Origin of the sequence: Actinosynnema sp. NPDC020468 (assembly GCF_040642015.1) — a bacterium.
Classification (GTDB): domain Bacteria; phylum Actinomycetota; class Actinomycetes; order Mycobacteriales; family Pseudonocardiaceae; genus Actinosynnema.
Window position 1 is genome coordinate 1 of sequence record NZ_JBFAEO010000001.1, and the last position, 56924, is coordinate 56924.

Consider the following 56924-nt stretch of genomic DNA (forward strand, 5'->3'; position numbering starts at 1 on the left):
ACACCCGGTCCCATTCCGAACCCGGTAGTTAAGCCTTCCAGCGCCGATGGTACTGCACTCGTGAGGGTGTGGGAGAGTAGGACGCCGCCGAACATTCTTTCCCTTCGGGGCACCTGGTTTATCCGGGTGCCCCGAAGGGCTTTTTGCGTTAACGTCCGATCAATGGCGGACGTGACGCGGTACGACGACCTGGCGGAGTTCCACGCGGCGACGGTCGACTTCTTCGGCACCGATCCGGTGTTCCACACCACCCCGATCGCCGCGCTCGAGCGCAGGTTGCGGCACCCCGATCCGGACGACCAACCGGCGTTGATGCTGACGGTCGTCCAGGACGACGTGCTCGTGGCCGCGGCCCTGCGCACCCCTCCGTGGTACCTCACGCTGAGCGGGGTGCCACCGCAGTGGGCCGACACGCTGGCCGAGGCGCTGGCGGGTGAGGTCGAACTCCCCGGCGTCAACGGTCCCCGCGAGTCCGTCGAGGCGTTCACCGCGGCGTGGACCGCGCGCACCGGCGTCACCGCGAAGGAGGACGCCGCCATGCGGCTGTTCCGGCTGGGCGAGCTGGAGCCGCCCACCGACGTGACCGGCGAGGCGCGCCTGGCGACCGAGGACGACCTGGACCTGCTGGTGCGGTGGTACCTCGAGTTCGTGGGCGAGGCGACCGTGCACGAGCCCGAGGAGGACCTGGCGAACAAGGTCGTGCGGGTCGGGATGGCGGCGGGCAGCGGCAACGTGCTGTGGACCGTCGACGGCGAGCCCGTCGCGTGGGCGTGCGCGAGCAAGCCCGTGGCCGGGATGAGCCGCATCGGGCCGGTGTTCACCCCCGTCGCGCACCGCAGGCACGGGTACGGGGCCGCGGTCACGGCGGCGTCCTCGCGGTGGGCGCTGGAAGCGGGCGCGGAGCACGTGGTGCTCTACACCGACCTGGCCAACCCGGTGTCGAACTCGATCTACCAGCGGATCGGGTACCGGGCCGTGGTCGACTCGGCCGAGTTCGCGTTCGTGCCGGCGGGCTGAGCCCAGCCGGTCGGGGATCACGGCGTCGGCACGCCGCCGAGCAGGTCGCGGGTCACCGGGCGGTTGCGCGCGGCGGAGGAGAAGACCAGCGACGTCGTGGTGTCGCCGTAGCGCTGGGCCAGTTCCACGAACCCCTCCAGCTCCACCATGGTCCGGCACACCACGCGCAGCAGCCAGCAGTCGTCGCCGGTCACGTGGTCGGCGTCGCGGACCTGGGCCAGCGTGACGACGTTCGCGCGGAACCTCGGCGTGTCCAGGCTGCGCACCCGGACCCGGACGATCGCCTCGATCGGCAGCCCGAGCTTCTGCGGGTCGACCACCGCCACGTACCCGGTGAGGACACCGGCCTGCTCCAGCCTGCGCACCCGCTCGGTCGTCGCGGGCGCGGAGAGCGACACGCGCCTGGCCAGTTCGGTGAAGGTCATCCGGCCGTCGTGCTGGAGCAGGTCCAACAACTTCCAATCCAGTTCGTCCAGTTCCACCGTGGAATCGTAAGCGCGGGCCGGGGAACGCCTTGAGTTCCCCATGTCGCCGGTGACCTGCCGGAACGCAGGATTGAGCCATGACCAACACGTTGCGCCACCCCGCCGCCGACCCCGCGACCGCCGCCGCGTTCTTCGCCGCCGAGCTCTCCTTCGAGGCCGACCCGGACGACGTCGTGCGCGACCTGGAGGCCGGCGACGCCGACGGGTTCCGGCTGGTCGAGACGCGCAGCGCCGAGGCGTTCGCCCACGCGCGGATCCCCGGCGCGGTCAACCTGCCGCACTGGGAGATCGACGCCACCACCACCGCGGACTGGGACCGCGACCTCGTCTACGTCTGCTACTGCGCGAGCTTCGAGTGCAACGCCGCCACCAAGGGCGCGCTGAAGCTCGCCTCGCTGGGCTTCCGGGTGAAGCGGCTCTCCGGCGGCATCGCCGCGTGGCGCGGCGCCGGCTACCCGGTCGAGGGAGACGACGTCACCGCCGGGGAGCACGGCCTCCACGGGGTCACCTGCGCGTGCTGATCTACTCTCGACCGGGTGACGCGACTGCTCGTGCTGCAACCCGGGGCCGATGACCCACCGGCCCGCCTCGGCGACTGGCTGACCGGCGCCGGGGCGGTGCTGGACGTGGTGCGGCCCTACGAACAACCGGTGCCCGCGACGCTCGACGGCTACCGCGGCCTGGTGGTGCTGGGCGGCGCGATGGGCGCGCTGGACGACCTCGACCACCCGTGGCTCGCGGACGTCCGGAAGCTGCTGTCGCACGCGGTCGCCAAGCGGGTGCCTACGCTCGGGGTGTGCCTGGGCGCGCAGCTGCTCGCCGCGGCCACCGGCGGCCAGGTCCGGCGCGGTCCGCAGGGGCCCGAGGTCGGGGTGCTGCTGGTCGCGAAGCGGGACGTGGCGAAGGACGACCCGCTGTTCGCCGACCTGCCGTGGACGCCCGACGTGCTCCAGTTCCACGAGGACGAGATCGCGCTGCTGCCGCCGTCCGCGACGCTGCTCGCGTCCTCGCCGAAGTACCCGAACCAGGCGTTCCGGGTCGGCGACCACGCGTGGGGCGTGCAGTTCCACGTCGAGACCACGCCCGAGGTCGTGCTCGGGTGGGTGGCCGCCGCGCCCGGCACCGCCGCGTGCGCGCGTCCCGGCGAGTTCGACGCGGACCGGCTCGAGCGCGGCCACGAGGACATCCGCGAGGTGTGGGAGCCGTTCGCCGCGCGATTCGTGCGCCTCGCCGCGGGCGAGCTGACGATCCACCGGAGCCTGCCCCTGGTGTGACGAAGGTCCGTGAAGATGAGAGTTCATCGGATGGACAGGTAGCGTTCACCTCCGACTGTGTCGGTTCAGCCGGAGGACTCAGCGTGGACGCCTCGCTCCTCGTCATCGTCGTCGTGTTCACGGCGTTGGCCTTCGACTTCACGAACGGGTTCCACGACACCGCGAACTCGATGGCGACGTCGATCGCCACCGGCGCGCTGAAACCCAGGACGGCCGTCGCGATCTCCGCGGTGCTGAACCTGGTCGGCGCGCTGCTGTCGGTGGAGGTCGCCAAGACGATCTCCGGCGGGGTGGTCGACGACGCCCGGATCACCCCGGCGGTGGTCTTCGGCGGTCTGGTCGGCGCCATCGTCTGGAACCTCGTCACCTGGTACGCCGGGTTGCCGTCGAGTTCGTCGCACGCCCTGTTCGGCGGCCTCATCGGCGCGACCTGGATCTCCTCCGGCGCGGACGCGGTGCACTTCGCCAAGGTGCTCGACAAGGTGGTCGTGCCCGCGGTCGTCGCGCCGCTGGTGGCCGGGGTCGTCGCGCTCCTCGCGACCTACCTGACCTACCGGCTGAGCAGGCGGACCTCCGAGCGGGTGAAGGACCGCGGCTTCAAGGTCGGGCAGATCGCGTCGGCCGCGCTGATGTCGTTGGCGCACGGCACGAACGACGCGCAGAAGACGATGGGCATCATCACCCTCACCCTGATCACCGCGGGCACGCTGGCGCCCGGCTCGGCCCCGCCCCTCTGGGTGGTCCTGAGCGCGGCGGTGGCGATCGCGCTCGGCACCTACCTGGGCGGGTGGCGCATCACGCACACCCTCGGCAAGGGGTTGACCACCATCGAGGCGCCCCAGGGGTTCGCGGCCCAGACCAGCGCGGCGACCGTGATCATGGCGTCGTCGCACCTCGGGTTCGCGCTGTCGACCACGCACGTGGCGTCCGGCGGGATCATGGGCTCCGGGCTGGGCCGCCAGGTCGACGGCGTGCGCTGGGGCGTCGCCGGCCGGATGGCGCTGGCCTGGGTGTTCACCCTGCCCGCGGCCGGTCTGGTCGGCGCGCTGGCAGGCAAGGTCGCCTCCCTCGGCACGGTCGGCGTGGTCGCGGTGGCGCTGGTCGGCGTGGCGGTGTCGGTGGTGGTGTGGCTGCTGTCGCGGCGCGAGCCGGTGCGGCCCGAGCACGTAGTGGACGAGATCGCGGCGCAGGCGCAGACGCGCGAGGTGGCGGCGTGACCGTCGACTGGTCGGCGCTCGGCGTCGTCTCCGGGGTCAGCCTCGCCGTGGTGCTGGGGCTGGTGGTGCTGTTCGCGACCGGGTTGCGGGCGTGGTCCGCGCGCGAGTCCGGCGGGTCCGTCGCGGCGGCCACGGCGCTCGCGGTCGGGTGCTTCGGCGCGTGCGCGGCGCTCGTGCTGTTCGGGATCCACTTGATCGTGGCACGCTGACCGGAGGCACCCTCGACGGTCGGACTACGGTGTCTTCCGATGACGGAGCCAGCCCGACCCACGATGTCACCCGCCAGGTTCGGCTTGACCGAGAACGGCGTCGACGACCTGCGCGCCGCCGGGTGGTGGGACGAGCGCCGCCCGCACGAGGGCGCCGAACCGGTGCTCGTGGCGCTGTCCCGCACCCCTGACCCGGACCTCGCGCTGCGCGGCGTCGACCGCCTGCGGATCGCCCTCGGCGACGACTGGCCCGCGCTGGACGCCGCGTTGCGCGCCGACCCGGTGCTGCGCGGCAGGTTGCTCGCGGTGCTCGGCTCGTCCTCGGCGCTGTCGGACTTCCTGGTCGGCAACCCCGACCGGTGGACCGGCCTGGTCGACCCCGAGCCGGTGCGCGGGTTCTCGCTGCTCGACGCGGTCGACGGGCGGACCGACGCGGACGCGGTGCGGGCGCTGCGGCTGGAGTACCGGGCGTTGCTGCTGCGCGTCGCGGCCGAGGACCTGGCGCACGTGGTCGAACCCGACCTGCCGTTCGTGAGCTACGACGACGTGGCCGGGCTGCTGTCGGACCTGGCGGTCGCCGCGCTCGACGCCGCGCTGGACGTGGCACGGCGCCAGGTCGCCAAGTCCGACCAGTGCCGGCTCGCGGTGATCGCGATGGGCAAGTGCGGCGCGCGCGAGCTGAACTACGTCAGCGACGTGGACGTGGTGTTCGTCGGCGAAGGCGACGTCGGCGTGGCGACCCGGGTCGCCAGCACGATGATGCAGGTCGCGGGTCAGGCGTGCTTCGAGGTCGACGCGGCGCTGCGGCCCGAGGGCAAGTCCGGCGCGCTGGTGCGCACGCTCGACGGGCACGCGTCGTACTACCAGCGGTGGGCGCGCACGTGGGAGTTCCAGGCGCTGCTCAAGGCCCGGCCCGTGGTGGGCGACGCGGAGCTGGGCCGCGCCTACATCGAAGCCGTGCGGCCGCTGGTGTGGACCGCCGCCGAACGGGAGAACTTCGTGCCCGACGTGCAGGCCATGCGCCGGCGCGTCGAGGACCACGTGCCCGCGGGCCTCGCCGAGCGGGAGCTCAAACTGGGCCGCGGCGGGCTGCGCGACGTCGAGTTCGCGGTGCAGCTGCTGCAACTCGTGCACGGGCGCGGCGACGAGGCGTTGCGGATCCAGGCGACCACGGCGGCGTTGGCGGCACTGGGCCGCGGCGGCTACGTGGGGCGCACGGACGCCTCGGACTTCGGCCGCGCCTACCGGTTCCTGCGCACCCTGGAGCACCGGCTCCAGTTGCAGAAGTTGTTGCGCACCCACCTGTTCCCGGCCGACGACGACGGTCCGGCGCTGCGCAGGCTGGCCCGCGCGTCCGGGTTGCACGCCGAGGGCGGGCACTCCGAGGCGCAGGTGCTGCTGGCCGAGTTCCGCAAGCGCGCCAACCAGGTCCGCCGGCTGCACGAGAAGCTGTTCTACCGGCCGCTGCTCCAGGCCGTGGCGAACGTGCCGACCGAGGCGCTGCGGCTGACCACGTCCGAGGCCGCGAACCGGTTGGCGGCACTGGGTTACGCGGCGCCGGACGGCGCGCTCAAGCACATCGAGGCGTTGACCCGCGGCGTGTCGCGGCGGGCCCGGATCCAGGGCGCGCTGCTGCCCGTGCTGCTGGACCTGTTCGCCACCACGCCCGACCCCGACGGCGGGCTGCTCGCCTACCGGCGGGTGTCCGAGGCGCTGGCCGAAACACCCTGGTACCTCAGGTTGTTGCGGGACGAGGGTCTCGTGGTCGAGCGGCTGGCCACGTTGCTCGGCACGTCCCGGCTCGTGCCGGACCTGCTGGTGCGCGCGCCGGACGTGATGCGGCTGCTCGCGGACACCCCCGGACTCGTCGGCGGCGACCCGATGACCATCGGGAACCCGTTGCGCGCCACCGTGTCCCGGTACAACGACCTGGAACGTGCGGTCACCGCGGCCCGGTCGCTGCGCCGCCAGGAGCTGCTCCGGGTGGCGAGCGCCGACCTGCTCGGGCTCGTGCCGGTGCGGACGGTGTGCGTGTCGCTGTCCGAGGTGTGGGTGGCGGTGCTCGAGGCGTCGCTGGACGCGGTGATCCGGGCGTCGGGCGAGCCCCGCGCGCGGATCGCGGTGATCGGCATGGGCCGGCTCGGCGGGCGCGAACTCGGGTACGGGTCCGACGCGGACGTGATGTTCGTGTGCGAGGCGGTCGGCGGCGCGTCCGACTCCGAGGCGGTCCGGTACGCGGGCGCCGTCGTGGAACGGGTGCGCCGGATGCTCAGCGCGCCCAGCCAGGACCCGGCGCTCCAGGTCGACGCGGACCTGCGGCCCGAGGGCAGGCAGGGGCCGCTGGTGCGCACGCTGGAGTCCTACCGGGCGTACTACGCGCAGTGGTCCGAGGTGTGGGAGGCCCAGGCGCTGCTGCGCGCCCGGTTCATCGGCGGTGACGCGGACCTCGGCGCGCGGTTCACCGAGCTGGTCGACGGCGTCCGGTACCCCGAGGGCGGCCTAGACCCGGCGTCGGTGCGGGAGATCCGGCGGATCAAGGCGCGCGTCGAGGCCGAACGGCTGCCGCGCGGCGCGGACCCGTCCACGCACACCAAGCTCGGTCGCGGCGGGTTGGCCGACGTGGAGTGGACCGTGCAGCTGCTCCAGCTCCAGCACGCCGCCGAGGTGCCCGCGCTGCGGACCCCGTCGACCGTGCACGGGCTGGCCGCGGCGCAGGAGGCCGGGTTGATGGCCGCGGAGGACGTGGCCGTGCTGTGGGAGTCGTGGGAGCTCGCGACCCGGGCGCGCAACGCGGTGGTGCTGGTGCGCGGCAAGCCCAACGACCAGCTGCCGCCCGCCGGTCGTGACCTGACGGCCGTGGCGGCGGCGATGGGGCACACCGGGGAACCGGGTGAATTCCTCGACTCGTACCGGCGAACCACGCGGCTGGCCCGCGCCGTGATCGAGCGGATCTTCTACGGCTCCTGAAGACTGGGGGGTTGTGAAAGCGATTGCGCAGAGGTCGTTCGGCGACCCCGAGGTGCTGGAACTGCTGGAGCTGCCCGATCCGGCCATCGCCCTCGACCAGGTGCTGGTGGAGGTGCGGGCGGCCGGGGTGAACCCGGTGGACCGGCTGGTGCGGCTCGGTTACCTGGCCGGCACGCTGCCGCACCACTTCCCGCTCGTGCCCGGCTGGGACGTGGCGGGCGTCGTGCGCGCCGTCGGACCGGCGGTCGAGGGGTTCGCGGTCGGCGACGAGGTGTTCGGGTACCAGCGCAAGGACCACGTGCAGCACGGGTGCTACGCGGAACTCGTCGCGGCCACCGAGCGGGGATTGGCGCTCAAGCCGCCCGGGATGCCGTTCGAGGAGGCGGCCGGGTTGGCGCTGTGCGGCCTGACCGCGGTGCAGGCGTTGCGCAAGGTCGGCGTCGGTCCCGGTGACTCGGTGCTGGTGCACGCGGCGGCAGGCGGCGTCGGGCACCTGGCGGTGCAGCTCGCGCGGATCCTCGGCGCGTCCCGGGTGCTCGGCACCGCGTCGCCGCGCAACCACCGGTTCCTGGCCTCGCTCGGCGCGGAGCCGGTCGCCTACGGTGACGCGCTGGTCAACAACGTGGCCGAGGTCGTCGGCGGCGACGGTCGGGTCGACGTGGCGTTCGACTGCGTCGGCGGCCAGGCGCTGGGCTCGTCGTTCGCGCTGGTCCGCGACCCGGCGCGGGCGGTGTCCATCGTGGACCTGAACGTGCTGGAGCTGGGCGGGACCTACGCGTACGCGAAGCCCGTGGCGGCCGACCTGGCGTGGCTCGCGGCGCGGGTGGCGGACGGGGAGTTGGCGGTCACCGTGCAGCAGGCGTTCCCGCTGGCCGAGGCCGCCGAGGCGCAGCGGCTGCTGGAGGGCGGGCACGTGCGGGGCAAGGTCGTGCTGACCGTGTGAGGGGGTCGCGGCCGACCCCCTCCGCGGTTCACTCCTCGTCGGCGGTCGGCACCGAGGTGAACAGCTCGACGACCCACTCCTCCACGAGCGTGTCGTCGGACTCCTCGTCCGGCACCAGCCGGTTGGAGACCTTCACGCCGAGACCGAGCACGTCGGCCGCGGCGATGGCCTCGATGGCCTCGGAAGCGGAGTCGAAGATGGTGGTGGACAGCACCTGCGCGGTGTTCGCGACGTCATCAGACACGGCGCGACCCTAACCGCCGCCCCCGTCCGGGTGATGGGCAGGGCGTGCGGTCGACACGGCGTCCACGACCGACTACCCGGCGTTGGCCCGGGGTTGTTTCCCGGGCCACCCCATTGACTGGTGGCGTTTCGGCTGCCGACACTGGCGTCGACACTCCTGTGGGTTGTTCACGTTCCTGCGTGCGCCCGGACGAAGGACGCCATGGACGACGGCAAGCACCGGAAGACGAGCCCCCTCGCGCTCAGGATCGGCGCGGTGGCGCTGGGCGTGCTGGTCCTGCTCGGCGCCGTGCAGGCGGCCACGTCCGGCACGGTCGGCATCGGCGCGCTCAGCGTCGACCTGAAGTCCCGCCCGGCGACCACCTCCGCGCCGGTCGCCGACGACCCGCTGCCCGCCGTCGGCACGACCACCGCCGAGGGGACCACCGCGAGCGCGGAGAACAAGGTCGCCGAGGGCTCGTGGAAGGTGGCGAAGGGCCTGCTCACCGTCGAGATCACCCGGGTGGAGAACCAGGCGGGCCGGCTGCGGCTGTACGTGACCGCGGTGAACGCCGGCACGTCCGCGATGGACCTCCCGGTCGCCTCCGTCTCGGCGGTGGACGACGCGAAGCGCGACTACGGCGCGTCGCTCGCGACGAGCAGGTGGCCGGTGACGGTGAAGAAGGGCGGCACCACCACCGGGTTCCTCGACCTGGACCAGCGACCGTCCGCGGCGAGCGCGACGCTGACCGTGACGTTCGCGGGCATCATCGGCCAACTGGCGCCCACCGGCGGCTCGGTGACCGTGCCGGACGTCCCGATCCCGCGCTGAGCCGGGACTGTCGGTGGGTACTGTTAGTTTCCCCGCCATGATCGAGGGAGTGCAGACCGCCGCGCACGGGGTGGCGCTGGTGGAACGGGTGATCGAGTCGGTGCGCCGCGAGCCGGGCCGCTCGATGTACGACTACCTGGACGTGCCGTGGGTGTCCGGGCCGCCGACCCCCGGCGACGGGGCCGCGGTGTTCCCGTCGGGGCGTCCGCTGTCGCCGAGCCTGCGGGCGTGGCTGGCGTTCGACCGGAGCCTGTTCGCCCGGCACGGCTGGTTCACCCCGTCCGGCGCCCTCGCGCCACGCCGGCTGGACGCGCTGGTCGGCGACGAGCTGGGCCCGCCCTGGGGCGAGCTGTTCGAGCCGGTGGCCGACCGGTTCCCCGAGTGCTTCCTGCTGCCCGGCGGGTCGGACTCGCGGCGCGTGCTGGCGGTCGGCGAGCCGGACTCTACCGGCGAGTACCCGGTGCTGGCGGTCGACGTGGACGACCTGCCGTTCGTCGGCCTGATGTACCCGGGCTTCGACGTGTACGTCGCGCACGAGGCGGGTCTCGTGGAGCACCCGTTCGAGTCCTACACCGACCTGGTGGACGACCCGGTGTACCGGCCGCGGATGCGCGAGCACGCCAGGCACCGGTTCGCGGGCGACGTCTGCTTCGAATACCCCTTCTGACGCGGCCGAGGGCCGGACGGGTGTCGTCCGGCCCTCGGTGCGGTCCTCGCGGGAACCGCGTCGATCACACGTCGTAGTACAGGTGGAACTCGTAGGGGTTCGGGCGCAGGCGCAGCGGGTCGATCTCCTGCTCGCGCTTGTACGAGATCCAGGTGTCGATCACGTCGGGGGTGAAGACGCCACCCTCGAGCAGGAACTCGTGGTCCGCCTCCAGGCTGTCGAGCACGGCCTCCAGCGACGCCGGGACCTGCTTGACGTCGCGGGCCTCCTCGGGCGGCAGCTCGTAGAGGTCCTTGTCGACCGGCGCCGGCGGCTCGATCTTGTTCTTCACGCCGTCCAGGCCCGCCATCACCATGGCCGAGAAGGCCAGGTACGGGTTGCCCGACGAGTCGGGGCAGCGGAACTCGATGCGCTTGGCCTTCGGGTTGTCGCCGGTGATCGGGATCCGGACGCACGCCGAGCGGTTGCGCTGGGAGTAGACCAGCGAGACCGGGGCCTCGTAGCCGGGCACCAGGCGGTGGTAGGAGTTCACCGTCGGGTTGGTGAACGCCAGCAGCGACGGCGCGTGGTGCAGGATGCCGCCGATGTAGTGGCGCGCCATGTCCGACAGGCCCGCGTAGCCGGCCTCGTCGTGGAACAGCGGCACGCCGTCCTTCCACAGCGACTGGTGGGTGTGCATGCCCGAGCCGTTGTCGCCGAACAGCGGCTTCGGCATGAAGGTGACCGACTTGCCCGCCTGCCACGCCGTGTTCTTGATGATGTACTTGAACAGCATCACGTCGTCGGCCGAGTGCAGCAGCGTGTTGAAGCGGTAGTTGATCTCCGACTGGCCGCCGGTGCCCACCTCGTGGTGCGCGCGCTCGACGCTGAAGCCGCTGTCCTGGAGGTTCAGCGTCATCTTGTCGCGCAGGTCGGCGTAGTGGTCGGTCGGCGTGACGGGGAAGTAGCCGCCCTTGTACTTGACCTTGTAACCCCGGTTGCCGCCCTCTTCCTCGCGGCCGGTGTTCCAGGCGCCGGAGATCGCGTCGATCTCGTAGAACGAGGCGTTCGCCTGGGTGTCGAAGCGGATCGAGTCGAAGATGTAGAACTCGGCCTCGGCGCCGAAGTACGCGGTGTCCGCGATGCCCGACTCGGTGATGTACTGCTCGGCCTTGCGCGCGATGTTGCGCGGGTCCCGGCTGTACGCCTCACGCGTGAACGGGTCGTGCACGAAGAAGTTGATGTTCAGCGTCTTCTCGATCCGGAACGGGTCGAGGCGCGCGGTGTACAGGTCGGGCAGCAGCAGCATGTCCGACTCGTGGATGGACTGGAAGCCGCGGACGGACGAGCCGTCGAACGCGAGGCCCTCCTCGATGGCGTCGGCGTCGAACGCCGCTGCCGGGAGCGTGAAGTGCTGCATCACGCCGGGCAGGTCGCTGAACCGGACGTCGATGAACTTCACGCCCTCGTCGGAGATGAACTTCAGGACCTCGTCGGGATTCTTGAACACCCTCGTCGACTCCTTCACTGCGGTGGGGGCGTGGTAGTACGCCGCGTTCGGACGCGGCCGGCCATCGTCGGCGACGCTATGGCCGCGGTGTTGCCCAGCAGTCACCCTCGTGTTTCGCCAGTGTTAACGGGGTGCCCGGGGTGGGCAACACGACCTGGCGATCCTCACCCACCGAGACCGGCCTTACTCTGGTGGGGTGAGCAAGTGGACCGGTTCGTGGCTTTCTGGACCCCGCGCGGCGCTGGAGCCGGGCGCCGACTCCGGCGACGGTACCGCCCAGCGCTGGAAGGGCGAACGCCTCGGGTTGCCGCGGTCCGGGCCGGGCTCGGTGGCGTCCACGGGTCGGCGCGCGTTCGCCATCCTGGTCGACTTCGCGCTGGCCGCGGGTGTGGCCGGCGTGTTCACCTACCCCGACCTGCCGCGCAACTGGAGCCTGCTCGCGTGGTTCGCGATCACCACGGTCGCGGTCGGCTTCTTCGGGTTCACCCCGGGGCACGCGCTGTTCGGCCTGCGGGTCGCGCGGATCGACGGCGCGCCGATCGTGGGCATCCCGTTCGCCGCGCTGCGCACGCTGCTGATCTTCCCGATCATCCCGGCCGTGGTCTGGGACGCGGACGGCCGCTGCCTGCACGACAAGGCCGCGCGCACCGTCGTCATCCGGGTGCGCTGACCCCGGCACGCCGAACCCCGGGCACCTGCCTGACCCCGGGCACCCGTCGAACTCCGGGCATCCGTCGAACCGCGGTATCCGCCGAACCCCGGGCACCCGAACCCCAGTACCTACGTGGAAGGGCCCCGCCGGAGCGGGGCCCTTCCACGTGTTCGGCGTTCGCCGTTGGCTAGCGCTTGCGCATCGCGCGCTGCACGTTCCGCATCTTCGCGCCCTGCGGCAGCGGGCCCTTGGGCATCGCCGCGCCGCGGCTGGCCAGCGCGGTCAGCCGGTTCTCCATCGTGTCGACCTGCGCGGTCGAGATGTTGCGCGGCAGCTTCATCAGGTGGCCCTGGAGCTTGCGCAGCGGGACCTGGCCCTCCTCGGCGCCCACGACCACGTCGTAGATCGGGGTGTCGCCGACGACCCGCGACACCCTCTTCTTCTCCTGCGCGAGCAGGCCCTTCACCCGGTGCGGCGCGCCCTCGGCGACCAGCACGACACCCGGTCGGCCGATCACCCGGTGCACCATGTCACCGCTCGTGGTGCCGGCCACCGCCTGGGTGACCCGCCACTTGCCGCGCAGGTTGTCGAGCGCCCACGCCGCCGCGCCGGGCTGGCCGTCGGCCTTCGCGTAGACGTTGCGCTGCACGCGGCGGCCGAACACGATCACCGCCAGCAGCGCGCCGACCGCGACGCCCAGCGGCAGCAGCACCCACTGCATGTCCCAGATCAGGCCGACCAGGAACGCGACGGCCGCCGTGCCGAGCACGCACGCGAGCATCCACGGCACGAGTGCCTTGTCCTCGCGGCGCTGCACCTTGAACGCCTCGAAGATCTGCGAGCGCCGCGCCTTGGACGCCGCACGCCGCGCCTTCGCCGCTTCCTTGGCAGCCGCCTTGTCCTGCTTTCCAGCCATGCCCACCAGGATACGGCGCGCCGTCACGCCCCATCACAGCACTGCCGTCGAGCAATGCGAGGATGCAGCGCATGGACCGCCTGCTGGAGGGACTCGACCCGGAACAGCGCGCCGCGGTCGAGGCACCGCGGGGGCCCGTGTGCGTGCTGGCGGGCGCCGGCACCGGCAAGACCCGCACCATCACGCACCGCATCGCGTACCTGGTCCAGCGCGGCCACGTGAGCGCCGGACAGGTGCTGGCCGTCACCTTCACCGCGCGCGCCGCGGGCGAGATGCGGACCCGGCTGCGCGGGCTCGGGGTGTCCGGCGCGCAGGCCCGGACGTTCCACGCGGCGGCGCTGCGGCAGCTCCGCTACTTCTGGCCGCGGGTCGTCGGCGGTCCGCACTGGGAGCTGATCGACCGGAACAAGCTGCGGCTGGTCGCCCAGGCCGCGAACCGCGCCGGGCTGTCCACCGAGTCCGACTCGCTGCGCGACCTCGCGGGCGAGATCGAGTGGGCCAAGGCCTCGCTCGTCACGCCCGAGGCCTACCCGGTGGCCGCCGGCCGCGCCCAGCGCGACACGCCCGCGCCCGTCGAGCAGGTCGTGCAGGTCTACCGCACCTACGAGCAGCTCAAGAACGACGCCCAACTTCTCGACTTCGACGACCTGCTGCTGCACACCGCCGCCGCCCTGGAGGAGCACGGCGAGGTGGCCGAGGAGTTCCGCGACCGCTACCGGTGCTTCGTGGTGGACGAGTACCAGGACGTGACGCCGTTGCAGCAGCGCGTGCTGGACGCGTGGGTCGGCGCGCGGGACGACCTGACCGTGGTCGGCGACGCGAACCAGACCATCTACTCCTTCGCGGGTGCCTCGCCGCGTCCGCTGCTGGACTTCGCCCGCCGCTTCCCGGCGGCCGCCGTGGTCCGGCTGGAGCGCGACTACCGGTCGACGCCGCAGGTCGTCGGCTTGGCCAACCAGGTCATCGGCTCGGCCCGGGGTCGCCCGTCCGGGTCGCGGCTCAAGCTCGTCGGCCAGCGGCCGGACGGGCCGAAACCGACGTTCACCGAGTTCGACGACGAGTCGGTGGAGGCCGCCGCGGTCGCCCAGCGGGCCAAGGTGCTGTTGGACGAGGGCGTGCCGGCGAGCGGGATCGCCGTCCTCTACCGGGTGAACGCGCAGTCGGAGGTGTTCGAGCAGGCGCTGGCCGAGCTCGGCATCCCCTACCAGGTGCGCGGCGGCGAGCGGTTCTTCCAGCGGCCCGAGGTGCGGCAGGCGGTGGTGTCGCTGCGCGGCGCGGCCGCCGGGTCGCCGTCGGGCGAGCTGCCGAAGGTGGTGCGCGAGGTGCTGTCCGGCATCGGCCTCACCGACGACCCGCCCGCCGGCGGCGCGGCCCGGGAGAAGTGGGAGTCGCTGCTCGCGCTCGTGGAGCTGGCCGAGGAGCTGGCGGCGACCGTCGAGCACGCGGACCTGCCCAAGTTCGTCGCCGAGCTGGACCTGCGGGCCGAGGCGCAGCACCCGCCGACCGTCGAGGGCGTGACGCTGGCCTCGCTGCACGCGGCCAAGGGCCTGGAGTGGGACGCGGTGTTCCTCGTCGGCCTGGTCGAGGGCACGGTGCCGATCATGCACGCGGACGGCGACGAGGCGGCGGTCGAGGAGGAGCGCCGGCTGCTCTACGTCGGCGTGACCCGGGCTCGCGAGCACCTCTGGCTGTCGTGGGCGCTGGCCCGCGCGCCCGGCGGCCGTCGGTACCGCAGGCGCAGCCGGTTCCTCTACGGGCTGATCCCCGAGGACCACCCGTCGTCGCTCGCCTCCGGCCGCGCGCCGTTGCAGAAGCGGCCCAAGCCGGTGTGCCGGGTGTGCGGGTCGCAGCTGGTGGACTCGCGCGCGGTCAAGCTCGGTCGGTGCGCCTCGTGCCCGTCGGACCTGGACGAGGAGCTGCTGGGCCGGTTGCGGGCGTGGCGGGCGGACCGGGCGCGGGAGTTGAAGGTGCCCGCGTACGTCGTGTTCACCGACGCGACGCTGACCGCGATCGCCGAGCAGCGTCCCGAGGACGTGCCGGCGCTGGTCGCGATCGCCGGCATCGGCGCGGCCAAGCTGGAGCGCTACGGCGCCGACGTCCTGGCCCTTGTGCTGGGCAAACGCTGACGTTTCACACGTTCGACAGGTATTTGGAAAAAGCGGTTGCACGCGCCGTGCACCGAGTCATAACCTGCTCAGGCCGGGTCCGGAGGACCCGCTGGGGATTCAAGATCACGTCGCACGACAGCGAACGCCCGAGGAGGTGACCGATTGTGAACACTCTGAAGCACACCGAGATGGCCACCGGTCTCCTGACCACCGGGGCGCTCCTGGCGTCCGGCGAGGCTCCGCGCGTGGCGGAGAAGTCTGCCCGCGATCGTCGCACTCCGAGCTGGAGCGACGCGCGAGTTCTGCTGAACCAGGTGCCGGCGCCGTACGCGCCGACTGTCGCACCGACTGTCGCACCGACCGTTGCCATGACCCAGACCATCCAGGCGCCGTCCGCGCTGGAGCGAAGTACCTGACGCACCTGTAGTCAGGCCACCAAGCTCACGAAGGCCGCGGACCCGTAAACGGATCCGCGGCCTTCGTGTGTGTTCGACCAAGTTTTCGCACCACAAACCCCATGCAAGACCTGTGACAGGAGTCCACCAGATGTTGACCGCGACCGTCCCCATACCCGGGACGTTGTCCACGGACCCCGACCTGACCGGAGCCGGGGTCGCCTCGTTGATCGACGGAGCGCCCGACGCCGGCCTCGAACTGCCCTGCCGCACGAACAACCCCGACCTGTGGTTCGCCGACGCACCGGCGGAGTTGGAGCAGGCGAAGGCCTTCTGCGTCACCTGCCCGGTGATCGCGGAGTGCCTGGCGGGCGCGTTGGCCCGGCACGAGCCCTGGGGGGTCTGGGGCGGAGAGATCTTCGAGCGCGGCGCGGTGATCGCCCGCAAGCGCCCGCGCGGCCGTCCCCGCAAGGACGCCGCACCCGTCGTTCCCGCGGCTCAGGCCGCTGCTGTTGTTCCCGCGGCACCCGCCGCGACCGTCGTCCGGGGGGCCAAGAACCAGGAGGCCGCCGCGTGACCACGTACCGATCCACCAGTGACGAATCCATGCTCGTCGAACTGAACCCGAGGGGTAACCCCATGTTGCTCGAAGAAAACCTGGCCAGATCCCGAATGTACGAAGCTGAAATATCCGCCCACCGCCAACGCCTGGCCCACCGCCTCGTCGCCGCCCGCCGCTGGCGCCGACTGGCCGGTTGGGCCGAGCGCAGGGCCCGCCAGAAGGCCCACGCCCTCTAGCGGCCCACGCGCCCAGACCCGGTGGTCCTGAACCCGGTGGTCCCCTCCGTGCGGAGGGGACCACCGGGTTCCCGCGTTTCCCGAACCACGCCGAACCACGCCGAACGCCGCCCCCACGACGCCGCCCCACGAGACCGCCTCCGGGACCGCCCGCCCCGAGCCCCGAGCCCCTGGGACCGCCCCAAGCGCCTGACACCCAGACCACCCAGGGCACCTGGATCGCCCGGAGAACCCAGACCGCCCAGACCACCCCAAGCGCCGGACGTCCCCCACCGCCCGGACCGCCCGGACCGCCCGGACCGCCCGGAGCACCTGGACCGCCCGAGCACCTGAACCGCTCAGGCCGCCCCAACCGCCGGACGCCCCAACCGGCCGAGAACCTGGAGCACCGCAGCGCCGAGGCGACCCGAGTGCTCGAACCCGAGTGCCCGAAACCGCGCGCGCCAGGCCGGCCCGAGTGCTCGAAAACCGTGCGCACCAAGGACCCCGGAGCTCCGGGGAGCGCCGGCCCCGGAGCATCAGGAGCCGGATCCGTGAAACCCCGGAAATGCCGGAGCGCCAAGAGCCTCGGGCCAGGCTGTCGCGCTGACGGTTGCGGGCGGGTCGGTGGCGGTGGTCGCGGGTTCGGGAGCGTGGTGGTCGGACCCACGGGCGTGGGCCGACTTCGGCCGAGCCCGGCGTGGGGGGCGGGAAACTCAGCGGGAGAGCGGGCCGGGTCGTCGGTACCGTTCGGTGTGTGGCCGCTCACTCGCACACTCCCGCCAACCCGCACACCCACGCCAACCCGCACACCCACGACGGGATCGACTGGTCGAACCGCCTGACCACGTTCCGCCGCGCCGACGAACTCGACGCCGAGAACCGCCGTGTCGTCGCCCGCCGCCTGGTCCGCCCGCTGCCGGAGACGCCCACCGTGGTCGACGTCGGTTCGGGTGCCGGCGGCATGGCGGTGGCACTGGTGGAGGCGCTGGCCGCCCGGGGTGGCGGCACGGTCGTCCTGGTCGACGCCGTGCCGGAACTCCTGGACGCCGCCACCACCGCCGCCCGCGCGGCCGCCGCCTACGAGCCCAAGCCCGTCCACGTCCGCCCGGTGCTGGCCGACGTGGCGACCGAGCGGGTGCTCGACCTGGTCGGCCCGGTCGACCTCGTGTGGGCCGCCCGCGTCGTCCACCACCTTCCCGACGAGCGCGCCGCCGTGGCCTCCCTGGTCGACGCCCTGGCGAGCGACGGCTGGTTGGCCCTGGGCGAGGGTGGCCTGGAGCCGCAGTTCCTGCCGTGGGACCTCGGTGTCGGCGAGCCCGGCCTGCCGCACCGGCTGATGGCCGCCCGCGCCGAGTGGTTCGTGCGGATGAAGCAGGACATCCAGGGCGTCGTGCCGCTGCCGGTCGGCTGGAACGTCGTGCTGACCGACGCCGGCCTGCTCGACGTCACGGCCTTCAGCTACCTGAACGACCAGCCCGCACCCGCGTCGTCCCTGGTCAAGGAGTGGGCGGTCGAACAGCTCCGCTGGCTGGCCGAGGTCGGCGCCGACCGCCTCCACCCGGCCGACCGCCGCACCGTCGCCCGCCTGCTCGACCCGGACGACACGGCCTACGTCGGCGCCCGCGACGACGTCTACCTCCTCTCCGCCTCGACCATCCACCTCGGCCGCAAGCCGTGACCGACACCTGCGCCCGGTGCGGCCGCACCCGGACCTCGGTCGTGGACCCCGCCGAACTGCTCGCCTGGGTGCGGGAGCGGGAGAACGGCGCGGACCGCTGGCTGTGCCACGTGTGCGCGCGGGTCCACGTGCGCGACATCGAGGGCAAGCTGCCGACCGAGTACTGGTGAGTCCAAAGGCTGCCTCCGGGGGAGTGGGGATCGCTGTCGGATCGGGTGGCGAGGGCCGGATGGTGAGGGCCGGGTCGACCGCCGGGCCGACTGCGGGTGGCGGGGTTGCGCGCCGGCCGAGACGGCGCCTGCCCGGGGCGGGCGAGAGAGCGCGCGGTCGGTGTGGGTAGGGGTCGGCTGGGTGTGGGCTGATCGGTCGGACTTGTCGCTTGTGTGTGCGGTGAGCCGGGGTTGGGGCTGGTCGACATGGCCGTGGCGGCGCCTGCCTGGGCCGGGCGGGTGTGGGCGTGGTCGGGGTGAGGTGTGGTCGGTGGTGGCAGGTGCGGTTGCGGACGGGTGAGGGTTGATCGGTTGGGTCGGTGCTTGTGGGCGGTCAGCCGGTGTCGGTCCGCGAGTGGTCGGGTAGGTGGGCTCGGAGGGTGGTCAGGATCGCCTTGGGGGCGGCTGTTCCCCTTCGGCTGCCGTGGGCCAGTTCGGTGAGCAGGGCGTCGGGGGTGCAGAGACCTCGGGCGATGACCTCCGTCAGCAGGTGGTGGAGGCGGATCGGGTGGTGTTCGGACCTGGCGGCGTCGGCGGCGGCCCTCGCCGGTGGGGCGTAGGGGATGCCGGCCTTCGTCACCGGGGGCGGTGGGCGGGTGGTGCGTTCCAGGCGGAGGTGCTCGTGGCCGGAGCGGCGGCGGGTGGCCGGTTGCAGCACGTGCACCCTCGGCGGGCAGGGCAGGGGAACGCCGTGGGCGCGTAGCGCGTCGACGCCCGTCACCACCGCGCCCTCACCGGCGTAGGCGACGGCGGCGCGGACGCGTTGCGCTCGGGTCGGCGGGGTCGCGCTCAGCAGCACCACGCCCGGCAGGACGCGTTGCCACGGGCCGCCGGGGCGGCAGCGGAGGGCGATGCGGTAGTCGGGGACGCCGGTGGCGCGGAGGGCGGAGGTGGTGGTCACGTCGGTCATGGGGTCGATCCTGCGCCGGGTGGGGCGGGGGTGCGAGGGGCGTTGCGCGAACTGTGGACAACCCGGGGGGCTGTGGACAACTCGACCCCCGCGGCCGCGCACCACCACCGATTCGCCGCGGCCGCGCGGAAGGCGATGTCGCCGTGCGGGCGCGAACCGCCGCAGGCCCGGGCTCGCCTACGGCTGCCCGTGGGGGAGGGCCTGCCTGCACCGAGCGCCGGTCCGATCCCCGGTTCGGCGAGGGCGCGCCCGGGGGCGCGGGTGAGACGGGCCGACCGGGTGCGGGTGCGACCCACCGCCGGATCGGGGTTCGCCCAGGGCCGCATGCGGCGCCGGCCGCGCGCGGGAATGCCTGCTTGCCGGGCGCGAGGCGTACCGGCCGAACCACGCCGTCCTGGTGACGGCGCACCCTCCGGCCGCACCCTCGGCAGTGGCGCCTTGGTGGCTAACGCCCGAGTGGGAACCCAGGCTGGGTCAGTCCGCGAAGCCCGGCTGCCACTGCTCCACGATCGACCGCGTCGGCACGGTCGCGTCCAGCTGGCACAGGATGCCCGTCGCGCCCAGCGTCACCCGGTGGATGAGCAGGTACTGCGGCGGCAGGTTGAGCGAACGGCCCGTCTGCGAATCCGGGCTGCGCAGGTCACCCACCCGTTCGGCCTGCTTCTGCAACCACTTCCGGGTGAAGTGGAACGTCTCCGTGCGCAACGGCTCCACGAACGGGGCCAGGTAGTCGAGCACGTCCTGGGCCCGCAGGTCGGTGCCCGGTCGGATGAAGTGCTCCGACCGCAGCAGGTCGACCAGGTCCGCCGATCGCCCGTCCAGCGCGATCCGCGTCATCAGCCCCAACGTGCGCGGCAGGCCCTCGGGCAGCCGGGCGACGGCACCGAAGTCCAGCACCCGCAGCCGGCCGTCGTCGCCGAGCATGAAGTTGCCGGGGTGCGGGTCCGCGTGCAGCAGCCCCGACCGCGACGGCGCCGAGAAGTGGAATTCCGCGAGCAGCCGGCCCGCCAGGTCCCGCTCCTCGACCGTCCCCGACCGGATGATGTGGGACAGCGGCACGCCGTCGGTCCACTCGGTCACCATCACCCGCGGCGCGGAGGCGACCACCCGCGGCACCACCACGTTCCGGTCGCCGTCGAACGCCTTCGCGAACGCGCGCTGGTTGTCCGCCTCGGTCCGGTAGTCCAGCTCCTCCAGGTACCGGTCGCGCAGCTCCTCCAGCAGCGGCCTGACCTCGGTGCCCGGCATGATCGCCTGGATCAGCCTGCTGAACCGCAGCAGCTGCTTGAGGTCGGCCTGCAACGCCTCGTCCGCGCCGGGGTACTGCACCTTCACCGCCACGTCGCGGCCGTCGTGCCACACCGCCCGGTGCACCTGCCCGATCGACGCCGACGCGGCCGGCTCGTCGGAGAACGACGCGAACCGCTTCACCCAGGACGTGCCCAGCTGCTCGACCAGCACCCGGTGCACGGTCCGCGCGGGCATCGGCGGCGCGGCGGTCTGGAGCTTGGTCAACGCCTCGCGGTACGGCTCGGCGAGCTCGTCCGGCACCGCGGCCTCGAACACCGACAGCGCCTGGCCGAACTTCATCGCGCCGCCCTTGAGCTGGCCCAGGACCGCGAACAGCTGTTCCGCCGTCTTCGCCGACAGCTCGGCGCTGACCTCCTCGGAACTGCGCCCGGCCAAGCGCTTGCCCCAACCGCCGACGACCCGGCCGGCCACCCCGAGCGGCAGGCTGGCGAGCTTGGCGGTGCGCTGCACGGCCTTGCGCGGGATTTCACTCACCCGGTGATCCTCCCCGGTGGATCGTCGCCTCTCCGTCAGAACCTACACAGCTCCGTCGGGTCGGAGCGCCGAACGGCACTCGCACCGGGGGTGCACCGGGGAGATCACGTGCTCCACCCGCCCGTGGTAGGCGTCGACCTCGAGCACCGCGTCCCAGGTCGGCGGCCTGGTCACGGCCTGCTCGCCGTGGTCGAGCGCCAGCAGTGCCTGCGCGACCGCGTGACCCACGGTCGCCGTAGTGGTCGCCAGGTCGGCGTGCTGCACGCGCCCCACCAGTTGCGCCGCGATCAACGGCCACGCGTGGTCCCGCTCGGCCCGGTGCATGTCCGCGCACCGCAGGCAGCTGGACCGGCCGGGCACGACCAGCGGGCCGACCAGACCCAGCCCCTCGCGGACCCGGACCGCCAGGTGCGGTGTGCGCTTCGACACCAGGGAGGCGACGAGTTCCGGCGCCGGCACGAGCGCGTCCGCCAAGATCACCAGATCGGGTGGGGCCGGCGCGACCCGCACGGCGTCGGTGGTCCGCTTCACGGCCTCCCGGGCGGCCTCGGCGCGCGGCCGGCCGACGTCCGAGTCGAGGTAGCCGGTGCCGGTGTCCTCGGGCCCGACGCGCCCTCCGGCGACCACACGCACGTGCCCGACACCCGTGCCGGCCAGCGCGGACGCCACCGCGACCGCGAGCCTGCCGTCGCCGTGCACCAGCACGGACCGGGAGTCGCGGGCCGCCGGCACGTGCCGTGCGCCGCGGCGGGTGCGCAGCGCCCAGTCGGTGGTCTCGGGGGTCAGCCGGCCGTGCGGCGGCGGGACGGAGTCCTCGACCAGACCCGCTCTGACCAGGTCGCCGAGCAGGACGACCAGCTCGTCGGCCTGGTCGCCGTGACCGGCGAGCCGGGCGCGCAGCTCGGCGAGCGTGTGGCTGCCGGAGAGGTCCAGCAGGGCCTCGAACGTGGGTGGGCGCACGTCCTCCACCAGCACGGCGTGCCGGCCGTCGAGGCCGATCTGGACGATGTCGCGGTGACGGCGCAGGACGGGCACCCCGGGGAGGACACGGGGCCGGTCGGGTAGATCCACAGCGGGCAGCGTGCCGGTCGGGGACCGGTTCCGCGCGTCGACCGGCGGCCGCCCGCGCGACCCGGGCTCGACAGGTGGCCGGGCAGGGATCCGGCCACCGGCGGGTCAGACCTTCGCCTTGCCGAGGATCCGGGTCACCGTGGTCCCACACACCGGGCACTTGCCCTTGGCCATCCTGCGGTTGTTGCTCTCGTGGATCTCGCCGGAGAAGTCGCGCTTCTCCCGGCACTTGACGCAGTAGCCGTTGTAGGTCTCCGCCACGGCTGGCTCCCTCGCTCTCCGGGAGTGCGGCTCGCACCGCACTCGGGACTGCGCAGCACGCTACCTCCGCGCGCGTGGTCCCGCTGCACGCCGGGCCGTGCGTGTCCAGCCGCCTTTCGGAGCAATTCGCCACCCCCTGCCGGTACGCACCGCCGCTTGGCCGCCGCGAATTGTCGGTGGGTGGCCGTACCGTGGTCGCCATGCCCGAACCGCAGGTGGAGGTGCGGCGCAGTGCGCGGCGCCGTCGCATGGTCAGCGCGTACCGGGAGGGGGACACGGTCGTGGTCCTCCTCCCGGCGCGGATGACCAAGACCGAGGAGAAGCACTGGGTGGCGGAGATGCTCAGCCGCCTCCAGCGCAGCGAGACGCGCCGTCGTTCGCCCACGCGCACGTCGGACGCGGCCCTGCTCAACCGGTGCGAGGAGCTGTCCGAGAAGTACCTGGACGGCGTGGAGCCGCGCAGCGTGCGGTGGGTGCCGCCGATGCGCACGAGGTGGGCGTCGTGCACGCCCAGCGAGGGCACGATCCGGATCAGCGAGCGCCTGCGCGACGTGCCGCCGTGGGTGCTCGACTACGTGCTGGTGCACGAGCTGGCCCACCTGCGGGTGCCCGGCCACGGCAAGGACTTCTGGGACCTGGTGCACCGCTACCCGAAGGCCGAGCGGGCCATCGGCTACCTGGAGGGCCTGTCCGCCGCCGCGGGCCTGAACATCACCGAGGAGGACTGAGCCGGGGCGAGCCGGACCGGACCGCCCCGGGAACCGTCACTCGTCGTCCTTCTTCTCCTCCTGGATCGTCCGCTCCAACTCCGCGATCGGGTCCTCCAGCGCCTTGCGGGTGCTGCCGAACCGCTCCGCGAACTCCAACGGGTCGTCCAGGTCGTCGGCGCCGGGCACCAGGTCGGGGTGCTCCCAGACGCCGTCGCGCAGCTCGATCCCGTGCCGGTCGCCCAGCAGCTTCCACAGCGCCGCCGCCGAGCGGTGCCGGCGCGGTCGCAGCTCCAGGCCGACCAGCGTGGCGAAGGTCTGCTCGGCCGGACCGCCGGACGCCCGTCGGCGCCGCAACGTCTCGCGCAACGCCTCGGCGCCGGGCAGTCGTTCGCCGACGGCGTCCGCCACCACGACGTCCACCCAGCCCTCGACCAGCGCCAACAGCGTCTCGAGCCGGGTCAGCGCGGCCTTCTGCTCGGGCGTGGTCTGCGGCTCGAGCATGCCGGACTTCATGGCCTCCTCGATCGAGGCCGGGTTCGCCGGGTCGACCTGACCGGCGAGCTGCTCCAGCGCCGAGGTGTCGACCGTGATGCCCTGCGCGAACTCCTCCACCGTGTCGAGCAGCCGCTGCCGCAACCACGGCACGTGGCTGAACAGCCGCTGGTGCGCCGCCTCGCGGGCGGCCAGGAACACCAGCACCTCGCTCGCGGGCCGCTCCAGGCCCTCGGTGAACTTCTCGATGTTCGCGGGCAGCAGCGCCGCGGTGCCCTCGGGACCCAGCGGCAGGCCCACCTCGGTCGAGGTCAGCACCTCCGAGCCGAGCTGCGCCAGCGCGCCGCCGAGCTGCGAGCCGAACGCCATGCCGCCCATCTGGCCGAGCATCGACAGCAGCGGGCCGGCCGCGTCCTTGGCCTCCGCGGGCATCGCGTCGACCCAGGCTCCGGACACCCGGCGCGCCACCGGGTCGCACAGCCGCTGCCACGTCGGCAGGGTGCGCTCCACCCATTCCTTGGCGCTCCAGCTCTGCGACACCCGGACGCCGGCGGGCAGCGCCGTCACCGGGTCGAGCCACATCTCCGCCAGGTGCACCGCGTCGGTGACCGCGGAGGTCTGGTCCGGGCCGAACCCGGTCGTCGTGCCGCCCGTGCCGGCCAGCTGCTGGAGGGCGATCTGCTTGGCCAAGTCGTAGTTGACCGGTCCGGAGGACGTGCCCGCGCCGCTGAACATCGCGCCCAGCTGGCTCAGCATCGCGCCGAGCTGGTTGAAGTCGAAGGGGTTCTGGCCCCCCGGCTCCTCCGGTTTGCGGCCTTTGTCGTCGGGGTCCTGCGGGCTGAACCCGAAGGGCAGGTCACTCATACCGCCACGGTACGCGGGACGCTGGTGGCGCGCGGGACCGGTTCGCCGACGGCGTGACCCGGTGGCCGTACCCTGTCGACCGTGACAGAGCGCACCGACACCGTCGTTGAGCAGCCGCCTCCTCCGCCGGACCCGCCGCGGCGCGGACTGACCCGGCGCACGTGGACGTTGGTGATCAGCCTGTCCACCGTGCTCGTGCTCGGGCTGCTCGGCGGGTTCGCCAGAGTGCCGTACGTGGCGCTGGGCCCCGGTCCGACCTACGACACGCTCGGTCAGGCCGACGGCGGCGACGTGGTCCACATCGAGGGCCAGGAGACGTTCCCCACCGGCGGCAAGCTGACCATGACGACCGTGTCGCTCACCGACGACGTGTCGCTGTTCGGCGCGCTGGGACTGTGGGTCAGCGGCCGGTACGCGCTCGCGCCCCGCGAGGAGTTCTTCCGGCCCGGCCAGTCCGAGCAGCAGGTCCGCGACCAGAACGTCAAGGCGTTCCAGGACTCGCAGACCAGCGCCGAGGTGGCCGCGCTGCGCTACCTCAAGTACCCGATGAAGGTCGTGGCGGCGGAGATCACGAAGGGCTCCGCGGCGGACAACGTGTTGCAGCCCAACGACCAGCTGCTCGCGGTCAACGGCAAGGCGGTGTCCTCGGCGGCCGACGTGCGGCCGGCGCTGGAGGCGACCAAGCCCGGCGACCAGGTCGAGCTGACCTACAAGCACGACGGGCAGCAGAAGACCTCGAAGGTCACCCTCGGCAAGAACAGCACCGACGACCGGCAGAACGGGTTCCTCGGCGTGCTCCCGGTGGACCGCGCGGACGTGCCGTTCGAGATCAAGATCAGCCTGAACGACGTGGGCGGCCCGTCCGCCGGCCTCATGTTCGGTCTGTCGATCGTGGACAAGCTGACGCCGGGCGAGCTCAACGGCGGCCAGTCCGTCGCGGGCACCGGGGAAATCGATGACAACGGCGTCGTCGGGCGCATCGGCGGCATCGCCTTCAAGATGGTCGCCGCGCGCGAGGGCGGCGCGACGACCTTCCTGGTGCCCGCGGGCAACTGCGACGAGGCCAAGCAGAACGCGCCCGCGGGCCTTCGGCTGGTGAAGGTCGAGAAGATCGATGACGCCGTGCAGTCCCTGGAGGCGCTCAACGCCGGCAAGGACGCGCCGGGCTGCTGAGGGGACCGGTCAGGGTTGGAACGTCCCGAGGAGCGCGTCGGTCAGGTTCGGCGCGAGCTCGGGGTGCTCCACGACCTCCTCGGGCCGGTCGGCGCTGCCGCGCAGGCGCAGCACGCACGACACCCGGCCGTCCCGCAGCACGGCCGCCACGATCCGGGCCTCCCGGCGCTGCGGGTGCTCGGCGGCGAACCGGCGGGCGGCCTCGTCGTCCAGGTCCTCGGACAGCTCGGACTCGGCGTCGGGCGGCAGCACGACGATCTCCTGGGCGAGCGCGCACCCCGTGACCGCGTCCGGCCACACGATGCCCGCGAGCGCCCGGTCCAGCTCGTCGGCGGGCAGCTCGTCCTGCGCGATCGGGGTCAGCGGCGAGGCCTCGGGGTCGAGCTGGTCGGCGAGCTCGGGCTGCTGCGCGAGCAACTCCGCGGTCTCGACCAGCGCGAACAGCTGGGGAGCCTGATTCCATCCGCCGGAGGACACGAACTGTTCGACCTCGCGGGCGACGGCGGGCAGCACCACGGGCGGCTTCTCACTGGCTGGCACGAAAGCCATCGTCGCATCCACCCGAAACGGAGAACCGAACGGGGAACCCTCGGCGGCCTCCGTAGAGTTGGACGGAAAGTACGAACGCCACCACCCGCGATCCAGGAGCGTGCCCCGTGGCCACACGGCCCCCGGTCGGACTGCCGAGGCTGTCCCGTCGAAGCCGGATTCTGCTCATCGTCGGTGCGGTGCTCCTGGTCGGGTTGATCACCGGTTCCAGGCTGCTCGGCACCTACGTCAACTGGCTGTGGTTCGGAGAGGTCGGCTTCCGCAGTGTCTACGGCACGGTGCTGGCGACCCAGGTCGGGTTGTTCCTCGCCGTCGGCCTGCTCGTCGGCGGCCTCGTCGCGATCAACCTGATCATCGCCTTCCGCACCCGTCCCGTGTTCGTCCCCGTGTCCGGACCGGACGATCCGATCGCGCGCTACCGCTCGGTCGTGACCCGCCGGATGCGGTTGTTCGGCATCGGTCTGCCGGTCCTCGTCGGCCTCGTCGCGGGCGCGTCGGCGCAGGGCGCCTGGCAGCAGTTCCAGCTGTTCCTCAACGCCGTCGACTTCGGCGTGACGGACGCGCAGTTCCAGCACGACATCGGGTTCTACGCCTTCCAGCTGCCGTTCTACGAGTGGCTGCTCGGCTGGCTGTTCGTGGCGGTGGCGGTGTCGTTCGTCGGCGCGGTGGTGGCGCACTACCTGTTCGGCGGGATCCGGCTCGCGGGTCGCGGCGGGCAGCTGTCCGGTCCGGCGCGGATGCACCTGTCGATCGTGGCGGGCCTGTTCGTGCTGCTCAAGGCGGTGGCGTACTTCTTCGACCGGTACCAGCTGCTGTTCGCCGAGCACGAGAAGTTCGGCGGCGCGAGCTACACCGACATCAACGCGGTGCTGCCGGCCAAGCTGATCCTGCTGTTCATCGCGGTGTTCTGCGCGGTCGCGTTCTTCACCGGCGCGGTGCTGCGCAACCTGCAACTGCCCGCGATCGCGACCGTGCTGCTGGTGCTGTCGAGCATCCTCGTCGGCGCCGCGTGGCCCGCCGTGCTGGAGCAGTTCTCGGTCCGCCCCAACGCGATCGACAAGGAAGCCACGTCGATCAGCCGCAACATCCAGGCGACCCGGGAGGCGTTCGGCGTCACCGACGAGCAGGTCGAGACCAAGCCGTACGAGGGCAAGCAGAACGTCTCGATCGACGAGCTGAAGAAGGACCAGGCGACCCTGGGCAACATCCGGCTGCTCGACCCGGCCGTGGTGTCCAAGACGTTCACCCAGTTCCAGCAGCTGCGGCCGTTCTACTCGTTCCCGGAGAAGCTCGACGTCGACCGGTACAAAGTGGACAACGAGCTCCAGGACTACATCGTCGCGGTCCGCGAGCTGAACTCCGACGGCATCCCGCAGGGCCAGCGCGACTGGATCAACCAGCACCTCATCTACACCCACGGCAACGGCATGGTCTTCGCCGAGGCCAGCAAGGTGAACTCGCCCGCGGACACCGGCGGCAACGGCGGCTACCCGGTGTTCCAGGCGGCCGAGGTCGACCAGGACGGCAACGTCAAGGAAGGCCCGTTCGGGGTCAAGCAGCCGCGCACGTACTTCGGCGAGGACGGCACCGCCTCGGACTACGCGATCGTCGGCGGCCGGGACGCGGGCTCGCCCGGCGAGTACGACACCGACCGGTCGTCGTTCACCTACGACGGCAAGGGCGGCGTCCGGATCGGCGGCCTGTTCAACCGGCTGGTGTTCGCGGCGTCCTACGGCGAGCGCAACATCCTGTTCAACTCGGCCATCGGCGACGACTCGCGGATCATCTTCAACCGGCACCCGCGCGACCGGGTGCAGGCCGTGGCGCCGTGGCTGACCGTGGACGGCGACCCGTACCCGGCGGTGGTCGACGGTCGCATCACCTGGATCGTGGACGGCTACACGACGCTGGACGACTACCCGTACGCGCGCAAGACGGCGCTGGGCGAGGCGACCAACGACTCCCTGCCGGGCGTGGCGCAGCAGCCGAACCGGGAGATCAGCTACATCCGCAATTCCGTCAAGGCCACTGTGGACGCCTACGACGGCACGGTGACGCTGTACGCGATGGACGAGAAGGACCCCGTGCTGAAGGCGTGGATGGGCGTCTTCCCCGGCACGGTCAAGCCCGCGTCCGACATGTCCGCGTCGCTCAAGGAGCACCTGAGGTACCCGGAGGACCTGTTCAAGGTGCAGCGGGAGATCCTGTCCCGCTACCACGTGGACGAGCCGCGGGACTTCTTCTCGGGCGTCTCGTTCTGGGACGTGCCGTCGGACCCGACGGTGGACAACCCGACGACCGTCGAGCAGGCGCAGCAGAGCAACCAGCAGAACCGGGACCAGCAACCGCCGTACTACGTGCTGGCGGGCGACCCGACCGGCGACGTGAACAAGGTGAGCTTCCAGCTGACCAGCTCGCTGGTCCGGCAGAACCGCGAGTTCATGGCGTCGTACGTGACGGTGCGGTCCGACCCGGACAACTACGGCAAGATCAGCGTGCTGACGCTGAACAACGAGGCCAAGGGTCCGCAGCAGATCCAGACCCAGTTCCTGACCTCGGCGACGGTGTCCTCGGAGCTGAACCTGCTGACCCAGCAGAAGACGAAGGTCCTCTACGGCAACCTGCTGACGCTGCCGATCGGCGGCGGGCTGCTCTACGTGGAACCGGTCTACCTGGAACGGGCCTCGCAGAACACGTCGTTCCCGCAGCTGTCCAAGGTGCTCGTGAGCTTCGGCGACAAGGTCGGGTACGCGCCGACGCTGAGCCAGGCGCTCGAGCAGGTGCTGACCGGGGCGGCGTCCCAGGTGCCCGACCCGACGGGGCAGACCCCGCCGACGTCGACCTCCCAGCCGCCGTCCACGTCGACCACCCCGACGACGCCCAACGGGACCGGCGGCGGTGACCTCCAGCAGGCCGTGAAGGACATCCAGAGCGCGCTGGCGGCCGTGAAGGCGGCCCAGGGTAGTGGGGACTTCGAGGCGCTGGGCAAGGCGTACAAGCAGCTGGACGAGGCGTCCAAGCGGTTCGAGCAGGCGAGCACGGCGACCACCCAGCCGCCGGCCTCCTCGGTCGCGCCGTCGCCCACTCCGACGAACTGACCCCCTGAGGTGCGAAATCGGGTGGCCTGGCTCACGTCCGGGCCACCCGATTTGCATATCCCGGCAACCCAGGCGTAAGGTTCCTATTAACGCCAACGCGGGGTGGAGCAGCTCGGTAGCTCGCTGGGCTCATAACCCAGAGGTCGCAGGTTCAAATCCTGTCCCCGCTACAAAGTGGGAAAGCCTTGTCAGCAGAGAACGCTGACAGGGCTTTTTCGCATTTTACACCGGGGGTGCGACCCCCGGACCCCGCGCAGGCGGGGCTTCGCCCCCCTGCACCCCCGGGTTTGGTCGCCATCTCGAGTCGGGTGAGTCGGGAAGGGCTTGAGTCGGGTGAGTCGGGCGGAGTGGGTGTGTGTGGTGGGGAGAGGTTGGCGGGACGTGGGTGATCGGGATTTTGGGTGGGCGGGTATTCGTGGCTGGTCAGAGGGTTTTGGGTACCCCGGTGAAAGTGGGTTTTCGGGGGGTGTAGAGTTCTACTCAGCAGCGCGGGGTGGAGCAGCTCGGTAGCTCGCTGGGCTCATAACCCAGAGGTCGCAGGTTCAAATCCTGTCCCCGCTACTACAGTGAAGGCCCCCGTCGGGTTACCGGCGGGGGCCTTCACTGCTGTTCGGCTCAGGTCATGTTCTCCGCCCAGTACGTGGCGCAGGTCAGCGAACACACGCGGCCCTCGCCCATGACGGTGCGGGAGCGGCGGATCGGCTTGCCGCACACCATGCACTCGTCCTTGGCCCCGGTCTGGCCGGACCCGCCGGCCCACGCACGGGCGTTGCGCACGACCTTGGTCTCCATCCACTTCATGCCCACAGCCCACCTCCGTGATTCCAGCCGTACACCCGTCGTAATGGTCCCACCACCGGGCGTGTGTGCCAGAGGTCGGCCGGGACATCACCGGGTTGCGCTACCGGCGTCCCGAGGAGCAAGACCAACAGCGCGCGCGGTCACCACCGAAGCGGCCGTACGGGTGACACCCGAAGTCGAATCCCTTGTCCGGCAAGCATTTTCCACTTCGGGTGGACAACGGCGGTCAAGCGGCCGAAAGCGTGGAGCTGATCGGCGGGTGGTGACGGAGCGGATTTTCCCGTTGCTCCGCTTGGCCCAACGGCGCTAGCCCGTGATCAGCCACTGTGGACAGAACGGCTGACCATTGTGGACAGCTGCACCCGGAAGTGGCACCGTTGACAGCGTGTCGGACCTCAATGCGACGGCAGCGGCCCTGTTGGGTCTGCTGCACGACGGACCCAAGACCGGTGGCCAACTGGTGGCTGAGGCAGGCGAGCGCTTCGGAGCGTTCTTCAGCGTCACGCGCAGCCAGGTCTACCGCGAGCTGCCCGCCCTGGCGGACGCAGGCCTGCTGCGCCTCGGCAAGCAGGGACCCCGCTCCAGTCAGCAGTACGTGCTGACCGCGGCCGGTAAGAAGGCCTTCAAGAACTGGCTGCTCTCCGAGCCGGGACCGGACCACCTCCGGAGCCCGCTCATCCTGCGGCTGGTGCACGCGGGCTCGTTGACCGCCAAGCAGCGGCAGGGGCTCGTGGACGCCGCCAAGGCGGGCTACGGCGCCGAGCAGGAGGCCGCCAAGACCGCCGTGAAGACGGCGGAGGACGCCTACTCGAAGGCGGTGGCCGAGTTCGGCCTCGCCCACGCGAAGGCCGTTCTCAAGCTGCTCGACGCGATCCCGCTCGGCTGAAGCGCGCGCACCGGTCGCACTCGGCGACCGGTGCCGGCGTAATCTTCGGTCGTGAACCCGGACGTCGAAGCAGACCTCAAGGACCTCTCCGCCACCCTCGCGAGCATCGAGGCGGTGATGGACCTCGACTCTCTGCGCGCCCAGGTCGCGGAGCTGGAGGAGCACGCCGCGCGACCCGACCTCTGGGACGACCAGGAGCAGGCGCAGCGGGTGACGAGCCAGCTCTCCCACAAGCAGGGCGAGCTGCGCCGCGTGGTCGGCCTGCGCGACCGCCTGGACGACCTCGGCGTGCTCTACGAGCTCGGTGAGGACGAGGGCGACGAGGGCAGCCTCGCCGAGGCGGACACCGAGCACGCCAAGCTCAAGGGCGAGATCGCCGCCCTCGAGGTCCGCACGCTGCTGTCCGGCGAGTACGACGAGCGCAACGCGCTGGTGACGGTGCGCGCCGAGGCCGGTGGCGTGGACGCGGCCGACTTCGCCGAGATGCTGCTCCGGATGTACTCCCGCTGGGCCGAACGCCACGGCTACGGCGTCGACGTGTTCGACACGTCCTACGCCGAAGAGGCCGGCATCAAGTCCGCCACCTTCCGGGTGACCGCCCCGTACGCCTACGGCACGCTCAGCGTCGAGCAGGGCACCCACCGGCTGGTGCGCATCTCGCCGTTCGACAACCAGGGCCGCCGGCAGACGTCGTTCGCGGGCGTCGAGGTCGTGCCGGTGGTCGAGCAGACCGACCACGTCGACATCGACGAGAAGGACCTGCGCGTCGACGTGTACCGCTCGTCCGGTCCGGGTGGTCAGGGCGTGAACACGACCGACTCGGCCGTCCGCCTCACGCACATCCCGACCGGCATCGTGGTGTCCTGCCAGAACGAGCGGTCGCAGTTGCAGAACAAGGCGACCGCGATGGCCGTGCTCCAGGCCAAGCTGCTCGAGCGGCAGCGCCAGGAGGAGCAGGCCAAGATGGACGCGCTCAAGGACTCCGGGTCCAGCTGGGGCAACCAGATGCGCTCCTACGTGCTGCACCCGTACCAGATGGTCAAGGACCTGCGCACCGAGCACGAGGTGGGCAACCCGTCCGCCGTGCTCGACGGCGAGATCGACGACTTCCTCGAGGCCGGCATCCGCTGGCGCAAGCAGCAGCAGGCGTCCTGATCGGTCAAGCCTCCGCCGCGGCCGGACAAGCCGGGTGAGACGGAGGCTTTACCCAGGCCACGAGTAGACTCGCCCCTCGTGATTCGCCTCGAACACGTGTCCAAGGTCTACAAGACCTCCACGCGCCCCGCCCTCGACAACGTCTCGGTCGAGATGGACAAGGGTGAGTTCGTGTTCCTCATCGGACCTTCGGGGTCCGGCAAGTCGACTTTCCTGCGCCTCCTGCTCCGCGAAGAGGTGCCCAGCAAGGGCCGCGTGTACGTGTCCAACTTCGACGTGGCCAAGATGTCGCGGCGCAGGGTCCCCCGCCTGCGCCAGTCCATCGGCTGCGTCTTCCAGGACTTCCGCCTGCTGAGCAACAAGACGGTGGCGGAGAACGTCGCGTTCGCGCTTGAGGTGATCGGCAAGCCGCGCAACACCATCGTCAAGGTGGTGCCCGAGGTGCTCCAGCTGGTCGGCCTCGACGGCAAGGCGGACCGCATGCCGCACGAGCTGTCGGGCGGCGAGCAGCAGCGGGTGGCGATCGCCCGCGCGTTCGTCAACCGGCCGCTGGTGCTGCTCGCCGACGAGCCGACCGGCAACCTGGACCCCGACACGAGCCAGGACATCATGCTGCTGCTGGAGCGGATCAACCGCACCGGTACGACGGTAGTGATGGCCACCCACGACCACTCCATCGTCGACTCGATGCGCCGGCGGGTGGTCGAACTCGACCACGGCCGGATCATCCGGGACGACGCGCGGGGCGTCTACGGCGTGGGCCGCTGAGACGCCCGCACACATCCCCCGAAACTGAGGAACTCCTTCCCCGATGCGCACCAGCTTCGTGTTCAGCGAGGTCGTGACCGGCCTTCGCCGGAACGTCACGATGACCATCGCGATGATCCTCACGACGGCGATCTCGCTCTTCCTGCTCGGTCTCGGCCTGCTCGTCGTCCGGATGGTCGACAAGATGCAGGACAACTACCAGGGCAAGCTCGAGGTCGCGGTCCTGCTGACCAACGACGTCAGCGCGAACGACAAGGACTGCGCCCAGCAGCCGTGCGCCGGTCTCCGCAACGCCCTGGAGACCACGTCCGGGGTCAAGTCCGTCGTCTACGAGAACCGCGAGAAGGGCTACGAGCGGTTCAAGCAGATCTTCGAGGCGCAGCCGGAGCTGGTGAAGCTCGCGCGCCCCGAGGCCATCCCGGCGACCTTCCGGGTGAGCCTGGAGAACCCCGAACGCGCGAGCGTGATCGTGGACCAGTTCAGCGGCAAGGCGGGCGTGAAGGCGGTGAACGACCAGGGCGAGTTCCTGTCCCGGCTGTTCGACGTCCTCAACGGTGCCCGTGACGGCGCGCTGGGACTGGCCGCGCTCCAGGCGTTCGCCGCGCTGCTGCTGATCTCCAACACCATCCAGGTCTCCGCGTTCACCCGGCGCACCGAGGTCGGCATCATGCGCCTGGTGGGCGCGACGCGGTGGTACACGCAGCTGCCGTTCCTCATCGAGGCGGTGGTGGCGGGCATCGTCGGCTCGATCCTGGGCGTCGGCTTCCTGATGCTGTTCAAGGCCACCGCGCTGGACCGGGTGTTCGGCGACCTGTTCACGTCCGGGATCCTGCCGCGCGTCGGCATGCTGGACATCCTGGTCATCTCGCCGGTCCTGGTGGGCGTCGCGATGGCGATCTCGGCGTTGACCGGGTACGTCACGCTGCGTCTCTACGTGCGCCTTTAACGACTGGCGTGCTCACGTAAGGTTGCTGACATGGTCAAGGAGCGCGGTCAGAAGGTGATCGCGTCGAACCGCAAGGCTCGGCACGACTACACCATCATCGACACCTACGAGGCGGGTGTCGTGCTCGTCGGCACCGAGGTGAAGAGCCTGCGGATGGGACGGGCGTCCCTTGTGGACGCCTTCGCCCAGGTCGACGACGGCGAGATCTGGCTGCACGCGCTGCACATCCCGGAGTACGTGGCCGGCACCTGGACCAACCACGAGGTGCGGCGCAAGCGGAAGCTGTTGCTGCACCGCAACGAGATCGAGCGGCTGATCGGCAAGACCAAGGAGTCCGGTCTGTCGCTGATCCCGCTGTCGATGTACTTCAAGGACGGCTACGTCAAGGTCGAACTGGCGCTGGCGAAGGGCAAGAAGGCCTACGACAAGCGCCAGGACCTGGCCAAGCGCGACGCGCAGCGCGAGATCTCCAAGGCGCACGGTCGTGCGCTCAAGGGGCGCTACAGCTAGGGGGAAGGCCCCCTCCCGACGAGGGGGCCTCGCCTCACCCGAGGTTCAGGTAGGCCAGCACGGCGCGGACCCGGCGGTGCTCGTTCGTGCTGGGTTCCAGGCCGAGCTTCGCGAAGATGTTGCCGACGTGCTTCTCCACCGCGCCGTCCGAGACGACGAGCGCCGCCGCGACGGCCGCGTTCGACAGGCCCTGCGCCATCAGGCCCAGCACCTCGCGCTCGCGCTGGGTCAGCGAGTCCACCGGGTTGCGCCTGCTGCGGACCATCAGCTGCGTGATGACCTCGTGGTCGATGCTCGTGCCGCCGTCGGCGACCCGGCGCACCGCGGCCACGAACTCCGACACGTCCGCCACGCGTTCCTTCAGCAGGTAGCCGACGCCGTTCGCGCCGCCCGCCAGCAGCTCCACCGCGTAGCGCTCCTCCACGTACTGGGACAGCACGAGCACGGGGAGGTTGGGGACGCGCTTGCGGGCCTCGATCGCGGCCCGCAAACCCTCGTCGGTGAACGTCGGGGGCATCCGCACGTCCACCAGGGCGAGATCCGGGCGGTGTTCCTCGACCGCCCGGAGCAGCGCCTCCCCGTCCTCCACCGCCGCCACGGTCTCGATCCCCTCGTCGGCGAGCAGGCGTTGCACGCCCATCCGCAGCAGGACCGAGTCCTCGGCTATGACCACGCGCACGGCAGCTCCGTTCGGATGACGGTCGGCCCCCCTACGGGGCTCACCACGACGACCACGCCGTCAATGGTCGCAGCCCGGTCCGCCAGTCCCGCGAGCCCACCGCCCGGGCGCACCTCCGCGCCGCCGTGCCCGTTGTCGGTGACCTCCACGACCACCGAGTGGTCCGTCCGCGTCACCTTCACCTCGGCCCGGGTGGCGCCCGAGTGCTTGGCGATGTTGGTGAGCGACTCGGCCACCGTGAAGTACGCGGCGCTCTCCACGGCCGTCGGCGGCCGCGGTTCGACGTCCACCGTCACGTCCACCGGGATCGGGCACCGGGCGGCCAGCGACGACAGCGCCGGGTCCAGACCGCGGTCGCCGAGCACCGACGGGTAGATGCCGCGCGCCAGGTCGCGCAGTTCGGAGATGGCGAGCTTGGCGTCCGCGTGCGCCTCGGCGATCAGCGCCGCGGCGGCCTCGGGGTCGTTGTCCAGCTTGCCGCGCGCCCGACCGAGACCCATGGCCACCGCCACGAGCCGCTGCTGCGCGCCGTCGTGCAGGTCCCGCTCGATCCGCCGCCGTTCCGCCTCGGCCGCCTCGACACCCCGCGCCCGGCTCGCGGACAGCCGCCGCGTCTCGGCCGACAGCGATTCCGTGCGGGACGGACCGAGCATCGCCTGGACGAGTGCCGCGTGCGCCTTGCCGAGGCCCTTGACCAGCGGCATCACCAGCAGGCCGAGCAGGATGCCGATCACCGACACCGGGATCGCCTTGGCGAACGAGTCGACCAGCCACACCGTCGAGCCGATCGAGACCTCGAACGTCTGGGGCAGCCACTGCTGGTAGACCGGCAGGAACACCAGCGCCAGGACGGCCGGCCACAGCGCCACGACCAGCGCGAACTCCACGGCGCCCAGCGGGAGCATGATCATCCAGTAGAGGAAGTCCCGCCAGCTCGCCGGGTCGGTCACCAACCACTTGCCCCGCTCGAACAGCGAACCGCCCGGGTTCGGCCGGTACGGGCTGCGCACCTCCACCCCCAGCGCGACCTTCACCCACGACCGCTCGACGGTCGACGCGACCCGCGCGAGCAGCAGGGTCAGGACGAGGAGCGGGAAGCCCGCCCACACCACCAGCAGGCCCAGGCTCGTCGCGAACAGCGGCACCAGCAAGCTGAACCAGAACACGCCCGTGACCAGGTTGACCAGGAAGTACCCGCTGGTCCGCGCGATGTCCGGGTTGGCCCGTGCCGTCATGATCCCCACCTTCCACACCCTTGATGTACCGCATCCCAGCATCACGCCTCGCGGCGCCGGGAACCATCAGGTCGGCCGGCCTGCCGGGGGTGGGGACAGCCCTACCCCGTATTGGGAGGGAGGGTGTCGGGTCGGCAGGTTATGATGGGTGGCGCAAGCACCACGACCAGGGGGTGAACGGTTTCGACTTTGTGCGTCGATTCAAGGGAAGCGTGCCGGTGCAGGCGAGAGACCACCGCAAGCGTCATCGCAAACCAATAAGCGCCGAGTCCAACGACCAGCGCGCGTTCGCCCTCGCTGCCTAAGCGAGTGTGACGCTGTCAGCCCGGGGGCGCCTCCGCCCCGGATCCTGGCATCAGCTAGGAGGCTCACCTCCGTTCCCGGTCACGGGGAACGGCAGGGAAACCCACAGTGACTGGGCCCGTCACGGTGACTTGTCCGCGTGATCACCGGGGTCGAGTAGAGGCGTAGTGGACTGCGCACGGAGAAGCCTTGATGAGCCGGCAGAGGACCCGGGTTCGATTCCCGGCACCTCCATTCCACCGAAGTGAGCCGGTCCGCGGAGAACGCGGACCGGCTCACTTTCTTTTGCGGCGCGGGTGTCAGCGGCGGGCCGGCGGAGTCGTCAAGGGGTCTTCCGGCCAGCGGTGTTTGGGGTAGCGGCCGCGCAGTTCGGATCTGACCTGCGGGTAGGTCGTCCTCCAGAACGAGTTCAGGTCGCCGGTGACGGCGGTGGGGCGGCCCGCGGGGGTCAGCAGGTGGAGCACCACGGGGATTCGGCCGCCGGCGATGTGCGGGGTTTCCGTCCAGCCGAAGACCTCCTGGACCTTGACCGGGAGCGTCGGTTGGTCGGTCGAGTAGTCGAGGGCGATCCGGGAGCCCGAGGGGACCTGGAGGCGGTCCGGGGCCAGGGTGTCGAACGCCGTCGCGGCGGGCCACGGGAGGGCTTTGGCCAGGGTGTCGGCGGCGTTCAGCTTGGCCAGGTCGGCTTTGCGGCGGGCTTTTCCCGGTTCCACGAAGCGGCGCAGGGATTCGTCGTCCACCGCGGGCCACGGGTCGCCCAGGACCCGGTGGAGGAACGCCAGGCGTTGCCGGGTCCTGGTGGCGTCCTTCGTCCAGTGGAGCAGGGCCAGGCCTTCCTGGCGGAGGCCTTCGAGCAGGGCCTGGCGGGTGGCCTCCGGCGAGTTGAGCGGGGTCGTGGTCAGGGTGATGGCGCCGAGTTTCGTGACCCGGTTCGCCACCACGTCGCCGTTCCAGCCGATCTCGTCCTCGGTGGCGAGCAGGGTGGGCGCGGCCTTGCGGGCCAACGGCTCGTCGGCCCGGGCGGCCAGCCGGACGCGGGCGTTGGTGCGGCCCGGCTCGCGGTCGGCCACCGCGATGGCGAGCCACTCCGCGTCGGCCAGGCTGCTGCCGGGTGGGAGTTCGGCGGCCGTGCCGCCTGCCATCAGGTAGACCGGGGAACCGGGCGCGCGGCGCCTGGCCAGGCGTTCCGGGTGGGCCAGCGCGACGACGAGGGCCGGGTCCGGCGCGGCGGGCGCGCCGTCCACCAGGGACATCAGCCGGCGGACCTCCCTCGGCGGCGCGTCCCGGGTGGCCAGTTCGACGGCCGGGTGGGAGCGGTCGTCGTCCAGGATCGCGACCACCTCGGCGGCGGTGCGCGGGCCGGTCAGGCGGGCGCCGTCGAGGAGGGCGCGGGCGAGTCTGGGGTGCAGGCCGAGGTCGGCCATCTTCCGGCCGCGCGGGGTGACGCCCGTGCCGTCGACCGCGCCCAGGGTCGAAAGCACCGTGTGCGCGACGTCCATCGCGCCCTGCGGCGGGGCGTCCCACCAGGTCAGGCCGGCGCCGCCGGGTGTGCCCCAGCACGCGAGCTCCAGCGCGAGCCGGGTCAGGTCGGCGGTGCGGATCTCCGGTTCCGGGTAGCGGGGCAACGTGCTGTGCTCGTGCTCCGGCCAGCAGCGGTACACCCGGCCGGGCGCCTCGCGGCCCGCCCGGCCCGCGCGCTGGTCGGCCACCGCGGCGCTGACCCGGACCGTGGCCAGGCCGGAGAGGCCCCGGCGGTGGTCCACCCGCGGCACCCGCGACCAGCCGGAGTCGACCACGGCGCGCACGCCCGGCACGGTCAGGCTGGACTCGGCGATCGCCGTGGCCAGCACCACCCGGCGGTGCGCGCGCGGGCGCAGCGCCTCGTCCTGGGCCTCGCCGGACAACCGGCCGTGCAGCGGCACGACGTGCAGGTCCGACAGCAGGCTCGTCACCCGGCGGATCTCGGCCGCGCCCGGCAGGAACACCAGCACGTCGCCGTCGCCCTCGGCCAGCGCGCGGCGCACGGCTCTCGCCACGGTCGCCTCGCCGCGTTCGGCCCGGGCCGGCGGGAGGTACGCGGTCTCGACCGGGAACGTGCGCGCGGCCACCGTGAGCACCGGCGCCGCCAGGATCGCGGCCAGCCGTTCCGCGGCGACCGTGGCCGAGGTCGCGAGCAGGTTCAGGTCCGGGCGCAGGCCGGCCTTCGCGTCCAGCAGCAACGTCAGCAGCAGGTCCGCGTCCAGGTGGCGCTCGTGGCACTCGTCGAGCAGCACCGTGTCGACGCCGGCCAGCTCCGGGTCGTGCTGGAGCCTGCGGACGAGCAACCCGGACGTGACGACCTCGATCCGGGTGGTCTTCGACACCTTCCGGTCGCCGCGCACCGAGTAGCCGACCGTGCGGCCGACCGGTTCGCCGAGCAGGCTCGCCATCCGCGCGGCCGCGGCGCGGGCGGCCAGCCGGCGGGGTTCGGCGACCACCACGCGACCCGGGAGGGCGAGCGGGACCAGGGTGGTCTTGCCCGTGCCCGGCGGCGCGACGAGCACCAGCGAGCCGGCGCGCGCCAGGGTCGCGGTGATCTCCGGCAGCGCGGGGCGGATGGGGAGGTCGGGCGGTTCCACGGTGAGCCAGTGTGCCGGCGCGTGCGAGGCTTGCCGGGTGGTTGATCCTCTTCGCGATCCCGACGACCCCGAGCTGCTCGACCCGTACCGGGCGCGCGAGCTGGCCTCGCTGGTCGAGGCGGCCCGGCTGGCGTCGGGCTCGGTGCGCTACGGCAAGGTCGGCCGGGTCGGGTGCGCGCAGGTCGTCTTCAACCGGGACGACCCGCTGCCGACCGGCAACCACGCGTGCGCGCTGTACGGGTCCTCGGCCGAGGTCGCGGGCACGCTGCTGAGGTTGGAGCAGACGTTCGCCGACGTCGGGCGGGCCGAGGCCGTGGTCTACGCGTCGCCGACGACGGTGGCCGAGATCGAGGGCATCGCGGACGACGCCGGGTGGTACGCGGTGGAGGAGTCGCTGGCCGTGGTGCACCGGGGTCCGCTCGCACCGGCGCGCACCGCGCGGGCGGCCGTCGACGCCGACCTGGAGGGCATCGCCACGCTGATCGCCGACGAGCTGGGCATGTCCGGCCACACCCGGCTGATGCGGCACCTGGGTCAGCGGCTGGACGACCCGCGGTGCGTGTTCCGGGTGGTGGACGACGGCGACCGGATCGGCGGGGTGGCGGCCGGGTTCGGCGAACGCGGTGTCGGGCTCGTGGAGCACGTCGTGGTGCGGCCGGCCCGCCGGCGGCGCGGCATCGGGTCGGAGTTGGTGGGCGCGGTGGTGGGCGCGCTGCGGTCGGCGGGTGCGCTGCTGGTGGCGGCGCACGTGGCCGAGGGCGGCGCGGGGGAGCGGTTCGCCGAGGTCTGCGGGTTCTCCGTCGGCTATCCCGTAACCGCCTATGCACGCAGAGTTGACGAGCTCTTGGATTGAGTATTTAGTTGCCTTTTGGCATATCCTTAGCACAGCTAACAGAGATCGGGAGGCGCTGTGCCGGGGAACGACGTCGTGGTCAAGCCCCGGCTGCCGAGCGAGGTGTGGGTCCTCGTCGTCGCGAGCTTCATCATCGCGATCGGCTTCGGCATCGTCGCGCCGGTGCTCCCGGCCTACGCCAAGACCTTCGACGTCGGCACCACCGCCGTGTCCGCGATCGTGAGCACGTTCGCGCTGGTCAGGCTCCTGTTCGCGCCGGTGAGCGGCCGGCTCGTGAGCCGGTTCGGCGAACCGCGCACCTACGTCGTCGGCATCCTGATCGTGGCCGCGGGCACCGCCGCGTGCGGGTTCGCCACCGCGTACTGGCAGCTGCTGGTGTTCCGGTCGTTCGCCGGTGTCGGGTCGACCATGTTCACCGTCGCGGCCGTCGGGCTGCTGATCCGGATCACCCCGGCGCCGATGCGCGGCCGGGCCTCGGGGCTGTGGGCGACCGGGTTCCTGCTGGGCAACATCGGTGGGCCCATCGTCGGCGCGGCGCTGGTCGAGGTGTCCGTGCGACTGCCGTTCATCGCCTACGCGGTCGCCCTGGTGATCGCCGCGCTGGTCGTGTGGTGGTTCCTGCGCCGCTCCACGCTCGTGTCGCTGGACCGGGGCGTCGAGACCGAGTCGCTGACCGTGGGCCAGGCGTTCTCCTCACCCGCCTACCGGGCCGCGTTGGCCTCCGGGTTCGCCAACGGGTGGGCCGTGTTCGGGGTGCGGATCTCGCTGGTGCCGCTGTTCGTGGTCGAGGCGCTCCACGGCAGTCCCGCGCTGGCCGGAGTGTCGCTGTCGGTGTTCGCGCTGGGCAACGCGTCGGTGCTGATGGTGTCCGGCCGGCTGTCGGACACGCTCGGCAGGCGGCCGATGGCGATGGCCGGACTGCTCGTGTCGGCCGTCGGCACGATCTGGCTCGGCTTCTCGACCGGCGTGCCGTGGTTCCTGGTGGCCTCCGCCCTCGCCGGCGTGGGCGCCGGGCTGCTCAACCCGCCGCAGAACGCCGTGGTGGCCGACGTGATCGGGGCCAAGGCCAAGGGCGGGCCGGTGCTGGCGGCGTTCCAGATGGTCACCGACTGCGGCGCGATCATCGGCCCGCTGCTGGCCGGCGTGCTGGTCGACCACTTCTCCTACCCCGTCGCGTTCACCCTCACGGGCGCCATCATGCTGGTGGCCCTGGTGTTCTGGGTGGTGGCGCCGGAAACCCTGCCGCGCACCGGTGACGAGCACGTCGGAGAGGTCGTGGCGGGCGAGTCCGGCCGGCTGGACGAAGGTCCCGAGCTGCCGCTCGGGGAGCGCGTCGCGGGACGGCCGCGTCAGCCGGGCGTGTGATCACTCAGGTTCCGCTCAGCATCGCTCGGTACCCTGCGGGGGTTTCTTCAGAAGGGAAGCTGACGTGGGTGGGGCGGAGCGGAACGCTCGGAAGAAGAAGCAGGAACAGCTCGCGGCGGCGAAGGCGGTGACGTCCGCCCGCGGCGGGAGCGACCGGAACAAGGTGCTCATCGGCATCGCCGCCGTGGTGGTGCTCGCGCTCGTCGTGGTCGGCGGGGTGATCTGGTCGAAGTCCGGTTCGGACGAGGCGCTGTCGCCGCCCTCCGGCATCACCTCGATCTCCGTCCCGATCAAGCGGGACAACGCGGTGGTGGTCGTCGGCAAGGACGACGCCAAGGCGACGATCGACGTGTACGAGGACTTCATCTGCCCGGCGTGCGGCTCGTTCGAGGCCGCGTACAAGGAGCAGATCAAGAAGGAGATCGAGGGCGGCTCGCTGCGCGTGCGCTACCACCCGCTGCCGTTCCTGGTGAAGTTCTCCGACCCGCCCGGCTACTCGGCCAACGCGGCCAACGCGGCGCTGTGCGCGACGGACGAGGGCAAGTTCTGGGAGTACCACGAGACGCTGTTCGCCAAGCAGCCCAAGGAGAACAGCGCCGGGTACACGAAGGACGAACTCGTGAAGCTCGGCACCGACCTCGGCATCACCGGCGAGACGTTCAAGACGTGCGTGCAGTCCGGGACGTACGACTCGGCGGCGCAGTCCGAGATGGACGCGGTGCGCGGCAAGGACTTCTTCCAGGGCACGCCGGCCGTGGTGTCCGGCACGCAGACCCTGACGTGGAACGACCCCGACTGGTTGACCAACCTGGTCAAGTGAGGTCGATCGGCGGCTCGCCACCGGTCCACCGGGCGAGCCGCCGGGCCTTGCCGGTCTCGGCGCGCGGCACGCGTCCGGGCGGCAGCACGTGCACCACCGCGGTGATGCCGAGGCGTTCGCGCAACGCGGTCGTGAGCCGTGCCGCGAGGTCCGGGTGCCCGTCGCCCTCCACGGCCACCCGGAGTTCCGGTCGTGCCGGGTCGCGGCGGTCCTCGATGACCAGGTAGTGCGGCGCGACCCGGTCGTCGGCCAGCACCACGGCCTCGATCTCGGTCGGGAACACGTTGACGCCGCGGACGACGAGCATGTCGTCCTTGCGGCCCTTGAGCTTGGACATCCGGCGCAGCGTGCGCGGGCTGCCCGCGACCGGCGGGTGCAGCGACGCGATGTCGCCGGTGCGGTAGCGCAGCAGCGGCATGCCGGTCTTGGTGAGCGTGGTGAACGTCAACTCGCCCGGGGTCCCGTCGGGCACCGGCGTGCCGGCGTCGTCCAGCGCCTCCACGTAGAAGTGGTCCTCGGCGACGTTGAGCAGGCCCTCGGAGTCGAGCGACTCGCAGGCCACGCCCGGTCCGATGACCTCGCTGAGGCCGTAGATGTCGAGGGCGACGAGGTTCAGCCTGTCCTCGATCTGGCGGCGCATCCCGTCGGTCCACGGCTCGGCGCCGAACACGCCGGTGGTGAACGTCGGCTCGACGCCCGCCCGGTGCAGCGCCTCGGCGAGGTGCAGGGCGTAGCTGGGCGTGCAGCAGAGCACGTCGGGCTCGAGGTCCGCGACGAGCCGCACCTGGCGCTCGGTCATGCCACCGGACAGGGGGAGCACGGTCGCCCCGAGCCGCATCCCGCCGTGGTGCACGCCGAGACCGCCGGTGAACAACCCGTAGCCGTACGCGTTGTGGATGAGGCTGTGCCTGGTGGCGCCCGCGCCGCCGAGGGCGCGTGCCATGACCGACGCCCAGACGTCCACGTCGTGCGCCGTGTAGGGCACCAGCGTGGGCCTGCCCCCGGTGCCGCTGGACCCGTGCACGCAGACGATGTCGTCACTGGCGCGAAACCCGAACGGGTAGGCGTCCCAGAGGTCCTGCTTGGACACGGTGGGCAACGCGGCCAGCCCGTCGAGCGTGACCCGTTCCGCGTCGACCCCCTCCAACCGTCGCCCCTGAATCCCCCCGACCCGCTGGAGCAACCCCACAAGCCCCCGCAACCGCCGTTCCTGCTCGTGCCGCCGGATCCCGACGTCACCACCCTCGGCGTGCGGCTCGACCAACCCCGGGACACCCATGCACCCTGGTCTAGCAGCCCGGATGCCGAAGGGGTACCCCCCGATTTTTCTTCGGGTGGGGCGGTGATGTACGGTATTGCCACACGAGAACGGCGGGTAACCACCGGGGAACGTGGCGGGCAAGGGGCTGTGGCGCAGCTGGTAGCGCATCACACTGGCAGTGTGAGGGTCAGGGGTTCGAGTCCCCTCAGCTCCACAATCGAATACGGCAACATGAATCGCCCGCTCGACCTGCTCAGCAGGTCGAGCGGGCGATCTTGCATATCGGCCCATTGTGGACGATCGCACGCCTGACCGGGCGGTCGAGATCGCACGAAATGGGGTCACGGGCCGCTCCGGGACCTGTCGTCCGTCCGGGTGGCGGCAGGCGGGACGGCAGGACCTCTCCGCGCCGCTCGGCGGGATGATGGTGGTTTCCCGGCCGAGGCCGTCCTGAATCTCGGCGCTAACGCCGCATGTGGCCGTGTCGATGACCGTAATGGACGAAGGCGAATGCCGTGTACGCAAAGATGCTCCTGTGACGCGCCGGCAGCCGCAGCCTGTGCGCCGCCTGTTCGCCCGACGCGCACGGGCTCGCGTCGGGCGTCCAGCGTTCATCGTCGAGTGAGCCTCGTGAGGAGCCTTGTGAGCACCCTCGGTAGCTTCATCTGGTCGATCGCCGACCAGCTTCGGGGTCCCTACCGCCCCAACCAGTACGGCAACGTGATCCTCCCGCTCACGATCCTGCGGCGCCTCGACTGCATCCTCGAGTCCGACCGGGAGACGGTCCGGGAGTTGGCGGCGAAGTACGACAACCCGAACCGGCTGAGGGTCGAGGTCAAGAAGGCGACCGGCCGGCCGTTCTACAACACCTCGAACTACTCCTTCGCCAATCTGCTGGCCGACGCCGACGGGCTGACGGACAACCTGGTCGACTACATCGACCGCTTTTCGCCCGATGTCGACGTGTTCGAGTACTTCGATTTCAAGAAGGAAATCCTCGCCTTGGAGAAGGCGGAGCTCCTGCGCGAGGTCGTCACGTCCTTCAAGGCCGTCGACCTGCATCCGAATGTCGTCTCCAACGCCGACATGGGCGACGCGTTCGAGTACATCATCCGCAAGTTCAACGAGGCCGCGAACGAGACCTCGGGTGATCACTACACCCCGCGGGACGCGATCCGGCTGCTGGTCGACCTGCTCTTCGCCGAGAAGGAAGTCGATCTGGCCGAGGGCGACATCATCCGTACGCTGTACGACCCCACGGCCGGCACTGGCGGCATGCTCGCTCTGGCCGAAGAGCACCTGCTTGAGCACAACCCCGACGCAAAGTTGCGTCTGTACGGTCAGGAGTACAACCCGCAGTCGTACGCGATCTGCAAGTCCGACCTGCTGGCCAAGGGGCACGACGCGACCAACATCGCTTTCGGCAACACGCTCACCGATGACGCGTTCAAGGGTCGCCAGTTCGACTTCTGCATGTCCAACCCGCCGTATGGCGTGGACTGGAAGCAGTATGCCAAGGCGATCACGAAAGAGCGCGACGAAGCGGGCTCCCACGGCCGGTTCGCCCCCGGTCTCCCGGCGACCTCGGACGGGCAGATGCTCTTCCTGCTCCACCTGGTTCACAAGATGCGGGCGCCGGAGGACGGCGGAGGTCGGGCGGGGATCGTGATGAACGGTTCGCCGCTGTTCAACGGTGCCGCCGAGTCCGGCCCTTCCAATATCCGCAAGTGGTTGCTGGAGAACGACCTGGTCGATGCCATCGTCGCGTTGCCGACCAGCATGTTCTTCAACACCGGCATCGCGACGTACATCTGGATCCTCGACAACGACAAGCGCTCGGAACGCAAGGGCTTCGTACAGCTCATCGACGGCACCTCGTTCTGGACCAAGATGCGCAAGAGTCTTGGCTCCAAGAACCGTGAGCTCAGCGAGGAGGATCGCGCCAGGGTCGTCCGGTTGTACGCCGACTTCACCGACGCCGAGTCGGACTACTCCAAGGTGCTGCGCAACGACGAATTCGGCTACTGGGCCATCACCGTCGAACGTCCACTTCTCGACGAGGACGGTAAGGCGGTCGTCGACCGTAAGGGAAAAACGAAGTCGGATCCGAAGAAACGCGACACCGAAAATGTCCCGTTCACCTACAGCGGCGCGACTGGCAGCGCCGTGGACAAGGCCGAGGTCATCCAGGCGTACTTCGACACCGAGGTGAAGCCGCACGTGCCTGATGCCTGGATCGACTGGGCCAAGATCAAGACCGGCTACGAGATCTCCTTCACCCGCTACTTCTACAAGTACATCCCGCCTCGCCCCCTCGCCGAGATCGACGCCGAGTTGGAGAAGCAGGTCGCGAAGATCCTCGACCTGCTGCGAGAGGTCGAAGGCTGATGAAATTCTACCCTGAGATGAAACCTGCAAACTCCCCGTGGCTGGGAGGGATGCCGACACACTGGGAGCTCAGTCGTTTTCGGTATGAGGCGGTGATCAACGGTGGGCAGGTGGATCCTCGCAAAGAGCCGTGGTGTGGGATGACACTCATTGCGCCAAACCACATCGAGAGCAGCACAGGGCGGATTATCGGAGTCGAAACGGCAGAAGAACAGGGTGCCGACAGCGGTAAGTACCCTGTCCGGCAGGGGCAGATAGTATATTCGAAGATTCGGCCGGCGCTCAACAAAGCGGCGATCGCTGAAACCCAAGCGCTATGCAGTGCGGACATGTATGCCATGTCATTCGGGAGCAGGATCGAGTCGCGATTCGCACTCTATTATATTTTGGCGCGGCCGTTCCGCACGTTCGTGACTGTCATCTCGCTGCGCGTGAAAATGCCGAAGGTCAACCGTGAAGATTTGGCTGATGCGCCGTGGCTAGTTCCCCCGATGGACGAGCAGTGCGCCATCGCCGACTACCTCGACCGTGAAACCTCCCGCATCGACACGCTCATCGAGGAACAGCTGCGCCTGATCGAAATGCTCCGCGAGCGGCGGACGGCCGTTATCTCGTCCGCCTTGGCGCCGACTGACTCGTGGATACGTCGACGCATCAAGCACATCGGTGAGACCAGTCTGGGGAAGATGCTCGACGCGGGCCGTGCGGTCCGCGACGGAGACCAGTCGAGGCCGTACGTTCGGGCGGCAGACGTTCGTGCGGATGGCTCTGTGAATCTCTTGGACCTCAATGAGATGCCGTTCTCGGGCGCGGAGATGGAAGTATTCGACCTCCGCGCGGGCGACGTCCTCCTGATAGAGGGTGGCGCGACGGTCGGTCGTCCAGGGTTTATGTATGAGTCGGCGCCGGGGATCGCCTTCCAGAAGACTGTCAACCGCCTGCGGGTCAAGTCGCAAGTGGATCCTCGATTCGTGTACTGGTCGATGCTCCGCCTCTACGAATCCGCCTACTACGCCAATCACTACGGTTCGGTCTCATTTGTCCACCTCACAGGCGAAAAGCTGAGGGAGATCGAACTTCATCTGCCATCGCTCGATGAGCAGCGGGCCGTTGCGGCTTACCTCGACGAGCAAACCGCAAAAACCGATGCACTGATCATCGAAACAGAGAAATTTATTGAACTCGCCCGTGAGCGACGGGCGGCGCTGATTACGGCGACGGTGACGGGGCAGGTCGACGTCCGGGGGACGGTATGACAACCGATCACCACGAGGTCGTCTTCGAGGCTGAGATCTGCGAGTACCTGGCTGGCCACGGGTGGTTCTACTCAGCCGATGACACTGGTTACGACCGGGAGCGGGCGTTGTTCCCCGAGGATCTGTTCGGGTGGTTGAAGGGGACCCAGCAGGTCGCGTACGGGAAGGCGTTGAGGGCGGCGGGGTCGGAGGCGAAGTTCCTCGACGTGCTGACCGCGGCGCTCGACAAGCCTCTTGAGCATGGTGGCGGGATGCTGAACATCCTGCGTAACGGGGTGCAGTACATCGGTGGTGGCCGGTTGAAGATGGCGCAATTCCGGCCTGAGACCTCGCTGAACGCGACCACCAACGAGCAGTACGCGGCGATGCGGGTTCGGGTGATGCGGCAGGTGCATTTCTCGACCGCCGACCGGCGCAGTGTCGACCTGGTGTTCTTCGTCAACGGGTTACCGGTGGCCACCGTCGAGTTGAAGACCGACTTCACCCAGTCCCTCGACGAGGCGATCAACCAGTACCGCAAGAACCGGAACCCGCTGACCAACGGTCGGTCGGAGCCGTTGTTGTCGTTCGGCCATCGGGCGCTGGTGCACTTCGCCGTCTCCAACGACCTGGCCGCGATGACCACCAGGTTGGAGGGCGAGAAGACGCATTTCCTGCCGTTCAACACGGGCCACGACGCCGGTGCGGGCAACCCGCCCGGTGCGGGCGGTCGGTCGGCTACGGCGTACCTGTGGGAGCGGGTCTGGGAGAAGCACGCCTGGTTGAACATCATCGGCCGGCTGATGATCGTGGAGACGAAGGAAGAGTGGGACGTCGCCACCGGCACCTCGGTGCGGCGGACGAGCATGCTCTTCCCGCGGTTCCACCAGTGGGAGGCCGTGACGGACATCGTGGCCGCGGTGAGCGAGGAAGGGGTGGGGCAGCGCTACCTGATCGAGCACTCGGCGGGCTCGGGGAAGACGAACACCATCGCCTGGACCGCGCACCGGCTGGCGCGGCTGCACGTGGACGACGAGAAGGTCTTCGACTCGGTGATCGTGGTCGTGGACCGCACGGTGCTCGACGGGCAGCTCCAGGAAGCGATCCGGCAGATCGACGGGTCGGGGAAGATCGTGGCCACGATCAGCCCCGAGGACGTCCGCAAGGCGGGGGCGAAGTCGAAGTCCGGGCTGCTGGCGACCGCGTTGAAAAACGGTGAGCTGATCATCGCGGTGACGGTGCAGACCTTCCCGTTCGCGCTCGACGAGATCCGGGTCGACAAGGGCCTGAAGGGCAAGCGGTTCGCGGTGATCGCGGACGAGGCGCACTCCTCGCAGTCCGGGCAGATCTCCGCCAAGCTCAAGGCGGTGCTGACCGCCGAGGAGGTCGAGGAGATCGAGGAGGGCGGCTCCGTCGACGTCGAGGCGATCCTGGCCTCCGAGATGACCGAGCGGGCCGAGTCGAAGAACATCTCCTACCTCGCGTTCACCGCGACGCCGAAGAACAAGACGCTGGAGCTCTTCGGCCGCAAGGGCCCTGACGGGAAGCCGGTCGAATTCCACCTCTACTCGATGCGGCAGGCGATCGAGGAGGGCTACATCCTCGACGTGCTCAGGGGTTACCAGTCCTACGACACCGCGCTGAAGATCGCCGGTCAGGCCGAGAGCGGCGACGGTGCCGAGGTCGTGGAGGAGGCCGCGGCGCGGAAGGGGCTGATGCGGTGGGTGAAGCTGCACCCCACCAACATCGGCCAGAAGGTGCAGATCGTCGTAGAGCATTTCCACGCCAACGTCGCCCATCTGCTGGAGGGCAAGGCGAAAGCGATGGTCGTGACCGACTCGCGCAAGGCCGCGGTGAAGTACAAGAAGGCGATCGACGCCTTCATCGCCAAACGTGCCGCCCAGGACACCTCGTACAACTACCGCACCCTGGTCGCCTTCTCCGGCTCGGTGACGATGGCCGACGACGAGGAGTGGGTCTCGGACTGGGGTCCGCAGCCGAGCAAGGACGACGAGTTCACCGAGGCCAACCTGAACCCCGGTGCGGGCTCGGATCTGGCCGCCGCCTTCAAGGGCACGACGTACAAGATCATGCTGGTCGCCGACAAGTTCCAGACCGGTTTCGACCAGCCACTGCTCTCGGCGATGTACGTCGACAAGAAGCTCTCCGGGGTCGCCGCGGTGCAGACGCTCTCGCGGCTCAACCGCACCCATCGCACCGCGGGCGGGGAGCAGAAGCGCAAGACGTTCGTCATCGACTTCGTCAACAAGCCCGAGGACATCCGGACCGCGTTCGAGCCGTACTTCACCAACGCCACACTGGAGACCGAGACCGACCCGTACGTCGTGTTCCACCTCGCCGCCAAGCTCGCCCAGGCCGGCATCTACACGCCGGAGCAGGTGCGCGAAGTCGCCGGACTGTGGATCACCCGGAAGGGCAACAACGCGCTGTCGGCCGCGATCAGCCCCGCCCGGTACGAGTTCTCCCGCCGCTACGCGACCGCGATCGAGGCCGACGACAAGGTCACCCTCAACACCCTCGACCTGTTCCGCAAGGACGTTTCCACCCTCGTCCGGCTCTACGATTTCATGAGTCAGATCGTCGACTACGGCGACCCGTACATGGAGATGCTGTCGATCTTCCTGCGACTCCTGGAGAAGGTCGTCGCAGACTCGTCCTGGGCCGCGGAGGTCGACCTTTCCGATGTGGTCCTGGTCGGGGTCAAGCACAGCAAGGGGACCGCGGTCGACATCTCGTTGACCGGCGACGGCGAGCTGAAGGGGATCGGCGCCGCGGGTACCGGTACCCGGAAGGAGCCGAAGTACGTCGCCCTCCAGGTCGTCATCGACAAGATGAACGACCTCTTCGGCGCCGAGTCGTTCACCGCGTCGCAGGTCCGCGAGTTCGTCCAGGGACTGGTGCAGAGGTTGCTCACCTACCCGAACCTGATCAACCAGACCAGGGTCAACTCGAAGAAGCAGTTCGTGGAGTCGCAGGACTTCCAGGCGGCGGTCACCGAGGCGGTCGTCGACAACCAGGAAGCGCACAACACCATGGCCGACTACTTCTTCAGCGACGGACCCGGCATCAGCGCGGTCGTCATGGCCCTCGCGGATGCCTTCTACGAGGCCGCGATCGATCAGCCGACGAACGGGTGAGCACCCCGACCTCGCGGAGTGGCGGTGTGGAACGAGCAGGGCACGCGATTGGCCGGCTGGTCGGGTGGTTACGTGCGGTCCCACGGGAAATTGTCCAGGTCGGTCAGGTGGCGGGTCGTCAGGCCCTCGCAGTTGTCCGAGAGGTCCAGGCGTGGGGGTGTGGTGTGGTCGAAGTAATAGCGGGCCGACAGGGAATTGTCGTCGTTGTGCGCTATCGGTGGGTTGTCGATCAGGAAACGCCTCATCAACGGTGAATCGCGTTTTGGGGTCAGGGTCGTGGTGCGGGCGCCCAGCCAGGTTCGGGGGATCGTGGTGGTGGCGCCGAACTTCCGCTTGAACTGGAAGGTTCCCTTGCTCAGGAAGGGTTCGCCGCCGGACAGGTCGACGTGGGGGGCGTCGTTCTCCGTCGCCCAGCGCAGGACTTCCCGGTACAGCACGGACATCGCTCCGCGTCGGCGCCATTCGTCGTCGCCCTCCAGGAGGCCGATGAGCCTGCCGTGCAGGACGCCGTCCGGGGTGCGGTGGCACAGGGCGCCCGCCACGAACGTTCCGGCGCTGTGGAGGGTCAGCAGGATTCCTCCGTCGGTGAAGAGGCGGAAGGCTTCGGTTCTGGTCGCGGTGCGGGCGGACGTTCCGTGTCGGCTCGACATCGTGGGGTGGTACAGGCGGTCGTAGAAGTGGTTCAGCAGGGTGCCGTCGTGGTCGATTTCCACCGTGTAGCCGTGTGCCTCCACGCCGCGGCGGATCGCCGTGCGTTCCCGGCGGGTGATGCGCTGTTCCACCTGCGGCCACGGCGTGCTGGTGTCGACGAGCTGGTGGACGCGCAGCGGGAGGTCCAGGGACGACGGGGTGCGGTGGCGCGCCAGGTGGTGTGGCGCGACCAGTGCCGTCAGGTCCGCCGACTCGTCGGCCAGTTCGGCGATCGGGTCGGTCCAGTCCCGCCCGGAGCGGATCTCGGTGGTGGTGATCGTGGCCTCGGGGGACGCGGCGTGGAGCGCGTTCGCGAGGAACGGGACGAGGTGGTGGGCGCACTCGTGTTCGCCGACGTACACGGCGCGGAATGGTCGGGATTGCGTGGTCACCTCCAGGCGCACCGCCACTATCGGTGGGCGGTCCGTGGTGGTCGCCACCGGTGTCCTGGTGTGTGCATTCATTGCCGATTCTCCCGATCCGGGCGGTCCTGGGTATTGTCGGGGCAGCGCGGTGGAGCGCGGCGGCAATTCGGTGGAGACGAATCGGCGCGCTTGTGCCCTCGGTTTTCCGGTGGTTATCCTCGAGGTGGTCGAGTACCGCCGCACAAGGGGGAAAAGTGTCGGGAATGGGCCGGGTCCGGGGGAGCGCGGCGGTGTCGGAGAGGTTTTCCGGCGCGTTCTGGATCATCTGCGGTGCCAGTCTGCTCAACCGGGCCACCACGTTCGTCTACCCGTTGCTCGCGTTCTACCTGGCCAACAGCCTGGGGTGGCCGGCGTTCCGGATCGGGCTCACGTTGTCCGCCATGGGCGCGGGCGCGGTGGTGGGCGCGCTCGTCGGCGGGTTCGCGACCGACTTCCTCGGTGCGAGCCGGACCCTGTTCCTCGGTCAGATCGGCAACGCGGCGGCGATGCTCGCGCTCGGGCTGGTGACCACGCCGTACGCGATCGTCGGCGCCGCCGCCGTGCTCGGGTTCACCAACTCCATGGGTCGCCCCGCGCTCAACACGCTCGTCGCCGCCATCGTCCGACCCGCGGCCCGGACCCGCGCCTACAGCCTCGTGTACTGGTCCGCGAACGTCGGTTTCGCCGTCGCGCCGGTGCTCGGCGGCGTGCTGTCGGGCGTCGGGTGGTTCCTGGTGTTCGCGGTCAACTGCGCGGCGCTCGTCGTGGTCGGGCTGGTGCTCGTGCTCACCGTCCGCCCGCCGCGCGAACAGCCGGCCGAACCCGGTGGGCGCTCCGGGACGCGGCCGAGGGGCTCGCTGATCGGGGTGCTGCGCCGGGACGGGCGGTTGCCGGTGCTCGTGGTCGGCACGTTCATCCTGTCCTGCCTGTTCACCCAGAGCACCAGCACGCTGCCGACCGCGCTCGCCGCCGACGGCTTCCCGCCCGCGAGCTACGGCCTGGCCCTGTCGGTGAACGGCGTCGTGATCGTGCTGCTCCAACTGCCGCTCACCCGCGTCCTCGAGCGCGTCGACCCGGCCGTCTCGCTGGTGATGGCGGCGCTGCTGCTCGGCGTCGGGTTCGGCGCCACGGCCTTCGCGCACGACACGGTGCAGGTCGCGTTGTGCGTCGCCGTGTGGACCCTCGGCGAAATGCTCGGCCTGCCGGTCGCGGCGACCGCGGTCACGAACCTCGCGCCCGCCGGGATGCGCGGCCGCTACCACGGCCTGTACACGCTGAGCATGGGCGCGGCCGGTTCGGTGGCACCGGCCCTCGGCGGCGCCGTGCTCCAGGGCTACGGCTCGGCGCTGTGGTTCTGGTGCCTCGCCCTCGGCTGCGTCGGCGGCGTGCTGTTCTTCTTCCTGCGCGGACGCCTCGGCGAGTCGGCGCCCGAGCCGGAACCGGCCGGGTCGGACGCGCGCGGTCACGCCGAGGGCTGACCGGTCAGGAGTCGCCACGGGGTTCCCAGTCGACGGAGCCGCGCAGCAGTTCCAGGCACAGCTCGTTCGGCGGCCCCATGAAGTTGACCGCGGCGGCGTCGCGCCGGATCCGGTTCATCTCGTGCGACTCCATGAACCCCGCGCTGCCCAGCAGCCACGCGGCGTCCCGGCAGACGGCCTCGCTCGCGCGGGAGGCGAACACCTTGGTGGCGTAGGCCTGGGCGACGACGCCGGTGGTGGTCGTGGGAAGCGTCTGCGTCATCGCCCGTGCCGCCGCCACGGTGATGCCCATCTCCACGACCCGGTGCTGTGCCACGGGATCGGAGGCGCGGCCCTTGGCGGCGAGGTGGGCGACGACCAGGTCGACGGCGGACTGGGCGATCCCGGTGCTGACCGCGCCGAGCGTCAGCCCCAGTTCGTGCGGCCGGCCGATGATCCGGCGGGTGTCCTCCGGCGTGCCCAGCAGGTTCCGCCCGGGCACCGCGCAGTCCCGCAGGGTGAGGAACCCGGTGCCGGAACCGCGCATGCCGGACAGGTCCGCGGTCTCGTCCGGCACCTGCAACCCCGGCGCGCCGCGCTCGACCACGAACAGCGCCTGGCCGTCACCGCCGTAGGACTTCGGGGCAGGCTCGGCCGCCGGGGTCGCGGGCGGCACGTCGAGTTCGGTCAGCACCAGGAAGAGATCCGCGACGACCGAGCCGGTCGCGAAGGACTTCGCCCCCGAGAGCACCCACCCGCCGTCCTCGCCCCGTTTCGCCTTGGTGCGCAAGGTGCGCTTGTCCGCGGTGCTGCCCGGTTCGCTCCACGCGGAGGCCGCGAGCAGGGCACCGGTCGCGATGCCCGGCAACCAGCGCCGCTTCTGCTCCTCGGTCGCGAACGCGTCCAACCGCGCGACCACGCAACCGTGCAGGAACAGCATGATCGCCGCGGACGGGTCCGCGGTCGCGACCCGCTCCAGCACCGCGTTGCCCAGCGCCGGTGATCCGCCCGCGCCGCCGTGGGCGACCGGCACCATCACCCCGAGCAGACCCGACTCGCGGACGAGGTCCGTGGTCGCCCGGCTGGGCCAGCCGGGGTGCTCGCCGGGTCCGGCGGCCTTCGCCAGCGCCGACACCAGGCTCGCCGGGACGATCTCCTCGACCGCGTTCATGCCTGTCTCCTCATTCTGGTGAGAGCCCGACGAGCCGGGCGACTTCCCGCGGCAGTTCGGCCGCGACCCGGAACGGGCTGTTCCGGTCCGGGAACGGGAACACGACGTCGGTGATCCCGGCTTCGGCGTAGGACCGGAGTTCGGTCAGGAAGGTGTCCACACCGGACAGTGCGGACTCGCCCCTGTTGACGTACAGGAGCAGGCGGCGCAAGGACTTCGGGTCACGGCCGTGCCGCGCGCAGACCTCGTCCAGCCGGGCGAGCTGGTCCGCCACGACGGCGGGTGACGCGGCCGGCGCCTCGACGCCGGGCCTGGCCGAGAAGCCGTTGGTCACCCAGGTGTCCGCGAACCCGACCGCGAGGTCGAGGCCGCGCGGTCCGGCACCGGAGATCGCGAACGGGAGCCGGGGGTGCTGGGCCGACGGCAGGGACAGCCCGCCGCGCCCGCTCAGCAGCGCGTCGAGCGCGTGCACGAACCGCTCCAGGTGCGCCATGCGTTCGGCGCCGGACCGGGCCGGGTGCCCGAGCGCCGTGCTGTCCGTGCCGTTGACGCCGGCGCCCAACCCGACCTGCACCCGGCCGCCGGAGATCTCGTCCAGGGTCGCGAGTTCCGCCGCGAACGTCACCGGCTCGCGGAAGTTCGGCGAACTCACGAGGGTGCCCAGCCGGATCCGGTCGGTGGCGCACGCCGCCGCGGTCAGCGTGGGCACCGCGGCCCCCCACGGCTCGCCCGGCATCCCGGCCCACGCCAGGTGGTCGAACGTCCAGGCGTGGTGGAAGCCGAGTTCCTCGGCGAGCCGCCAGTGGTCCCGTTGCCGGTGCCACGGTGTGGTGGGCAGGACGAGCGCGCCCACGCGGAGGTTCCCGACCGCGCTCACCGCGGGGTGGTCCCGTGCTTCGCGGGCGGTGCGGGCTCGCGCTCGTCCGGCGGGGTCGTGGGCGCCGCGGCCGGGTGCGCGCCGCGGGTGCGGACGGGTCCGCCGCGGGTGGTGCGGCGCCGCGGGTCGACGTGCTCGCGGGGGTGGAGCCGGTCGGGTGCGGTGACCGGCTCCACGGTGTGCGGTGCCATGCGCCTACCGGGCCAGTGCTTCGCCGAGGCGGGCCAAACCCAGGTCCAGCTCCTCGTCGGAGACGACCAGCGGCGGCGCGAGCATCAGGAACGTCCCGCGTTGCAGGCAGTACACGTCCGAGGCCAGCAGTGCGCGGGCCACCTCGCCGGCGCGCGCGCCGTCCGCCAGGTCCACGGCGGCGAACAACCCGCGCGAGCGGCCCGTCCAGTCCGCGCCCGCCGACGCCGACGCGAGCCAGTCGGCCAGCCGCCCGCCCGCCCGGTCGGCGGCGGCGATCACGTCGCCCGCCTCGTAGGCGTCCAGCGCCGCGAGCGCCGCCGCGCACTGGATCGGCGTGCCGCCGAAGGTGTGCCCGGACACGAACGGCGAGGACTCGAAGTGCGCGGCGACCTCGGCGGTCGTCGCGACCGCGCCCAGCGGGACGAAACCGGCGGTCAGCGCCTTGCCCAGGGTGACGAGGTCGGGGCGCACGCCCTCGTGCTCGAACGCGAACCACCGCCCCGTGCGGCCGAATCCGGTCATCACCTCGTCGCAGACGAGCAGGATCCCGTGCCGCGCGCAGAACTCGCCCACCGCGGCCAGGTAGCCCGCCGGCGGGACCAGCACCCCGTTGGAGCCGGGCACGGCCTCCACCAGCACCGCGGCGACCCGCTCGGGACCGACGGCCTGCGCCGCGGTCACGAACCGCTCCAGCGCCACCTCGGCACTGTCCGGAGTGGACACACCCGGGCGGTAGGGGCCGAGGAACGGCACGGCGTCGGTGAACCGCGACCTCATCAGGTCCCGGCGGACGTCGCCGCTGGTGTCGGCACCGGTGCCCTGCGCGCCGTGGTAACCGGGGGTGGCGAACAGCACCACGTCCCGCCCGGTGACCGTGCGCGCGATCCGGATCGCGTCGTTGACCGCCTCGTTCCCGGTGGCGCAGTAGGAGATCCGGGTCAGGTGCGGCGGGAGGACGCCGCCGGTCAACCGTCGGGTCAGCTCGTCCTTGGCCGGGTGCGCCATGGCGGGCGAGACGTAGGAGGCGCGTTCGGACTCCGCCAGCACCGCCTCGGCGATCGGGCGCAGGCTGTGCCCCAGGTTCGCCGCGACCAGCTGGCTCGCGAAGTCGAGGACCCGCCTGCCGGAGGCCGTCTCGAACCACACGCCCTCCGCGCGCACCACGTCCAGCACCGGTGCGTTCTTCTGCGCGAGCCAGTCGTACAGGGTCCGGCCGGCGTCGTTCGTCACTTCGGCGGTCATTCCACCACTCCCCAGTGCCTCGGGCTCAGGACAACGCGAGCGGGTTGGCGCGGTCGCGCACCACGTGCCGGATCTTGTTGGTGGTCTCGTCCATCAGCAGGACCACGGGGTGCCACTCCTCGGGGATGGGCGCCTCGACCTGGCAGTAGGCCATGATGATCACCAGGTCGCCCGGGCTGACCAGCCGCGCCGCGGCGCCGTTGAGCTGGATGGTGCCGCTGCCCCGCTCACCGGGGATCACGTAGGTCTCCAGGCGCGCGCCGTTGTCGATGTCGACGACCTGCACGCGTTCGAACACGTCGATCCCGGAGGCCTCCAGGAGGTCGACGTCGACGGTGATGCTCCCGACGTAGTGCAGGTCGGCGGCCGTCACGCGGGCCCGGTGGATCTTGGCGTGCAGCAGGGTCTTCGAAGTCATGTCCGTCCTCGGTCGAAGGGGGTGGGTTGCGCGGGACGTGGTCTAGGCGGTCGCGGCGGACCAGACGGCGCGGCCGAACTCCGCGGCGTCGTCGCTGTGCACGAGGCTCGGCGCGGGCGCCGGCGGCAGGTTGAGGTCGGAGTAGAAGCCGGAGCCGTGCACGACCACCTCGGCGCCGGCCGGCAGCAGACCGCGGTCGGCGGCCAGCATCACCCCGGTGAACACCTTCACCAGCGACCACTCGCGCACCTCGCGGGGGTCCTCCGGCAGGGCGACGCCGCTGTCCGCGAGGAGCGCCCGCACGAGCGGGTAGCGGGTGAGGCACTCGTGCAGCGACACGACGATCCCGCCGCCGCCGTGCTCGGCGACGATCCCGTTGAACGCCTCGGAGGTGGCGGGCCGCGAGGTGTAGAAGGTCGGGTCGACCGACTCGGTCAGCGAGTGCGTCGCGAACGGGAAGGAGGGATCGGTCTCCTGGTGGTGCAGGCCGGTGGTCGGGAGGTACCGGTAGGCGGGGAT

General features: G+C 71.0%; 53 protein-coding genes, 3 tRNA genes, 1 rRNA gene and 1 other RNA gene (1 of these 58 running past the window's edge). 36 read left to right on the forward strand and 22 right to left on the reverse strand.

Going from position 1 to position 56924, the window contains the following annotated elements; genetic code table 11:
• Positions 1-93 (forward strand): 5S ribosomal RNA (rrf, locus tag AB0G50_RS00005); the annotation flags it as partial.
• 69 nt (positions 94-162) lie between these two features.
• Entirely contained in the window at positions 163-1017 is an 855-nt protein-coding gene (locus tag AB0G50_RS00010; protein WP_360100035.1) for a GNAT family N-acetyltransferase, read from the forward strand.
• A 17-nt stretch (positions 1018-1034) separates the two neighbouring features.
• On the opposite strand, the gene AB0G50_RS00015 is transcribed toward AB0G50_RS00010, so the two are convergent.
• Positions 1035-1499, reverse strand: a complete 465-nt coding sequence (locus AB0G50_RS00015) for an Lrp/AsnC family transcriptional regulator (protein WP_360100038.1) — start codon at positions 1497-1499, stop codon at positions 1035-1037.
• An 80-nt stretch (positions 1500-1579) separates the two neighbouring features.
• On the opposite strand from AB0G50_RS00015, the gene AB0G50_RS00020 reads away from it, so the two are divergent.
• From AB0G50_RS00020 to AB0G50_RS00045, 6 genes are all read left to right on the forward strand, one after another.
• Positions 1580-2023, forward strand: a complete 444-nt coding sequence (locus AB0G50_RS00020; RefSeq protein WP_360100041.1) for a rhodanese-like domain-containing protein — start codon at positions 1580-1582, stop codon at positions 2021-2023.
• Between the two features lie 15 nt (positions 2024-2038).
• Entirely contained in the window at positions 2039-2776 is a 738-nt protein-coding gene (locus AB0G50_RS00025) for a type 1 glutamine amidotransferase (RefSeq protein ID WP_360100044.1), read from the forward strand.
• Between the two features lie 83 nt (positions 2777-2859).
• A complete protein-coding gene (locus AB0G50_RS00030) occupies positions 2860-3993 on the forward strand; it encodes an inorganic phosphate transporter (RefSeq protein WP_360100047.1) in 1134 nt (377 codons plus the stop codon).
• Entirely contained in the window at positions 3990-4202 is a 213-nt protein-coding gene (locus tag AB0G50_RS00035; protein WP_360100050.1) for a hypothetical protein, read from the forward strand. Before AB0G50_RS00030 ends, AB0G50_RS00035 begins: the two co-directional genes overlap by 4 nt.
• Positions 4203-4241: 39 nt before the next feature.
• Positions 4242-7169 (forward strand): bifunctional [glutamine synthetase] adenylyltransferase/[glutamine synthetase]-adenylyl-L-tyrosine phosphorylase, encoded by a 2928-nt coding sequence (locus AB0G50_RS00040; RefSeq protein WP_360100053.1) that lies wholly within the window; start codon positions 4242-4244, stop codon positions 7167-7169.
• 13 nt (positions 7170-7182) lie between these two features.
• Positions 7183-8112, forward strand: a complete 930-nt coding sequence (locus tag AB0G50_RS00045; RefSeq protein ID WP_360100056.1) for an NADP-dependent oxidoreductase — start codon at positions 7183-7185, stop codon at positions 8110-8112.
• Positions 8113-8140: 28 nt separating this feature from the next.
• Here the strand turns inward: AB0G50_RS00045 and AB0G50_RS00050 are convergent, their stop codons facing one another.
• Positions 8141-8356 carry a hypothetical protein gene (locus AB0G50_RS00050; RefSeq protein WP_360100059.1) on the reverse strand — a complete coding sequence of 72 codons (216 nt, stop codon included), beginning with the start codon at positions 8354-8356 and terminating at the stop codon, positions 8141-8143.
• A gap of 201 nt (positions 8357-8557) precedes the next feature.
• On the opposite strand from AB0G50_RS00050, the gene AB0G50_RS00055 reads away from it, so the two are divergent.
• Positions 8558-9166 (forward strand): hypothetical protein, encoded by a 609-nt coding sequence (locus AB0G50_RS00055; protein ID WP_360100062.1) that lies wholly within the window; start codon positions 8558-8560, stop codon positions 9164-9166.
• Positions 9167-9203: 37 nt separating this feature from the next.
• On the forward strand, positions 9204-9833 hold the full coding sequence (locus AB0G50_RS00060; RefSeq protein ID WP_360100065.1) for a hypothetical protein: 630 nt from the start codon (positions 9204-9206) through the stop codon (positions 9831-9833).
• A 64-nt stretch (positions 9834-9897) separates the two neighbouring features.
• Here the strand turns inward: AB0G50_RS00060 and glnA are convergent, their stop codons facing one another.
• Entirely contained in the window at positions 9898-11322 is a 1425-nt protein-coding gene (gene glnA / locus AB0G50_RS00065; protein ID WP_360100068.1) for a type I glutamate--ammonia ligase, read from the reverse strand.
• 196 nt (positions 11323-11518) lie between these two features.
• Between glnA and AB0G50_RS00070 the strand changes: the two genes are divergently transcribed.
• A complete protein-coding gene (locus AB0G50_RS00070) occupies positions 11519-11992 on the forward strand; it encodes a hypothetical protein (protein ID WP_360100071.1) in 474 nt (157 codons plus the stop codon).
• Positions 11993-12161: 169 nt separating this feature from the next.
• Here AB0G50_RS00070 and AB0G50_RS00075 read toward each other — a convergent pair whose 3' ends face one another.
• Complete coding sequence (locus tag AB0G50_RS00075; protein ID WP_360100074.1) at positions 12162-12890, reverse strand: DUF4191 domain-containing protein; 729 nt, start codon at positions 12888-12890, stop codon at positions 12162-12164.
• Positions 12891-12961: 71 nt separating this feature from the next.
• Here AB0G50_RS00075 and AB0G50_RS00080 point away from each other — a divergent pair, with 71 nt between their 5' ends.
• The 6 genes from AB0G50_RS00080 to AB0G50_RS00105 all read left to right on the forward strand — a co-directional run bounded on the left by AB0G50_RS00080 (position 12962) and on the right by AB0G50_RS00105 (position 18021).
• Positions 12962-15016, forward strand: a complete 2055-nt coding sequence (locus tag AB0G50_RS00080; protein ID WP_360100077.1) for an ATP-dependent DNA helicase UvrD2 — start codon at positions 12962-12964, stop codon at positions 15014-15016.
• A 146-nt stretch (positions 15017-15162) separates the two neighbouring features.
• Complete coding sequence (locus AB0G50_RS00085) at positions 15163-15414, forward strand: hypothetical protein (RefSeq protein ID WP_360100080.1); 252 nt, start codon at positions 15163-15165, stop codon at positions 15412-15414.
• A 130-nt stretch (positions 15415-15544) separates the two neighbouring features.
• Positions 15545-15970 (forward strand): WhiB family transcriptional regulator, encoded by a 426-nt coding sequence (locus tag AB0G50_RS00090; RefSeq protein ID WP_360100083.1) that lies wholly within the window; start codon positions 15545-15547, stop codon positions 15968-15970.
• Positions 15967-16191, forward strand: a complete 225-nt coding sequence (locus AB0G50_RS00095) for a hypothetical protein (protein ID WP_360100086.1) — start codon at positions 15967-15969, stop codon at positions 16189-16191. The genes AB0G50_RS00090 and AB0G50_RS00095 overlap by 4 nt, the downstream gene beginning before the upstream one ends.
• Before the next feature lie 736 nt (positions 16192-16927).
• A complete protein-coding gene (locus AB0G50_RS00100; RefSeq protein ID WP_360100089.1) occupies positions 16928-17851 on the forward strand; it encodes a class I SAM-dependent methyltransferase in 924 nt (307 codons plus the stop codon).
• A complete protein-coding gene (locus tag AB0G50_RS00105) occupies positions 17848-18021 on the forward strand; it encodes a hypothetical protein (RefSeq protein ID WP_360100092.1) in 174 nt (57 codons plus the stop codon). The genes AB0G50_RS00100 and AB0G50_RS00105 overlap by 4 nt, the downstream gene beginning before the upstream one ends.
• Before the next feature lie 373 nt (positions 18022-18394).
• Here AB0G50_RS00105 and AB0G50_RS00110 read toward each other — a convergent pair whose 3' ends face one another.
• From AB0G50_RS00110 to AB0G50_RS00125, 4 genes are all read right to left on the reverse strand, one after another.
• On the reverse strand, positions 18395-18970 hold the full coding sequence (locus AB0G50_RS00110) for a hypothetical protein (protein WP_360100095.1): 576 nt from the start codon (positions 18968-18970) through the stop codon (positions 18395-18397).
• Between the two features lie 474 nt (positions 18971-19444).
• The gene (locus AB0G50_RS00115) at positions 19445-20755 is read right to left on the reverse strand and encodes an AarF/UbiB family protein (protein WP_360100098.1); all 1311 of its coding nucleotides are present in this window, start codon (positions 20753-20755) and stop codon (positions 19445-19447) included.
• 42 nt (positions 20756-20797) lie between these two features.
• Positions 20798-21790, reverse strand: coding sequence for a TOMM precursor leader peptide-binding protein (locus AB0G50_RS00120; RefSeq protein ID WP_360100101.1), 993 nt, complete (start codon positions 21788-21790; stop codon positions 20798-20800).
• Between the two features lie 141 nt (positions 21791-21931).
• Positions 21932-22087: a DUF5679 domain-containing protein gene (locus AB0G50_RS00125; RefSeq protein WP_360100104.1), complete on the reverse strand. Its 156-nt coding sequence runs from the start codon at positions 22085-22087 to the stop codon at positions 21932-21934.
• 200 nt (positions 22088-22287) lie between these two features.
• Here AB0G50_RS00125 and AB0G50_RS00130 point away from each other — a divergent pair, with 200 nt between their 5' ends.
• Positions 22288-22815 (forward strand): M48 family metallopeptidase, encoded by a 528-nt coding sequence (locus AB0G50_RS00130; protein ID WP_360100107.1) that lies wholly within the window; start codon positions 22288-22290, stop codon positions 22813-22815.
• Between the two features lie 36 nt (positions 22816-22851).
• Here AB0G50_RS00130 and AB0G50_RS00135 read toward each other — a convergent pair whose 3' ends face one another.
• On the reverse strand, positions 22852-24153 hold the full coding sequence (locus AB0G50_RS00135; RefSeq protein ID WP_360100110.1) for a zinc-dependent metalloprotease: 1302 nt from the start codon (positions 24151-24153) through the stop codon (positions 22852-22854).
• Positions 24154-24234: 81 nt separating this feature from the next.
• Here AB0G50_RS00135 and AB0G50_RS00140 point away from each other — a divergent pair, with 81 nt between their 5' ends.
• A complete protein-coding gene (locus AB0G50_RS00140) occupies positions 24235-25326 on the forward strand; it encodes a PDZ domain-containing protein (protein ID WP_360100113.1) in 1092 nt (363 codons plus the stop codon).
• Positions 25327-25335: 9 nt separating this feature from the next.
• On the opposite strand, the gene AB0G50_RS00145 is transcribed toward AB0G50_RS00140, so the two are convergent.
• Positions 25336-25875 carry a PPA1309 family protein gene (locus AB0G50_RS00145; RefSeq protein ID WP_360100116.1) on the reverse strand — a complete coding sequence of 180 codons (540 nt, stop codon included), beginning with the start codon at positions 25873-25875 and terminating at the stop codon, positions 25336-25338.
• Positions 25876-25982: 107 nt separating this feature from the next.
• On the opposite strand from AB0G50_RS00145, the gene AB0G50_RS00150 reads away from it, so the two are divergent.
• The 3 genes from AB0G50_RS00150 (at position 25983) to AB0G50_RS00160 (ending at position 29534) form a co-directional block, all read left to right on the forward strand.
• Positions 25983-28973 (forward strand): UPF0182 family protein, encoded by a 2991-nt coding sequence (locus AB0G50_RS00150; protein ID WP_360100119.1) that lies wholly within the window; start codon positions 25983-25985, stop codon positions 28971-28973.
• A gap of 96 nt (positions 28974-29069) precedes the next feature.
• Positions 29070-29143 (forward strand) — tRNA-Met (locus tag AB0G50_RS00155).
• Positions 29144-29460: 317 nt separating this feature from the next.
• Positions 29461-29534 (forward strand) — tRNA-Met (locus AB0G50_RS00160).
• Positions 29535-29588: 54 nt separating this feature from the next.
• On the opposite strand, the gene AB0G50_RS00165 is transcribed toward AB0G50_RS00160, so the two are convergent.
• On the reverse strand, positions 29589-29774 hold the full coding sequence (locus AB0G50_RS00165; protein WP_360100122.1) for a hypothetical protein: 186 nt from the start codon (positions 29772-29774) through the stop codon (positions 29589-29591).
• A 385-nt stretch (positions 29775-30159) separates the two neighbouring features.
• On the opposite strand from AB0G50_RS00165, the gene AB0G50_RS00170 reads away from it, so the two are divergent.
• From AB0G50_RS00170 to smpB, 5 genes are all read left to right on the forward strand, one after another.
• Entirely contained in the window at positions 30160-30660 is a 501-nt protein-coding gene (locus tag AB0G50_RS00170; RefSeq protein WP_360100125.1) for a helix-turn-helix transcriptional regulator, read from the forward strand.
• A 51-nt stretch (positions 30661-30711) separates the two neighbouring features.
• Positions 30712-31815 (forward strand): peptide chain release factor 2, encoded by a 1104-nt coding sequence (prfB, locus tag AB0G50_RS00175; RefSeq protein ID WP_360100128.1) that lies wholly within the window; start codon positions 30712-30714, stop codon positions 31813-31815.
• 78 nt (positions 31816-31893) lie between these two features.
• On the forward strand, positions 31894-32583 hold the full coding sequence (gene ftsE, locus AB0G50_RS00180) for a cell division ATP-binding protein FtsE (RefSeq protein ID WP_360100131.1): 690 nt from the start codon (positions 31894-31896) through the stop codon (positions 32581-32583).
• Between the two features lie 43 nt (positions 32584-32626).
• Positions 32627-33529: a permease-like cell division protein FtsX gene (gene ftsX, locus AB0G50_RS00185; RefSeq protein ID WP_360100134.1), complete on the forward strand. Its 903-nt coding sequence runs from the start codon at positions 32627-32629 to the stop codon at positions 33527-33529.
• A 30-nt stretch (positions 33530-33559) separates the two neighbouring features.
• Complete coding sequence (gene smpB, locus AB0G50_RS00190) at positions 33560-34039, forward strand: SsrA-binding protein SmpB (protein WP_360100137.1); 480 nt, start codon at positions 33560-33562, stop codon at positions 34037-34039.
• Between the two features lie 34 nt (positions 34040-34073).
• On the opposite strand, the gene AB0G50_RS00195 is transcribed toward smpB, so the two are convergent.
• Complete coding sequence (locus tag AB0G50_RS00195) at positions 34074-34718, reverse strand: response regulator transcription factor (protein ID WP_360100140.1); 645 nt, start codon at positions 34716-34718, stop codon at positions 34074-34076.
• A complete protein-coding gene (locus tag AB0G50_RS00200) occupies positions 34703-35953 on the reverse strand; it encodes a sensor domain-containing protein (RefSeq protein ID WP_360100143.1) in 1251 nt (416 codons plus the stop codon). The genes AB0G50_RS00195 and AB0G50_RS00200 overlap by 16 nt, the downstream gene beginning before the upstream one ends.
• 169 nt (positions 35954-36122) lie before the next feature.
• Here AB0G50_RS00200 and ssrA point away from each other — a divergent pair.
• Positions 36123-36493: a transfer-messenger RNA gene (gene ssrA / locus AB0G50_RS00205) on the forward strand.
• A gap of 62 nt (positions 36494-36555) precedes the next feature.
• Here ssrA and hrpB read toward each other — a convergent pair.
• The gene (gene hrpB / locus AB0G50_RS00210; protein WP_360100146.1) at positions 36556-38874 is read right to left on the reverse strand and encodes an ATP-dependent helicase HrpB; all 2319 of its coding nucleotides are present in this window, start codon (positions 38872-38874) and stop codon (positions 36556-36558) included.
• Positions 38875-38911: 37 nt separating this feature from the next.
• Between hrpB and AB0G50_RS00215 the strand changes: the two genes are divergently transcribed.
• The 3 genes from AB0G50_RS00215 to AB0G50_RS00225 all read left to right on the forward strand — a co-directional run bounded on the left by AB0G50_RS00215 (position 38912) and on the right by AB0G50_RS00225 (position 41912).
• Positions 38912-39727 carry a GNAT family N-acetyltransferase gene (locus AB0G50_RS00215; RefSeq protein WP_360100149.1) on the forward strand — a complete coding sequence of 272 codons (816 nt, stop codon included), beginning with the start codon at positions 38912-38914 and terminating at the stop codon, positions 39725-39727.
• Positions 39728-39784: 57 nt separating this feature from the next.
• On the forward strand, positions 39785-41092 hold the full coding sequence (locus AB0G50_RS00220; protein ID WP_360100152.1) for an MFS transporter: 1308 nt from the start codon (positions 39785-39787) through the stop codon (positions 41090-41092).
• A gap of 64 nt (positions 41093-41156) precedes the next feature.
• Positions 41157-41912 carry a DsbA family protein gene (locus tag AB0G50_RS00225; RefSeq protein ID WP_360100155.1) on the forward strand — a complete coding sequence of 252 codons (756 nt, stop codon included), beginning with the start codon at positions 41157-41159 and terminating at the stop codon, positions 41910-41912.
• Here the strand turns inward: AB0G50_RS00225 and AB0G50_RS00230 are convergent.
• Positions 41905-43191 carry an AMP-binding protein gene (locus AB0G50_RS00230; protein WP_360100158.1) on the reverse strand — a complete coding sequence of 429 codons (1287 nt, stop codon included), beginning with the start codon at positions 43189-43191 and terminating at the stop codon, positions 41905-41907. The two genes, AB0G50_RS00225 and AB0G50_RS00230, sit on opposite strands and share 8 nt — an antisense overlap.
• A gap of 123 nt (positions 43192-43314) precedes the next feature.
• On the opposite strand from AB0G50_RS00230, the gene AB0G50_RS00235 reads away from it, so the two are divergent.
• The 4 genes from AB0G50_RS00235 to AB0G50_RS00250 all read left to right on the forward strand — a co-directional run bounded on the left by AB0G50_RS00235 (position 43315) and on the right by AB0G50_RS00250 (position 49954).
• Positions 43315-43387: transfer RNA gene (locus AB0G50_RS00235), tRNA-Ala, on the forward strand.
• A 428-nt stretch (positions 43388-43815) separates the two neighbouring features.
• Positions 43816-45561, forward strand: a complete 1746-nt coding sequence (locus AB0G50_RS00240; RefSeq protein WP_360100161.1) for a class I SAM-dependent DNA methyltransferase — start codon at positions 43816-43818, stop codon at positions 45559-45561.
• Entirely contained in the window at positions 45561-46817 is a 1257-nt protein-coding gene (locus AB0G50_RS00245; protein WP_360100164.1) for a restriction endonuclease subunit S, read from the forward strand. Before AB0G50_RS00240 ends, AB0G50_RS00245 begins: the two co-directional genes overlap by 1 nt.
• Positions 46818-46924: 107 nt before the next feature.
• Positions 46925-49954, forward strand: coding sequence for a type I restriction endonuclease (locus AB0G50_RS00250; protein ID WP_360100167.1), 3030 nt, complete (start codon positions 46925-46927; stop codon positions 49952-49954).
• A gap of 68 nt (positions 49955-50022) precedes the next feature.
• Here the strand turns inward: AB0G50_RS00250 and AB0G50_RS00255 are convergent, their stop codons facing one another.
• Positions 50023-51006, reverse strand: a complete 984-nt coding sequence (locus AB0G50_RS00255; RefSeq protein WP_360100170.1) for a GNAT family N-acetyltransferase — start codon at positions 51004-51006, stop codon at positions 50023-50025.
• A 293-nt stretch (positions 51007-51299) separates the two neighbouring features.
• Here AB0G50_RS00255 and AB0G50_RS00260 point away from each other — a divergent pair, with 293 nt between their 5' ends.
• Positions 51300-52526, forward strand: a complete 1227-nt coding sequence (locus AB0G50_RS00260) for an MFS transporter (RefSeq protein ID WP_360100173.1) — start codon at positions 51300-51302, stop codon at positions 52524-52526.
• 4 nt (positions 52527-52530) lie between these two features.
• Here AB0G50_RS00260 and AB0G50_RS00265 read toward each other — a convergent pair whose 3' ends face one another.
• The 6 genes in view from AB0G50_RS00265 to AB0G50_RS00290 are tightly spaced (at most 42 nt apart) and all read right to left on the reverse strand, a layout consistent with a single transcriptional unit that may run on beyond the window.
• Entirely contained in the window at positions 52531-53676 is a 1146-nt protein-coding gene (locus AB0G50_RS00265) for an acyl-CoA dehydrogenase family protein (protein ID WP_360100176.1), read from the reverse strand.
• 10 nt (positions 53677-53686) lie between these two features.
• On the reverse strand, positions 53687-54553 hold the full coding sequence (locus AB0G50_RS00270; protein ID WP_360100179.1) for an LLM class flavin-dependent oxidoreductase: 867 nt from the start codon (positions 54551-54553) through the stop codon (positions 53687-53689).
• Positions 54550-54744 (reverse strand): hypothetical protein, encoded by a 195-nt coding sequence (locus tag AB0G50_RS00275; RefSeq protein WP_360100182.1) that lies wholly within the window; start codon positions 54742-54744, stop codon positions 54550-54552. Before AB0G50_RS00275 ends, AB0G50_RS00270 begins: the two co-directional genes overlap by 4 nt.
• 4 nt (positions 54745-54748) lie before the next feature.
• Complete coding sequence (locus AB0G50_RS00280) at positions 54749-55987, reverse strand: aspartate aminotransferase family protein (protein WP_360100185.1); 1239 nt, start codon at positions 55985-55987, stop codon at positions 54749-54751.
• Between the two features lie 25 nt (positions 55988-56012).
• The gene (panD, locus tag AB0G50_RS00285; protein WP_360100188.1) at positions 56013-56405 is read right to left on the reverse strand and encodes an aspartate 1-decarboxylase; all 393 of its coding nucleotides are present in this window, start codon (positions 56403-56405) and stop codon (positions 56013-56015) included.
• Positions 56406-56447: 42 nt separating this feature from the next.
• On the reverse strand, positions 56448-56924 hold the 3' portion of the coding sequence (locus AB0G50_RS00290) for a DUF6002 family protein (protein WP_360100191.1). The gene runs 930 nt beyond the window's last position; only the last 477 of its 1407 coding nucleotides appear in the window; its start codon lies beyond the right edge, outside the window; its stop codon occupies positions 56448-56450.

Excerpts from the sequence above, each read along its gene's own strand:
- AB0G50_RS00010 (WP_360100035.1), top strand. The coding sequence starts at position 163 with ATGGCGGACGTGACGCGGTACGACGACCTGGCGGAGTTCCACGCGGCG.
- AB0G50_RS00020 (WP_360100041.1), top strand. The coding sequence starts at position 1,580 with ATGACCAACACGTTGCGCCACCCCGCCGCCGACCCCGCGACCGCCGCC.
- AB0G50_RS00040 (WP_360100053.1), top strand. The coding sequence starts at position 4,242 with ATGACGGAGCCAGCCCGACCCACGATGTCACCCGCCAGGTTCGGCTTG.
- AB0G50_RS00055 (WP_360100062.1), top strand. The coding sequence starts at position 8,558 with ATGGACGACGGCAAGCACCGGAAGACGAGCCCCCTCGCGCTCAGGATC.
- AB0G50_RS00060 (WP_360100065.1), top strand. The coding sequence starts at position 9,204 with ATGATCGAGGGAGTGCAGACCGCCGCGCACGGGGTGGCGCTGGTGGAA.
- AB0G50_RS00075 (WP_360100074.1), bottom strand. The coding sequence starts at position 12,890 with ATGGCTGGAAAGCAGGACAAGGCGGCTGCCAAGGAAGCGGCGAAGGCG.
- AB0G50_RS00080 (WP_360100077.1), top strand. The coding sequence starts at position 12,962 with ATGGACCGCCTGCTGGAGGGACTCGACCCGGAACAGCGCGCCGCGGTC.
- AB0G50_RS00090 (WP_360100083.1), top strand. The coding sequence starts at position 15,545 with ATGTTGACCGCGACCGTCCCCATACCCGGGACGTTGTCCACGGACCCC.
- AB0G50_RS00110 (WP_360100095.1), bottom strand. The coding sequence starts at position 18,970 with ATGACCGACGTGACCACCACCTCCGCCCTCCGCGCCACCGGCGTCCCC.
- AB0G50_RS00130 (WP_360100107.1), top strand. The coding sequence starts at position 22,288 with ATGCCCGAACCGCAGGTGGAGGTGCGGCGCAGTGCGCGGCGCCGTCGC.
- AB0G50_RS00135 (WP_360100110.1), bottom strand. The coding sequence starts at position 24,153 with ATGAGTGACCTGCCCTTCGGGTTCAGCCCGCAGGACCCCGACGACAAA.
- AB0G50_RS00145 (WP_360100116.1), bottom strand. The coding sequence starts at position 25,875 with ATGGCTTTCGTGCCAGCCAGTGAGAAGCCGCCCGTGGTGCTGCCCGCC.
- AB0G50_RS00165 (WP_360100122.1), bottom strand. The coding sequence starts at position 29,774 with ATGAAGTGGATGGAGACCAAGGTCGTGCGCAACGCCCGTGCGTGGGCC.
- ftsX (WP_360100134.1), top strand. The coding sequence starts at position 32,627 with ATGCGCACCAGCTTCGTGTTCAGCGAGGTCGTGACCGGCCTTCGCCGG.
- smpB (WP_360100137.1), top strand. The coding sequence starts at position 33,560 with ATGGTCAAGGAGCGCGGTCAGAAGGTGATCGCGTCGAACCGCAAGGCT.
- AB0G50_RS00200 (WP_360100143.1), bottom strand. The coding sequence starts at position 35,953 with ATGACGGCACGGGCCAACCCGGACATCGCGCGGACCAGCGGGTACTTC.
- AB0G50_RS00230 (WP_360100158.1), bottom strand. The coding sequence starts at position 43,191 with ATGGGTGTCCCGGGGTTGGTCGAGCCGCACGCCGAGGGTGGTGACGTC.
- AB0G50_RS00245 (WP_360100164.1), top strand. The coding sequence starts at position 45,561 with ATGAAATTCTACCCTGAGATGAAACCTGCAAACTCCCCGTGGCTGGGA.
- AB0G50_RS00265 (WP_360100176.1), bottom strand. The coding sequence starts at position 53,676 with ATGAACGCGGTCGAGGAGATCGTCCCGGCGAGCCTGGTGTCGGCGCTG.
- AB0G50_RS00275 (WP_360100182.1), bottom strand. The coding sequence starts at position 54,744 with ATGGCACCGCACACCGTGGAGCCGGTCACCGCACCCGACCGGCTCCAC.
- AB0G50_RS00280 (WP_360100185.1), bottom strand. The coding sequence starts at position 55,987 with ATGACCGCCGAAGTGACGAACGACGCCGGCCGGACCCTGTACGACTGG.
- panD (WP_360100188.1), bottom strand. The coding sequence starts at position 56,405 with ATGACTTCGAAGACCCTGCTGCACGCCAAGATCCACCGGGCCCGCGTG.